Origin of the sequence: Thauera sp. 2A1, assembly GCF_009469595.2 — a bacterium.
Lineage (GTDB): Bacteria > Pseudomonadota > Gammaproteobacteria > Burkholderiales > Rhodocyclaceae > Thauera.
Genome location: NZ_SSXV01000011.1, coordinates 1 through 52,719, shown reverse-complemented (window position 1 = coordinate 52,719; position 52,719 = coordinate 1). Strand labels below are relative to the sequence as shown.

Here is a 52,719-nt window from a genome sequence, read left to right as displayed (position 1 = left end):
ACGGACTTGTCGCGCAATGCGCAACAGGATGAGGTACCAGCTGGTGATCGACATCACCAGCAGCATGAGCGCCACGCCGCGGATGACGAGATCGGCTTGCGCCCAGAGATGGGCCAGACCGAAGGCCTGAGAGGTTTCCATGTTCAGCTTTCCTGCAGTTTGAAGATGATGGGCACGAGCACCCAGGATTCGATGGACTGTTCGCCCTGCCGGGCGGCGACGAACTTCCAGCGCCGCACCGCATCTTCCGCGGCGCGATCGAGCCGCTCGGAGCCCGAGCTGCGCGCGAGCTCGATGCGCTCCGGCAGGCCGGCGGCGGAGACCAGCACCTTCAATGTGACCTTGCCTTCCTCGCGCAGGCGGCGCGACAGCGGCGGGTAGGGTGGCGCCGGGTTGTTGAGGTAGTCGGCATCGAAGCGCGCCGCGGTGACGGGCGCCGGCGCAGGCGGTGCGGCGGGGGCGGGTGCCTGAGCGGCGACAGCCGGCGCCGGCGCTGCGGTGGGTGCCTCGGCACTGATCGCGCTGGGTGAGGTGCTTGCCGGCGCGGGTGCCACGCTCGCCTGCTTCACCACCGGCTGCGGCCGCGGCCGGGGTTGCGGACGGGCCTGGACCTTGGGCGGTGCGGGCGGCGCCGGCTGCCGGACTTCGGGCATGGGTGGCGGCGGAGCGGGCGGCCTGGGGGCTTCGCCCTGGATCAGGGCGACCTCGATCGGCCGCTCGACGGGCTCGACCCTCTTGTGTTGCGCGATCCAGCCGATCGCCAGCAGCCCTGCCGCATGCGCTGCCGCGACCAGGATTGCCAGCGAGGCTCGCCGAAGCGGCGCGGGCTTGCCGTCGCCGCCCCGTCTGCGCAAGCCTTGCTGGCCGAAACCGACGGGTCCGTGCATGGCAGGCGTGGACATGGAGACCGGGGGCAGCGGCAGGGCAGCGGAGGCAGCGTTCATTGGCGGCAAGGCGAAGGGAGAACCACCGGCGCGGCTCGGGCGGCCGGCAGTCCGGGGCGCAGTCAGGAAGCGTCAGCGTCCATCTGTGATTGCAGGTAGTTCTGCAGGCCGACGGCTTCGATCAGGCCGAGCTGGGTCTCGAGGTAATCGATGTGCTCTTCCGTGTCCTCGAGAATCTCCTCGAAGATCTCGCGAGAGACGTAGTCGCGGCAGGACTCGCAATGGGCGATCGCCTCGATCAGGTCGGCGCGGCCGCCTTGCTCGAGCTTGAGATCGCCATGCAGGCATTCAGGCACGTTCTCGCCGATCAGCAGCTTGTTGAGGTTCTGCAGGTTGGGCAGGCCTTCGAGGAACAGCACGCGTTCGATCAACTTGTCGGCGTGCTTCATCTCCTCGATGGATTCGTCGTACTCGTGCTTGCCCAGCTTCACCAGACCCCAGTTCTTGTACATGCGCGCATGCAGGAAATACTGGTTGATGGCCGTGAGCTCGGTGGTGAGCTGCTTGTTCAGAAACTGGATGACCTTCTTGTCGCCTTTCATGTGGCCTCCGTAGCGAGGGAAAACCGGGTGTCCGACTGCGTCCGTAAAACTGTCGTGTCCGGGATTGCGGACAACCCCAAGGCATCGCGCAGGCACTGGTGGGCACACTTGGCGCACCGCCCGCATTCCGCGGTCACGCCCAGTGTCTCCCGCAGTTGCCGCAGCCGGGTCATGCCGTTGCGGGCAGCCTCGAGAATATGACTTTCGGTCACTGCATTGCAGACGCAGACATACATAGTCTAGCCTCGCCAGAGGTCCATGCCTCAACTGGATTCATTTGGTCAGGATCAGCTTGCCGCTGCGCGTCGCGCGCAGCACGTAGCGCGTGCCCAGATGCTCGATTTCCACCGCGTGACGGCCGTCCAGCAGATCGGCGCTGGACAGCGTCCGCACCGAGCCGGGCGGCGTGCCTGGCGACGCGTGAAACTGGCGAGCAGGCTCGGTCGAATCGGGATGGGACGGCTGGGTCACGAGTTTGATCTTGCAAACAACAATGATTCGCATTTAACCATGTGGGGGCGGGGCGGTCAAACGGAAGTTGCGCGTAATGCCGCGCGCGAAAAATGAGCCATACGCAGCGCGATAAATAGTGAAGCGTGGAGTTTGCGCTTAGAAAACAAATTTGAGAGGTGCGCAAAGCGTATCCGCCGGGAAACGAGACTCCGTCACACCCAGCAGCGCGGGTCGCCAGCGTCCCAGTCGATGACGCCGGTGATCGGGTGAGCGGACGCGAAGCCGTGCAGGCTGGATGCGCCGATCGACAGCGTGCGATTGAGCTGCTGCGCCGAAGAGACGCCGACCACGCCGATGTGCTGATGCCCCATCGAGGCATTGCCGGATGAGCCGGTCTCCCCGAGGTAGTTGTAGCAGAGCAGCGACCAGGCACGGTTGCTCAGCCGGCTAGCCACGTACGTAAATCCGAACTGGCCAACGCCAAACCAGTCGAACTGCGTCGCGACAGGCACATTGACGCCGTTGAGCGTACCAGCGGTCGTTTCCGTGCTTGTCAGCCAGTTTGTGGTGCTACCGGATGGAACGGACCCACCCAGCGTGCCCGACAGAGTGGTCAGTGTCGTCGCGGGGCACACGACCTCGGGGCCGCCGTCGTATAGCCGCAGGCGCATGCTGCACGACTCCACGATCTCGCCCGTGGCCGATACCGACGAGGCCCCCGAAGCGACCGCCGCGTCGTCGATCTCATAGTTTGCGGTGATGACGTACTGTTCTTCGATGCGCACGAGTTGCGCCGCACCGTCGTGAATGACGGCGCCGAAAACAGTCGAGACATCACAGTATACGGAGCCAGATTCACCGGCGATGAACGCATCAGAATCCACCACCGTGTGGTCTGGCGGCAGCGACGACTGAACCTCTTCCCAGGTCGGATAGTCGTTGATGTCATAGGCCAGGTAATAGTCCGGCCCTGGATTTAAGATCGTGTAGCGGACGCGCCCCACCCTTGTCAGCGTTGCGGGGTGGATCACTTCGACCCGGTTACCGCCTTCTGTTGTCGGCTTGAAATAGATGAGCGTCGCAGTGGCCATCATCGCGGGCGGCACGCCAGCGAGTTCGATCTTCCAGATCCGCACGACATCGCGATACTGCAAATTCGTCTTTTCGCCATACAGCCGACCCAGGACGAGTATTGCGAGCGCCCCGTCCGACGATGCGTCGTCTATGGCGTACAGGTCTTGCGAGCCGGGGGCAAACGGCCGATCGATCTCCGGATAAACCGTCTGCGCGGCCGTCGGCTCACCCATAGCCCGCGGGAATACTCCGAATCGCGTCGCCGTGATCTCGGTGCCGCCGTTTTGCCCGACCGTGATAAGCCAACGGCCGCCGTCCGGATCGATGTAGATCCAGCTCCGCAACGCCGCGAATTGATTGATGTGCAGCGGCTTGCCGTACAGCCGCCGGCGAGCCCCAGCGAGGATGCCGTAGTTGGGCCAGCTTCGGCCGGCGGCATCGTCTGCAGCCGCTGCGGCGGACGAGCGCTCCACCAGCGGATGGCCCGGCACCTGCACCCCGAAGGCGTCGCCGATGCGGGACTCGTACTGCATCGGGCCGGGCTGCGGGGCCTGGCCGAGCGTCGGAACGGCACGGCCTGACGCGGTGTGGATCAGGCCGGTCGACTGTGTCCATAGGCCGTGCCACGGGTCGCCGAAAAGCGTGACGCGCCCTGGCGATGGTGCAGGCGAGTTCTTGTCGATCATGCAGGGGGTTCAGCGAAGAGGAAGTCCGATCCGTCTTTGAGCCTCAGCTTCTTGAGCGGTTCGACCTCGATCGTGAACAGGCCGTCGCTGCTCGTCAGAATCTTGGCACCCCAGTATTCGCGCAGTGAGGCGTCGAGCTCTTCGAGGGCGACCTGCTGGCCGTTGCCGCCCGTCGCCGACGGACGGCCGGTGGAGACAGCGCCCGGCCGGCCGCCCTTGTCCGGCGGGCGCTTGAACTTTTCCCAGCCGGGCTCCCGCTTGACCAGGCGGTCGATGGCGTCCTGCAGCGGCGACGACGGCGCGGGCATGTCAGGCCTCGACGCAGAGCGAGGTCTGCAGCGACAGGTCGGTGAACGTCGCCGGGGTTGATGACCCGGAGGTGGCGCGCACGTAGATCGCCACTTTGTTGGCCGCACCGCTCGACAATGTCGTGCCAATGTTGAGAGCCGCGCCCGGCGTGGCGCTGGCGAGGCCTGCGTAGCTGAGTGCCAGGCGAATTGCCGTCGCAGGTAATCCAGTACCGGCGTTGGCGTCGATGATGCTGAACGCGATCGGGTCGGTGCCGGGTGCGCTCGCGGCCTGCAACGTCAGATTGGGGCTAACGCTGCCGAAGTAAATGACCGCGTCCGCGGGGGCGCCGCTGGTGGCCTGCTGCATGTCGAGCGTGGTTAGCTCGACTGTGAGACCCGGGTCGGCGTAGCACTTCCAAGTCAGGGCCATCTAACTGACCTCCAGGGTGTCGGTGGGGATTGCGACATCGATCTGCGCGACAGCCGGCAGATCGAGCGGATTGCGATCCTCGGGGGCGACGTCGGGCGCACGCATGCTGAGCTGGTGCGGGTAGTAGTTGCGGCCCGCGACGGACGGGCCGCTGAGGTTGGTGGTGAAGCCGATCATCGTTGTCTCGTTGAAGGGCGGCGAGCCGATCTGCCCGCCCACGTAAGTGCCGATCTCGAACGAATGCGCGGCGAGCGGCGGCACGTAGCCATCCGCCGGGCTGGCCGGTAGCGACCATGCAGGGTGCGCCGCCGAGGCGGCGCCGGGCATGCCGACCGCCAGGGTGAGCGTGCTGATGGCGTGGCCCGAACCCGGATCCATGGTGTGCGTGACTTCCTGCACGTCGCCCGACGCGCGGAGCCGGGCGTGCTCGAGCACGATGCGGGTATCGAGCCAAATGTCGGGGCGCAGGGGCACGCCGAAAGACACGCGGCCTGATCGGCTGGCGCGCCAGAGCCGCACCCACGCGCGGTCGAGCAGCGTGCGCAGCGCCTCGTCGCGCGCTGCAGGGTCGAACCCCGCGGGCTGCCAGTCCTCGTGCATGTCGCCGGCTCCGTAGGTGTTGCTGAGCATCGGCTCGAGCGACGGGTCGCGCTCCCAGTCTGGCTGGTCAAACGCGCTTTCGAGCGTGGCGCCGATCTCCTCGCCCACCGGCGCGCCGATCTGCGTTTCGAGCGACGGGCACACCACGGTGACGGCATAGTCCTCTGTGACGACCTGGCGCCACCTCGTCGAATACGTCGCGGAAAACGACATCGCCAGCGCCGGGGCCGTGACCGCGTCGATGGTGAAAAACCCCGATGCGATCGTGTCGCCGATCTGCCAGCTCCGCGCGGGCGGGTGCTCGATGCGCGGGGTGCCGACGAGATCCCAGCCGCTCACCGACTCGCAGGCCGATTGCACCATCGCGGTGGTCAGGAATGCGCTGCCCGGATAGCTCTGCGTCGCGGTGACCTGCGGCTTGAAAAAGCTGATGTCCTGCGCCCATTGCGCGGTCGCGCCGCGATAGCGCAGGCGGGTGTAGCGGTACTGCAGGCGGCAGGCGACGCGGGTGCGGAGCTGTTCGCGCGAGGGCAGGTCCACGGACACCGACTCGTCGAGCACATCGGCTGTGCGCACGGTGAGCGTGCGGCTGCCCGCGCCCCACGGAACGATGCGGGGGGACTGGAGCACATCCAGCGCCCAGGACGCGCCGCGCGACTGGATCCGCTCGAGCAGATAGGCGTGGTTGTCGGCCGGCTCGCCGGAGACCGCCAGGCTCCAGCGCCCACCGACGAGCGCGTCGATCGCCTCGCGCGGCGTATTGCTCCACACCTCCTGCGCCTGGTCGTGGCAACTCAGCGTGATGGCGCCGGTTGCAAGGTCGATGCGCGGCACGTCCACGACGCCGGTAAACATGCGCTGCACGGCGCTGCCGTCGGCGCGCGCAAACGAGACAGTGACGCGCCGGCCGATGAGGCTGAGCGGCTGCAGAGGCGAGGCGGGCAGCAGGGCGAATTCGGCGACGGCCGCAGCATCGCGGGAATGCGTGACGGTGACCGCGCCGAGCAGGCGATCGGAGATATCCGCCCCGTCGAGCGTGACCACCGGGCGCCAGGCACCAGCCGGTGCGGCGGCCCAGCCTGCGGCGCCGTCGAGTCCGCCCACCGCGGCCCCGTCGATGACCGAGATGCGTAGCGGCAGAGCGCGCGCCGCGGGGGCGACCGCAGAGAGGCGCACAGGTAGGGTAACGCGTTCGCCCGCGGCGACCACCGAAATGGTGATCGGCAAGGTGACCTGCGGCGCGCCGGCGTCGAGCTCACTGACGCCGATGACATCGTCTGCGGCGGCAACGAAAACCCCGTCGACCTCGATCAGTGCGTTGATCCCGACCGCGGCGAATGCCGCATCCTGCGTCGCCCACGTCGCGCCAGCGTCCAGCGAATACGCAATATGACCATCGGAGCCTGCGACGACGACCGCGGCGGCGCTTGCCGCGATCAAACCCCAACTCCGGTAGTTTGCAGTTGCGACGATCTGTGATGTCCACGTCACCGCATCGGTAGATGTCCAGATCCGGCCGGCATCACCGGCGGCAATGTAGACCCCGTCGACGTAGGTCAGACAGTAGGCCATGCCGCTGGCGCCGAGCGCGCCGACTGTCCACGTGATGCCGTCCGAGGAGCGCAGGACCGTGCCAAAACTGCCAACCGCCACAAACTGACCGCCGGCGAAGATGAGGTCGCTGATGCTGTAATCGTAGGAGCTGACGCGCAACGTCCACGACGCGCCGGTGGGCGACGACATGATGCCGTAGTCGCGGCGGGCAACGTACATGCCGTTCCCGTACGCGAACCCATTGACCCAGTTGTCGGCCTCGACGACGCTACTGGCCGCCGACCAGGTCGCGCCGTCGGCCGACGTTACCACGCGGCTATTGGTGGTCCCGGCGAGGAATAGCCCGTTCCGGTATGCCACCGACGCGAATGGCACGGCGAGTGGCGATGTTCGAGCGGTCCACGCGATGCCGTCGACCGACGACGCGATTCGCCCCAGCGGCGCGCCCCAGCCTTCGCCGACGACGACGGCAACGCTGCCCGACGAGGCCACGCCGTACAGATCTGCGTCCGCATGCTGCGAGTCGCGGGCGGTCCATGTGACGTGGTCGGTCGACGTGTAGAGCGCGCCGGCGTTGCCGACGAGGATCGTGCGTGTCCCATGTCGCGCCATGGCGCGCACCCAGTTGCCGGCCAGGCCGGCGATCGTGCGCGGCGTCCAGGTCAGGGCCATGGCTCAGACCTCCTCGGCGGTGAGCTGCCAGCCCGCCACGGCGCCGGCGGCGTCGTAGCTCACGCTCGGGCCGGCCGGGGCGCGGACGGTGAGCAGCGGATACCACGCAACCTGGTAGCCAGCCGCGCCGGCGACCACTGTCAGCGTTGCGACGTTGCCCGCCAGAGCGACCGGAGTGGGCGTGAGCAGACCGACTGCGGTCACGGCCCAGCCGTAGGGGGCGGCGTCGCTGCGGCGCGCGGCGGGGAGCGTGATGACGTTGCTGGCCGACTGGATGCTTCGCGCAGCGACGCAGCCCAGCGTGTGGGGCTGTGACCATTCGATGCCATCCAGGCCGGGCGGCGCGATGCCGCTGGCGCTCAGCGTGGTGCGGATGCGCCGCCACGCCTCCTGGTGGACCGCCGCGCCCGCACCGAGCCGGAGCAGCGTGTAGCCGCCGAAAAACTCGTAGCTCTGCTCGATCTCGCCGGCGATCGGCAGCGGCAGGCGCAGGCCGTCGATCGTCAGATCCGGTTGTCGGCGGCTCATCGACGTCCCCTCGACAGCGCGGCGCGGCGAAACATGCGCACGATCTCGTCGGCGACGTCCTCGCGCGCGGTGGTCTCGAAGCGGCCAAGCTGCCCCATGTCGAGCACCACCGGGGTGTTGCCGCCGCCGCTGTCTGCCAGCGCGGGCTGCAGCGCAGACGAAACGAGCCCGCCGCTTGCGAAGCGCGGCACCGCCATGCTGTTGAGCGCAGCTAGAAAGCTGGCGCCGTAGTGTCGGACGGCCGCCGCGCGCACGACGAATTCGCCATTGCTGAGGCGGGCAAGAATGCTGTCGCTCGTGCCGGAGCCCGGCCCACGGACATGGCCGCCCGTGGCGAAGCCATTCTGTTTCGAGTTCCAGGCGGAGGCTGCATCGCTGAACGACGACGTGCCTGCGTCCCCTACCGTTCTGACCATAACGGTCTTCTCGGCGGGGATTGCGTCGACGGCCGTCTTGACGCCCTCAAGCGCGGTTTCGGCCTTGGCGGTGTCGGCGGAAACTTCAACTTTCTTTTCGGGCGTGATGGCGGGCACGGAAGGTTGGGCGCCGCCCTGCATCGCGTTCTCGATGCGGCGAACATCCCCCTGCGCCGGCGCGGCACCCCCGCCCGCCTTGGCGTTGAGCTCGGCGAGCTGCCCGATCAACGTCTTGATCTTGGCTTCAGCCGCGGTGATGTCGAGCTGGATTCCCACCGGCTTCGCGAGCTCAGCTTTCAGCACGACAAGGCGCTGTTCCGCCGCCTGAATTTGCCCCTGTATGGCTGTCGCCGTCTCTTCCTGCTGCTGCGCTTCCTGCTGCTTGATCTTTGCCTGGGCCTTCAGGGCTTCGGAACGAATCTTGCCCAGTTCCTCGAACAAGTTCGCGGCGGCGCGATCGTCAGTGATCTGTTCTGCGAACCGCTCGGCGCGCTCGGCCTGCTTCGCCGCCTCTGCCGCGAGCTTTTCCGCGCCCTTCAGGTCGCCCTCGAACGCCTTGATGGTCGCCCTGGCGGCGCTGCCGCTCGCCTGGTCGGTGAGGTCACGCGCCTGGCGCCTCGCCTCCGCGTCGCGCTCTTCGGGCGTCATGCCCTTCATGAGGCGATCGGCTGCCTTGTCCTGTCCGGACTGGCGCGCGTCGGCCGCTTGCTGCATCAATGCCGCGGCTTCTTCTTTCGCGCGCCGTGCGCCTTCGATCGCGCCATCCCACGCGGTACGCAGCGCATCGCGCAGGCGCTCCGTGCCTTTGAGCTGCTCTTCGGTGGCCTTGCGCGCTTCCTCGATCCGCTTGGATTGGAGCGCCTTGTCGTCAAGCAGGATGTCGGCGTTCGCCTTGCCGGCCATGACGGCGCGCAGGCTTTCAAGTCGGCCGATTTCGGTGGCGAGATCGGATTCGATCTTGCCGCGCGCCTTAGCCGTGCTTTCGGCCTCTGCCACCGTGCGCTTCTGGGCCGCCATCGGCTCGAGCAGGATTTTCTCGACCTGAACGCCGATCTCGCGATATGTGGCCAGAGCCCCCTCGAGGTCGCCCGACAGCGCCTGTTTTATCGCGAGCGAATAGCCGGCCAGCCCCGTGCCAACGATCCGAAACAGGCGCGCGACGCCGTCAATGGCATCGCTGATGAACTCGACGAATGGGCGGATCGTTTCGCCTGCGTTCGAGAAATCCTTGATTCCATCCGCCACGAACACGATTGCACGGGCGATCGCCTGTAGCGCGCCACTCCCCTGATCCGCCGTGCCGACGATCTCGCTCACCTGGTTCTGCAACAGCGTGACCGCTTGGCCGACGGTCATCGGCAGGCTTCGGAAATCCCCCGCCACGCGGGCGGACACCTTCTCCAGCGCCTTGACGACAACCTCTGTCGTCAGCGCCCCCTGTTCGCCCAGCTTGCGTAGCTCGCCGCGGGTGACGCCAAGCCCCTCCGCGATCGCATCGGCCAGCGCCGGAGTCTGCTCGAGCACGCTGTTGAGCTCGTCTCCGCGCAAGGCGCCGCTCGCCATCCCCTGGCCAAACTGCATCAGCGAGGCCTGCGCCTCGCCGGCCGTGGCGCCTGACAGCGCAATCGCCTGGTTGATGGTGGTGATGACGCCCACGCTGGCGGCGCCGCTGCGACCGATGCCGTTGAGCGCCGGGGCCAGGCGGGTATAGAGCTCGACCGTCTCCTGCAATGGGGCGCGGGTTTCGGTTGCGGCCTGCTTCAGCGCCGCCTGCACTTCGGTGAAATTGGCGGTGTATTGCGTAGCAAGGCGCAGGCGCGCCGTCATTGTTCCGTAGGCGTCGGCCGTCTGGATGATCTGCGCCGCGCCAAGGCTGGCGCCGATGGCGCTGAGCACGCCCTGCAGGGGGCGAAAACTCTGTGTAACGCTGTCGGCCTGCTGCCGGAGCCCGCCGACTTCCTGGCCGAACTTGCGCAGCATGCCCACAGCCTGCGCACCGTCTGCCGTGATGCGGAAATTGAGCGACTGATCGCCGAGCGCCATGCTGTTCCTGATCGGGTTGCGGTTGCGGGGGGCCGACTTATCCGGCTTCCTTTTCGAGCGCCGCGAGCACCTTGCGGAAGCCCTTGTCGGCGGCCTGTGCGGCGCGGGCGATCACCAGATCGTCGCGGCGACGGCGGGCCTCGAGGCGGTTGTGGGCGCGGGCGAAGGCCGCGACCTGGTCGAGCGTGTAGCCGCTTACGTCGGCGAAGCGGTGTCCGCACTCGACGAGGCGGGCAACGGCAAGCCCCCAGCCGCCATCACCGCCCGCTGCATGGCCGCGACCAGGGCGCGGCCGTTGCGGACGAAAAAACTTTCGTTCGCCTCGATGGCGGCCACCAGCAGCGCGGCGGCCTCGTCGAGCGACAGGCCCTTGAGCCAGTCGGCGTCCTGGCGGGTGAGCACCGCGATGAGGCGGATCGCCAGATCGGGATGCTCCACCACCAGCGCCACCGGATCGAAGCCCGCCCCCAGCGACGTGGCCGACTCGCGCAGCACGGCCAGCAGCGCGGGCAACTCGCCCAGCGTGAGCGGGCCCACTTCCAAGTCACGGCCGGCCACGCTGACAGGGACGGGGCCGGGGAACAGTGCCTGCAGTTCGTCCTTGCTCATGACGCGCCTCAGGCCTGGACCGTCATGCGGCCGAAGAAGCCGAAATCGTCACTTGCCGTCTTCGTCGCGTCCGCCAGCAGCGAGCCGGCGAGCGGCGCCTCCAGGCGGGACTGCCCGTCCTGGATCAGGGACATCGTTTCGGACGGCGGCGGCGACCAGCGATAAAAGTCGGCGGTAACGTGCGGGTACAGCGCGCCCGGCACGGTGTTGATGCCGACGAAGCGCACCCAATACTCGTCGCCCGAGCCGCTCATCATCTTGACGAACTCGACCGCCGACGGGGTGAAGCTGGCCTTGAATGCGCCGACGAAGGGCCCGCCAGAGGTCAGGTCGATGATCTCGATCTGGCCCGCCTTGGCGTCGAGCCTGTAGTTGACGTCCGGTGTCAGGGTCTTCGGGGTGCCGGAGGTGGAATCCTCAATCGTCACCGACGAGACGCCGAAGGCATTGAGCAGCAGCACGTCGCCGACGACGGGCAGCGTTGCCGAGATCTCGCGGCCGACGACCGGCGTGACGCCTTGCGTGACCACGGCGCCGCGGGTGGCGATGACGAAGTTGTCGCGGTTGAACTGCAGGAAGGTGATCTGCAGATTGGCTTCGGTCTCGCCCGGCAGCTTGAGCGCATCACCGCGCTGGCCCGTCCAGTTCTCTTTGAACTTCGTCTCGTTCGGAGTGAATCCGAACTCCATCAGCGCGTCACCCACCCAGGCGAGCGGGCCCGGCAGGCCGCTGGGAAGGCGCTTGCCAAGGTAGATCTTGCCTTGGCCGGAAAAATACTCGAGGACTTCCATTTGGGCGGACTCCAGATCGTGTGCAGTGGGTACGACACGATCTTCCCGCCCGCGCGCGAGGGCGCGTAAATGAAGCGTTTCAATGCTGAAGCGGGTGCGCCCCTCGCCAGCGCTTGCCAGCGGGGGGCCGCCTCACGGCTGGGGGCGAAGCAGAATCAGCCCATTACGGCTTGCGTGAAGCGGCCGAAGCCCCCGAGCATGCCCGGCCGTGCGCGCGACGTATCGAGCAGCACGTCGCCCGAGAGCGGCACGCCAGGGAGCCGGCGCTGGCTGTCGAGCAGCACCAGGTCTTTCAGCCGCGCAATCTCCACCTGCCATAGCTCGAGCACAAAGGGCGCGTTACCCGCCGCGATGTTGATGCCCTCGTAACGCAACTCCAGCGGCCTCGGCGCCTGGGTCAGCAGGTCCACCTGATGTGCACCCAGGTGCGCATAGGCCACGTGCAGCGGCTGCGTAGGGGCGGGATCCGGCAGGCTCACGAATTCGACCGCGCCGAATGAGCCGTGCACCGCGTAGTGCTCGGGGGCGATCGTCGTCGGCGTTGCTGCGCTGTCGGTCACGACCACGTCCGACACGCATAGATGCGGCAGCCGCACCTCCACGCCTGGCGCCACGGGCGGCAGCGTGTAGCTCGACACGGCGCCGCCGGCCTGTTCGGCCACCGCGCCGCTCACCAGCTCGGCCAGCGATGCAGACGTCAGCCGATGCAGCACCGCCGACAGCGACAACGTGCCCGCCAGCGGCTGGCCTGGCAGACGGCCACGATTGCCACTCCAGTTCTCCGAGCGGCCGCCGGCCAGCGGCGCCGCCGACAGCGACAGTGCGGACAGATCGCCAAACGACTGCCACGCCGCAGAGGGCTCCCCAGCCGGACGGAAATAGAGTTTTCCAGGACCAAACTCATACGGTGTGTTCATGGCGGTCGCTCACGGATGCGGGAAGGCGGCAGGCGTGTCCAGTGTCGGGCGGATGATGCCCGGGCCGCTGCGGGTGGAGTGAAAGACCTCGGACGTGAAGGCCACCGCGTAGTAGGCAAAACGCGCCTCGCTGAAGTAGGGCCGCGGCGGCTGTGCGGGCACCAGGGCGCCGGTGCTGCCCGGCGGCAAATAGCCATGCAGGGCAGCAAAGACGTCTGCCACGTATGGCCCCGCCTTCTGGTTGCGGGCAGTGGCCTCGCGGCCCTGGGAAGCATCACTGACCGCCACCACTGCCAACCAGCGATGCGCAAGCAGGGCGCGCTGCTCGTCGGCATCGAGCACCGCATAGCCGTCATAGACGACGTAGACAGCCGGCACAACCTGCATCTCTTCAGCCACCGTTGCCAGCACGTCGCGCGTTTCCACCGCGCGTGCCCACGCATCGGGCCCGCTCTGGCAGCGCGCCTTCAGTTGCTCGACGATGCCGGCCTCCGCCGCGTGGAAATTCCACTCGCCCATCAGAACCCCCTCAGCGTGTCGTCGGTGATCTGGCGCGGCGAGAAGCAGTCGTACACCTCCGCGGCGCCCGATTGAACGTCGGTGCCGATCAGCTCGCCGGGCGAGCCGCCCCACGGGCAGGTGAGCTGCAACGCGCCGCTGGCGATGTCATCCAGCGTGGCCTTGGCCTGCTTGTAGCGGCGCACCACCTCGTTTTCGGGGGCGAGGTCGTCGTAAAGGAAAAAGCGTGCGATGTCGCACGCCAGGCGGGTGAGCTGCGGCGGCGCCACCGCCGTGGGCTCGGTGCCCGGCGGCACCGGCGGGCGGATGCAGCCAGCGAGCGGCAGGCGGTAGATGCGCCCCACCGCGCTGTCGATCTCCATCTGCGCATCGTTGATCGCGATCTGCACGCGAGTGGTGTCGATGTACGCGGGCGGCACGTTCGCGGTGTCGGTGAGCTGGATCAGCTCGGCTTGCCCGAAGCGGGTGACCATATCGGCCAGGGTGGCGTATTTCATGGGGTAGTCATCCACGACGACGCCGGAGGCTTCGCCGACGATCAGGGCAAGGAAGGCGACGAACTCGGCGCCCGGCGCGGCCGCGGGCTCGCTGCCGGCGGATTCGCCGACGGCGGCGCCCGTGATCAGCGACAGGAAGGCCTGCCAGGTATGCGCCGGCACGCTCGCTGCGCCGCTGGCAGTGCCTGCGGACAGGGATGCCGAGGTGGTGAGGGTGTCCCCAGGCGCAACGCCTGCGCCCCCTGCGGTTGCCGCACCGGGCAACAGGCTTGCGCTGAGCGAAAGCGCCTGCCCGCTGGCCGCTGCAGCCCCCGTGGCTGCGCCCGGCAGCAGGGACAGCGAAGCCGAGACGGTCGCGCCGCTGGCGTTGCCCACTGCGCCGGCCGACGCCGCTCCGGGGATGAGGCTCGAAGCTGCTGCGAGCACCACGCCACCGGCGACTGCGCCGCCCGTCGCTGCACCAGGTGCAAGCGAAGCCGTAGTGACGATGGTCGCGCCCGGCGCATTGGCTGTGCCGCCTGCCGTGACAGCGCCGGGGATCAGGGTTGCGGCGACGCTGACGCTGGCGCCAGCCGCGGCAGCGGCCCCCACGGCCGCGCCAGGGACAAGCGATGTGCCGGCGGTGACAACCGCGCCAGGCGCGTTGCCCGTAGCGCCAGCGGTCGCCGCGCCGGGAATCAGGGTCGTAGCCAGAGCGAGGCTGGCGCCGGCAACGGTGGCCGCCCCCGAGGCCGCTCCCGCCAGGATCGACGCGGCGAGGGCGATCGACTGCCCTGCGGCGGCAGCCGCGCCACTGCCCGCGCCGGGGAGGAGGGCCGCGCTCTCCGTAACCAGGGCGCCGGCGGACGACGCTTGGCCCGATGCCGCGCCGGAGACGATCGCGCTGGCGAGGGATACAACGGCGCCGGGGGCCGAGCCTGCGGCCGAGCCGGTTGCAGCGCCCGGGATCAGAGAGGATGAGACGGTAAGCGTCTGGCCGTCGACAGTCGCCGCCCCCGCCGCGAAGCTGTAGATCCTGACCGGATCATCCTCATAGAACATCCACGGGTTATCGACCGCAGCTTGAATCTCTTCGTCGGTCGCAGACCCGCGAATGATCGCAGCCGAACCGATGACGCCCTGGTACTGCCAGCTAATGGCGCTCCATCCGCCGTACTGAATGGTTGTCGCGCCGTTGAACAGTTTTCCGGTGCTGTCCGCGACAAACTTTTTCTTGCCGATGAATAGCGCGTTGCCGCCGTAGGCCGCATTGCCCGTCACATCCTGCCGAAATGCGATGGTCCTGTTTTCGGAGTTGTAGAACGCGCCGTTGTTGATCTCTGTGTGAGAGCCCCTCCCCGTCCCAAAAAAATAGAAGATGCCGCTAGTGTCGATCTGGCTGTAGCTCGAATACGGCTCAGAGCCGAAGAAGACGCAACCCGCCCCGGGCGGGGCTCCGACTACCGGCAGGAACAACACCACCGTCACAGGCTCGTTCAGCACGCTCGCCATGAGCGTGCTGTTCTGGACCTTGCCGACGGCTGAATTGTCGAGCCTCAGCCCGTCGCCGTGCGTGGAGGGCTCCAGCCAGTACTGCCCGGTTGGCGTCCAAACGGCCGTCTCATCCGCAACGTCCGTCACCCCTGACGATGAGAAGTGGACGAGCGACAGCAGCCGGTCTCGCCAATCCTGTGCGACCTTCTGCCGGCCCTGCGGCTGGGAAAACCGGCGACGGGGGATGAGGATTTCGGCCACGGCGCCTTACACCATGTAATGGGTCAGCAATGCCTCGACCGTCACGGCCTGCCCGGCGTTGCCCGCGAACTCCACTTCCAGGTGCCGCACTTCCGGGCCGAAAGTGAAACTGCGCACCGTGTCGGCGTTCGCGACCAGTCCGCCGCCGAAGCGCCAGATCTGCTTCCAGTCCGCGCCATTGCCAGCCGCGCCCGGCAGCACGGCTTCGTGCGAAATCAGCACGCGCCCTTCACACTGCGCGGTGGGGCCTGTGGCGCCGTTGACGATGCGCAACGTCAGCACGCCCCCCGCCTTGTCGGACAGATCGACGGTGCCGCGCGTCGTGGCCCCTGCTGCGTTGCTGGTGCCGACTGCGACCAGGACAACTTTTGTTTTCGTGATCGCCATCGTCAAACCCTCAGCGAGCCGTCATCGGCGTAAATGGCCACCCGCACGTCGTACTCGGCAACCGGCGCGGGTTCCTTTGCCCGGGCCACGAGCGCGTCGAGCTGCGCTTGGGTGAGCAGCCCGCCCGCAACCAGCGGCTCCAGCAGCCCGGCCTGCGCGACGACATCCAGCCGGAGCCGACCTTGCTCCAGCAACGGCTTGACGTGCCGGTAATCGGGCGAGGCGTAGAGCGCATCCAGCACTGGGTTTGCGGCTGCCAGCCCGAGCACTTCGATGATCGTGCCAACCCCGATTTCGGTCGGTTTCCAGCGCTTGCGGCCCTCGGACAGCGCGGCGGCCAGCGCCACCGTATCCGGCACGAGCGCCTGTAGCGCTGGATCGGCGCCGATCGCGGCGCGGATTTCGTCATGCGTCATGACTTCACCCCGTAATGTTCCGCCAGCATCCCGGGCGTCCAGGCTTCCGGCCGTGCGAGCCCGAGCGCCGAGGCCACCCATTCCGAGCAGAACCAGCGGCTCCGGTCCTCGAACGGCGTGCGCAGCACTTGCTGCGCCAGCAGGTCCAGCCAGCCGTAGCCGGCGCCCTTCGTGCTCGCATAGAGCTGCGTCACCGCGAGCGGATTGACGTGCAGCAGCGGCACGACCGTCCAATGCTCGCCGCTGATATCGATGCGCTTCCGGCGCACGCCACCGTCGCGGATCGACGACGAGTAGCACTCGTCGCCCACCACGAGCTCGCAATGCGAGTACGGCGAGCGCGTCCACCAACAGACAAGCCGCCCGCCGATGTCGGACAGGCGGTGCGGCTTGTACAGCGCCAGCTTCACGGCGGCCATGGGTCAGTTCTGCTTACGCAACGTGCTCGCCGCCAGCGCGAATGCCGCCGCAGTGCTGGTGACATCGGCGCCGAAGTCATTTACCGCCACCAGCTCATCCGCCGTCGCCGCACCGCCGCGCTTCTTGAAGTAGACCGCGTAGCGGGCGGTGATGGACGCGTTGGCCCAGGTGTTGCCGCCGAGGGTGATGTCGACGCGGTCGTTGGCCGTATCGACCGCGCCCACCGTCACCGTCACCGTGGCGCCGCCGGCCGTGTAGCCGGTGCCCACGACTTCGTTGGTGACGTCGCTGCGCTTGGCCCACGTGTCCTTGTTCGGCGTGGCTGCGCTGGTGAGCAGCATCACGCCGAAGGCGTCGGTGTCGTAGTCGATGTTGCCGACCGCTTCGTCGCGGATGGCGGAGTTGAAGATGAAGCTGGGCATGTCGGCTCCTGTGTCGTGCTACGCGTTACGCGTGCAGGTGGCGATACAGCACCACTTCGATGAACTGGCCCGCCTGGGTGGCCGCTTCCAGCGCCTTGCCGCAGTGGTCGGTGTTGCTGCCCACGGCGGCCTTGCCGCTGCCGTCTGCCGCCGGCTTGACGAAGGCGTGTTGGCTGATCGCCGCGCTGGCTTCCACCAGGGCGGTGTAGTGCGTGATCACCGACACCGGCGCGCCGATCGCGGCGGCGTGCTCGCTCACGCCCATCGAATCGGCCGAGGTGCCGCCGGCGGCGGTGGCGTGCGCGCCGTTGAAGCCGACGAAGCGGCCCTTCTCGATCGCGGCGGTGGCCACCACGGTGGTGGCGTGTTGCTTGTCGTACTGGCGTCCCATGTCGGGCTCCTATGCTTGGTCGATCAGGCGGCTTTCTTCTTGCCGGCGGAGGGGGCTGCGGGCTCCGCCGCGGCTTCCGTTGCGGGGGCCGCGGCGACCTCGGCCGCGGCCCCCTCGCCTTCGCTCGCAGGGGGGGTGTGGGTGCCGGGGATTGCGTCCCCGGCTGCGCCCGCCTCATTGCTGCCGGCGGCTTCGCTCGCGGAAGATTCGGGCACCGGGGCGATGCGCTTCTCGACGGCGCCCAGGCTCACCAGCTCGTCGAGCGTGGCCAGGGGCAGGTCGTCGGGCAGCGTCTCGCCCGGCTTGAAGTTGATGCGCACGCCGTCGAGCAGCAGCGCGACGCCGGAGACGCACACATGGGCGATCAGGTTCGGGCTCATCCGTGCCTCACTTCGGGTTCTGGAACAGGAAGCCGGCCGTGTTGTAGGCCACGTTCGGGCGGCGCTCGTAGGTGGCGCCATAGATCCAGCTCTTGAGGCCCGCCTCGTAGTACGGCGTTTCGGCAAAGGGGTGGCCATCGAGCACGTTAGTGAAACCGAAGCCCGGCTCCGCCAGACTGATGTCGCCATTGCCCGCCCCGCCGATGCGCGGCACGTAGGCCAGCACCGCGTTGTTGCCCCACACGTCCTGGCCGGTGTCGGTCTCGTCGATCCACACCGCATCGCCGACGACGATCTCGTCCACCGCCAGGATGGTCTTCAGTTGCTCGGTAGTCGCCGGCCCCTGCTGGCTGTCGGGCAGGAAGGTCTTCACCTGGGCGTTGAAGCGCAGCGCGACCCACGCATCCGCCGACAGCGTGAGCGTGTTCGGGCGCTTGCCGATCTTCTTGCGGATGGTCTCGCTGGCGGTGGTGATGTCGGTCACCGGCACGCCGGTGGCGGCGCTCCACTTGGTGCCGCCGGAGAGCGCCAGCACGTGGCCGCTGGCATACGTGCCGCTGGTGGTGGCCAGCGTGGCCACTTCCAGTTCGTAGTCCAGGCCGAGGATGTCGTTGGCCGTTGTCATGGCGATGCGGCTGATGTCGAGGTTGGCGTTGACGTTCATCCGCCGTGCCTCGTCCGCCTCGCGGATCAGCTCACGCGGCATAGGCACTTCCACCGAGTACTGGTCCACCGAGTAGGTCTTGTCCTGGTACCGGATGTTCACGCGCTTGGTGGCGGTGCCCGGCGCGCGGCGCAGGCTGTAGCGGCGGAAGCGCTCGTCGCCCATCTGGGCGAGGGTCACCGACGACAGGCTCTGCGGCAGGCGCGGCATCAGCCGCTCGGCCACGTAGCTGCCCTGGCCCAGGCCAAGCAGCAACGTGGTGAGGATGGGGTTCTGCTTCAGCCGGATTTCGGCAGCGGTCATCATGGCAGCGGCGTCCTTCTTTTAGGGGTGGGTCAGGCGGTGAAGCTGACGACGGCGTTCAGGGCCTCGGCGTAGCTCACCTTGTGTTGCGCGGCATAGGCGCGGGCACGGATGTCGACCTCGGCATCGGACAGGCCTTGCGCCCCGCCCGCCCCGGGCGCTGTGCCGCCGGGCGCGAACTCGCCGAAACTCACCAGCGGCTGGCCCGAGGCGATCAGCCCCTTGAGCCATTCGGCCGGCGACACCTTCTTGGTGGCGCCGCCTTCGGCGAACTCCACCGGCTGCGCGTCGGCCAGGGTTTCGAGCACGGCGACGGCGGCGGCCTGGTCCTTGGGCAGCAGCCGGCCCGCCTTCACCTGGTCTTCGGCAAACGACACGAAGCTGGCGCGGCGGTCGCGCCGGGCGGTTTCGGCAAACTGCGCCAGTTGCGCCTTGGCGGCCGCGGCATCGGCTTCGGCCGCGGCCTTGGCGTCGAGGGCGGCCTTCGCGTCAGCTTCGGCCTTGGCTGCCCGATCCTGCGCGTCCTTGATTTCCTGCGTCATGGATTGCTCCTGGTGGTGGGTGGGGGTCCGCGCATCGGGCTCGCCCTCGGAAAAGCTCACGGTGCCGGCGGCGTCGTCGGCAAAGTCCTTCAGCCCGGCAATGGCCGGCGGCTGCGCGCCCAGGAAGGCGACGTGCCGCAGGTACCACTTGCCGGGCCTGGGGTTGTTTGGGTGCTGCGGGGGATAGAACGAGGCGCTGCGCTTCTTGAAGCGGCCGGCGTCCACCATCTCGGCGAACTGCGGCTCGACCTGGGCCGTATCCATCACCAGGCGACCGTCCGCATTGCGCGCCAGGCGCTTCACCCAGCCGTAAGCCGGGCGGTTGTGCTCGGGGTGACCCACGGTGAGCGGGGCCTCGCGCACGGCGGGGTCATACGCCGCGACCATGCCGGCGACGTCGGCGTCGGAGAATTCATGCACCGCGCCCGCGTCGTCGATGTGACGGCCGGGGCGGAAGATCTCGATGGCGGGGGGGAGCGAAGGCGTCGGGTCCATGCAGCGCATTTTTCGCGCGAGGACCCCACTGCCCTAAATGAAGCGGTTCAATGCTTGGAGAATCGCCCGACGACGGAATGCGCCGGGGCATGCTGGCCAGAACCGGCCGGAAACCGATTTATAAATCGATTCTGCGGGGTTTCACCCCCTCTGGGATACATCGACCGCCCGGGGCACCCTTAAGGGCGCCACGGGGCCGATTCACGCTTCGACCTGATCATCACCCTCATCGGGGGGGTCGAGCGGCAACGTGCCCTGCCGGCGGGCGCGTTCGAGGCGCAACTGCTCGTCGAGGATGCTGTAGATCTGCCGGGGCGTCAGGTCGTACTTGCGCGCCAGGGCGTCGTGGTTACGGCCGTTGAATTCGTCGAGGATCTGGCGGTCGCGCAACGACAGGTCAAAGCGCACGCCTTTGCTCAGGTAGGGCTGGGTGCCGCCGATCTCGGCGCGCAGCGCATCGGTCATCTGCAGCGCGAGCTGGGCGCGGCGCGCGTCCGCCAGCCCGCTCAGCTCTGCCGGTGCGCGCAGCGAGATGAACAGCACCGTGGCGATGGTGCGCCAGTCGTCGGGGTAGCCGTCGCCGAACAGCGCCTCGAGCACCTGCAGTTCGGCCGCCGTCACCCCGAGCAACGGACTACGACGCCGGCTCATGCCTCACCCCGCGTACCCGCCACCCGCGCCACCCACTTCTTGAGCGACTCGATCAGCGTGTATTCCTGCGCCGCACTTAGAAAGGCCAGCGCCTCGGCGTGGTTTTCCGTCTGGCCGCGGATCCAGCCCAGCAGGCCGCGCATCGTACGGTCGCGCACCTGGCCTGCATCGGCCAGCGTCTGCCACAGCGCCCACAGCTTCTTGTGCCGCGGCGACAGCGGCACCCGCTTGGCCCCGCCTGGACGCGGGTAGCCGGCGGCGTGCAAGTGCTCCATCACCGCCTGCAGCTCTTCCACGCTGCAGTCCTTGCTGCTGCGCTTGCCGCCCGAGCGCAGGGCCAGCACGTCGCGATAGGTGTCGTCGTCGAGCTTCAGCCAGGTCTTGGCCGCATGCACACGGCGCACCATCTGGGCGTGCTGCGCGGCGCGCGCGGCGATCAGGGGAGCGCGCATGGTCAGAAGTCCCGCCCGGACACGGTGGCGATCGCCACAAGCCCCGCGGCGATGCAGCCCAGCCCCAGCGCGCTTTCCAGCGCCCAGCCGGCCGCGATCAACAACAGGCCATAGATCAGCTTCATGCTTTTCTCCTGCAGAAGAGGCTTGCAGCCGCGGCAACGCCCACCAGGGCGGCCGTGCCGGGCTCGGGGATGGTGCGCACGACCGGGTCGGGGAACGCGGCGCAATCCTTCACGCCCGGCGGACAGGGGCCCAAGTCGATGCGGGCCAGCTTGGGTGCCGCCTCGCCCGTCTGCGCGGGCTGCATGGTCGCGGCGGCCGGGCGGTAGGGCAGCTCGGGCGGGCGGATGGCCGCGGCGTACATCGCCAGCGCGGCCATGATGCCGGCGCCGAGCAGCACGCCCAGACCGAGCCACTTGAGGCGCAACCAGGTGAGCGTGCCGGGGGGCAGGTAACGGATACGCACGTCACACCGCCGCCAGGTCGAGCGGGATCGCCACGTACTGCTCCGACGTGCCGATGCGTCGGTACACCCGCACATAGGTCGCGGTGCCCGTGCTCTGGATGCTGTCGCGGATCGCCTGCATGGCGCGCAGCCATTCCTCGTCGTCGATGTCCAGGCGGAACAGCTCGAGCACGGCGGCCGTCTTGATCTGGCCCTTGGTGTCGGTGCGGAAGGCGCGATCCACCAGAGCGCGGATGTGCGGGTTGGCGCCCTGGCTCCAGCGGTCGATGCACTGGTTGATGAGTTCCTTGGCGGCCTCGAGCTCCTCGGTGAATTCGATCCGTTCTGCGATGGCGCGCTGGATCTTGTATTCGCCGTCGTACGTGGTGACGGTGACGTTGCCCTTGGTGCCGCCCAGCTTGACGTCGTAGCGCTCGCCGGCGATGCGCACCAGGTCGGCGATGTCGGCCAGGGCGCGGGCCTTGAAGCTCGCCAGCATGTTGTGGAGCGCCACGGCCTGCTGTGCCAGGTTGCGTGCCACCTCGTCGCGCAGCAGGTCCTGCTCGCGCACCTGGTCGATCGGCACCAGGTGGCCGGCGGCATTGCGCAGGTAGCCCTCGGGGATCGGCGCGAGTTCGTTGGTGTGCAGTTCGTTCATTTCATTCTCCATCGGGGGACAGGGTTGCCAGAATTGCCCGCCCGGCATCCGTGATCGTGTAGCTGTTGCGCTGGTGGCTGGTGACGCGGCGGCGGGGCTGCAGCGCGATCCAGCCCGCCTCGAGCATGCAGCGCACCCGCCACTGCCACGCCTTTGCCGAGCGCACTGGGTAGGCCTGCGCCAGGTCGGACACCGTCGTGGTGTTGCGCCGGGCAATTTCAGACAGGGCCAGGCGGTCCAATTCGGCACGGCGCACACGCTCCGCGCTCGTCGCACTGCGCTGCGTCATCGCGTAGCTCGCCCGGCGGTGCGCGGCCGCGGCCTGCGCCAGCGCACCGATCTGCTGTGCCATGGTGGGGAGGGGGGGCGGGATGCGAACGGTGGCAGCGGGCATCATTGCGCCTCCTCCCAGATCACCCACACGCCCATGAAGAGGCAGGCGGCCACCTTCACCGGCCGCTCGGCGGTCGGCAGCACCATCCACAGCCGCGGCCCGGCGGCGTCCAGGAACGGGCCGAAGGGCTTGGCCGGGTCGCGGGCGATGCGGATGGATGGCCCGTCCTCGGCAGGGAATTCGCCTTCGATGCGGGCGCCCTCGATGCGCACCCCCAGCTCGCGCAGTGCGCGCACGGCGGCATTCATCAACGCCAGGCGGCGGTTGGTTTCCACGCACAGCACGCGCGGTGCGGGGGCGTCGGCCGGGTTGGCGCCGCTCCAGAACCATTCGCGCGCATCGCGCGCCGGGGGGACAACATGCAGGTGCACGTTCATGACCGGATCTCCAGTGGAATGCCCAGCTCTCGGGCGTGGTGCAACAGGGCGATGGCATCGGACAGCGCGCCGGTCATCTCTTCCGGCGACGCAGGCGGCAAGCGGTGGTGCGCGCAATAGCCGTCGTCGAAGCGGCGCAGCACCTCCATCAGGTCGGCAAGCGTGTTGAGTACTTCTGGCGCGAGCGTCATCAACGCGGTCAGCGCATCGTTACCAGGGCGCACCATGCAAACGAAGTGGCGGTCGGCATCGACCACCACCGGCGCCATGTCGCGCTGGTGGTCGATCAGCCAGGGGGTGTTGAAGGGGTTGTCCATATCAGCACCCACGGATCACTTGCGCATCCACGCGCGGGAACTGCACAGCGGCCGCGGCGTTGAGGGCGCGCACCACCAGGTTGTTCACCACCAGCGGATAGCAGATGCTGTGCGCCTCGGCCCGGCTGCCGCCGCGCGGGATGCGCACCAGGCGGGCGCGAATGGCGTCGCAGGCATCGTCGGCGAACAGGTCGGCCAGCTTCACCCCCACGCGGGCGAACTTGTGCGCCAGGTAGGGCTGCAGGTCGTCGTCGAGCGGCAGCATTTCGCGGCGCTCGCAGCGCTGCACGATCTCGCGCACGTCGGCCAGCTTGTCCGACAGCGTCATGTCGAGTTCGGGCTGGCCGATAAGCACCACGCCCAGCAGCCGGCGCAGGCCGTGCTTCATTTCCATGAAGCTCTTGAGGTGGCGCAGCGTGCTCTTGGGCATGCGGTGCGCCTCTTCGACGATCAGCAGGTTGCTGTAGCCCGCCTGCTGGCTGCTGGTGAGCAGCGCATGAACCTGGCGTGCGCGGGCCTGGGTGCTGGCGCGCACGGTGGCGCCCGGGTCCAGCGTGTGGATGATGGCCTCGGCGATCTGCCCGCTCTTCATCACGTTGCCGCGCGCGTCGGACGACTCCATCTCCATCACGTAAGGCTTGATGACGATCACCGGCTTGCCCTCGAGGCGGATGCGCTCCTCGAGCTCCTCGCGCAGCGTGGTCTTGCCCGATCCCGATTCGCCCACCAGGGCGACGAAGCCCTGGTTGAGCGCCGCATCCATCAGCGCGGCGCGGGCGCGGCGGGTGCTGGGGCAGGCGAAGACATCGGCGAGCGTGGCGATGTCGTCGATGAAGGGCGAGCGCACCAGGCCGAAGTGCTCGCGTGCCTCGTGCGTCAGGGTTTCGTTGCGTAGTAGCATGTGTTCGTCCTCGTCGGTTTCCGGTGTTGCAGTGCTGGTGGGGACATCGGCCCCTTCCGCGTTGCTGCGCGGCAGGGGCCACTCTTCGAATGCGGTGGCGATCATTTCGCCGTCGGCGCCGGCCTCTTTGAGCAAGGCCGTGATCCGCTGGTGCAGCTCCACGCGCAGGCTGTCGTTGCGCGGCCAGATGCCGTGGTTCACCAGTTGCGCGATAAGCGCAGAGCTCACCTCGCAGCGTTCGGCCACGTCCTTCTGTGGCACGCTCAGCCGGGCCAGCACGCGCTTCAGGTTCAGTCTCATGAGTTTCCCTTGTCATGCCCCGCCGACCACGCGCAGCCCGGCGCGGACGGTGAGGCGGTGCTGCAGGTTGTCGAGTTCGGTTTCGGGCACGCCGTCGGGATACCAGGCGGCGATCTGCGCATTGCGCTCGGCGGTGAGCTGCACGCCGCGGCGCAGCAGCTCGGTAGCGGCCTCGAAGTGGGTGAGTACCTGGGCGGGTGCGGCCTGCGTGGCGGTGGTGACGACCAGGTCGGTGCCGCGACGCGGCAGATAGATGGGCACCGTGGAGGTGTCGATGAGCCGCTCGGGGTCGATGCGCCCGCCAAAGCTGGCGCCCTTCGCCTTGCGCCGGGCGGCGGCCTCCTCGTCGGTGGCGGCATCCATAGCGATGCGCTCCACCAGCTTGCGGTTGGCATCGGCGGGCGTGTCGGCCACGCGGCCCCATTCCTCGCCGATCACCGGCGCATCGGCGCGGAAACCACCCTCCACGCGCGCCACCTCGGGCACGTCGTGCAGCAGCTCGTTGCCGTCGGCATCCACATCCACCACCACCGCGCAGTCGGGCTTGTAGGGGTTGTAGGTCACCTGCAACGGCTCGCCCACCATGACCCGCGGCACGGCGCGCACGTCGAACTCGCGGCCGGCGAACTGCACCGTCAGCGTGCCGCTGACCTTGCGCTTCTCGGGGGTATGGGTGAGCAGCGCGCGCGCCAGCTCGGCATCCACCACGCGCAACTGCTCGTCGCGGATCTCCAGCCAGGCGGCGTAGCGCGTCTTGCCCAGGCGGCCGTGCACCTTGCTGGCGTTGTACCAGCTCGCCCACTTGCGCACGGCGGCGTTGAGCGCGTCGAGGTCGCTCACCGGGCGCAGCCGCAAGCCGGCCTCGAAGCTGCGCTCGATCAGGTTGCGGGCGTTTTCCACCTGGCCGGTAGCGCGGGCGTTTTCCGGGGCGTGGGCGATGAGGCGCACGCCCAGCCGGCGCGCCAGGTTCTTGAACGCGCCGCTGGTGTTGGCGCTGCCCATGTCCATCATCAGGATCAGCGGCACGCCGTAGAACGGGTCCTGCCCGCGCTGCTGCGTCGCCTGGATGAAGGACTCGGCCAGGTTGGCGGCCGATTCCGCCCCCATTACGTAGTGCGCGAAGATCGCCGCCGAATAGTGGTCGGTCACTTCGTACGACCACACGCGGTCGGCCTCGACCCGCTTCAGGTTGGCCGGCTTGTTCTTGTAGAACTTGGCCGCGTCCATCACTTGCAGGCCGGTCTCGCGCTCGCTGCGCGGGTTGAGGTAGTACAGCACGCACAGGCTGGCGTCGATCTGCCACACGTGGTTGGGGTGCAGGCTGCGCAGCTCGGTATGCGGCGCCGGGCGCAGCAACTGCTCCGGGTGCAGGCCGTAGGCCTTGAGCGCGCGCGAAATCGCGCTGTCGGACAACGCCACCAGCTCGCCGGTGGCGGCGTCCAGCCGTTCGGCGCGCACTTCGCCGTTGGCGCGCAGCAGCTTCACCGCCTCGCCGATCGGCAGCAGGCGCTTGCTGTTCTTGCGCAGGCTGTCCATCAGCAAGGCGGAAATCAGCACCGCCTCCTCGCGTGGCAGTTCCACCAGGCCGGCATCCGCGCGGCGCTTGCGCTCGGGCTTCACCACCACGTCGCCCAGCTTGCGCAGCAGGGTGGCGCGGCTCATGCCCAGCCGCTGGCAGGCCGCCTCATACACGGCGCACTTGGCGCCATGCCCGGCCCCGTGCGCCTGGCGGTGTACGTCGATGAGGGCATCGATCAGGGCTGCGCTCATGTCAGGCCTCATCCACCCAGGCCAGTTCGCCACGATCCACCGTGGGCAGGCCGAACTCGTCGCGCAGCGCCAGCAGGTCCTGCTCGAGCTGGCCCACCAGGCCGGCCATGAAGACGAGCGGGCGTGACTCGTGTGTTTCACCATGGGCATGGAGCGCCGCCAGCGCCTGGCGCAACTGGCCGACGATGCCGCCGCGCACGTCGTTGTGCAGGCGGGTGGCTTCGGCCTGGAGCTCGGCCAGCACCCTATCCGGGGGAGCAGTCGCGATGCGCTTCACGTCACGCTGCAGCGCCTCGATGCGCTGCGTCTTTTCGGCGGAGATTTCTTCCGTGGCCTGCAGCTCGCCCTTGAGCTCTTCGACCTTGGCCTGCGTTTCGTCGAGCTTGTTGGCCAGCGACTGGATGAGCGTCACCACTTCATCCTTGCCGCCCGCCTGCATGGCCTCTTCCACCGCCATGCGCTCATCCTCGGGGAGCGTGAGCAGCAGGCGCAGTTGCGCCCGATTCAGGCCAAGGCGCTGCACGTTCTCATACGCCTCTTCGCCAAGCTGCTGCAGCATGACCTTGCTGTCGCTCATCGCTTTGTAACCGCGGCCGAAAACCAGGCGGCAGAATGCGTCGATGTTTTCCGCCGGGCGGAAATCGCCATCCGCGTGCCTGATTGGCAAGTTCTTGAAAGCCTTGGATTTATTGATTTCCTCGAAGGCGCGAATTTCCGCCGCGGCGGAAAAGTTACTCATCGTCCGCGCCAACTGGGCCACACCGACGAAACGTCCCAGGTCGAAGGCGCTGGAGACCTGTTCCTGCTGGTCGCTGATGGCGGATTCACGCATCACGGACAGTGCGCCGTCGAGGTGCGGCGCATCCAGCGCAGGATCTGCCATCTGAGGCATGGCGAGGGGTTTGCGGCCGGCACTCATTTGGCACCCCGCACGGCATCGTCCATCGCGCGCTCGAGGGCGGCGATGCGCAGGTGCAGCCCCATGCGAGCGATCATGCCAGGCAGCGTCTCTTCAGCATCCTTGAGGATCCGCCATGACTCTCCGAAACAATCTTCAGCGACCACCTGTCCCGCCCACTCGGCGTTGGTTTCGGCGCATTCGATCTCGTCGGCGAGATAGCGCAGCAGCGTGACGACGTAGGCGCGCTCGGCCATTTCTCGATTGAGCGCAAGTGGAATGTCGGCGATATGCTGGGTCATTGTTGTTCTCCCTGAATGGGCGTTGGTCAGTAGTCGGTGCTGCGGTGGATGCCGGCGCGGGTTTCAGCGAGGCGGGTTTCGGCGCGGCCGATGGCCGCATGCACCTTCACCGCCTGCTGCGGCAGGCGAGCGGTGAGGCGCCACAGGCCGGTTTCCTCGTCCCGCTCGGCGACGCCGGTTTGCTCCAGGTTGAAGAGGTCGCGCGTCATCACGCTCTGCGAGCAGCCCACCGCCTTGGCCAGCGCGCTGGCGGCATAGCCATTGACCACGTCGCCGAACATCACCAGCAGCAGCTTCACCAGGCGCTGCTGCGCGCCGTTGGTGTAGTCCGTCTTGCGGGCGCCGTTCATGCCGACCTCCGCGGGCCGTCGAAGAGGTGGTTCTCGCGCAGGTCGGCCTGCAGGGCCTGCAGCTCGGCCTGCGTGGCGACCCGCAACTCGGCCACTTGGGCAAGCTGGTCGCGGGCCGGGCGGCGGTAGTCGGCCAGCAGCGCCTCAAGCGTCCAGCACACGGTATTCACGCCCGTCTGCAGGTCGGAGATCTGGTTGAAAGCAGTCAGCCAGTCGATCTCGCCGGCGCGCAGCCGGCGGGCGGTGGCGTGGGCGTCGTCGACGTAGCCCTTGACGCGGCTGCGGGCGTGCTCGACGACGACGTCGGCGGGGATGCTCTGGGCAATGGACATGGTCAGAACTCCAGTTCGGGTTGGTCGGATTTCTCGACGTTGGCGCGGTGCCAGGCGAGCGATTCGAGGCCGGCGGAGAGCCGCCCCAGGGTGGTGTCGCGGTCGAGCGTGCCGCGCATGAACTCAAGCAGCGCGCCCACCGCGTCGTTGAGCGTGGCCTGCAGCGCATGCACGTCGTCGGCGCTGGCGGCGTGGCCGGCCGGCACGGCGATCACCACCCCGCCTTCGCGGCTGGCGAGGTAGCGCACCACGTGCCCGGCGCCGGTGAGGTGCTGCCAGGCGGGCAGCGCGCGCACCGGCATGGTGTCGGTCTCGATCCACTTGTAGAGCGTGGCCGGGGTGGTGCCGAGCAGCTCGGCCAGGCGCTCGACGTTGAGGCGGCGGTGGGCGAGCGCGTGGCCCTTGTCCGCTTCGAACGCGGCGCGCAGCGAGCTGGGCACGGGGGTGGAATGACGACGGGACATTGGAAGAGCTCGGGCTGGGGGTGGGTCTAAACAAAAGGCGTTTTCGAAGTGCGGGAAGGCCTTTGCCGTGGGCTAGGCTGCAGCCGTGCCTAAGCCACCGGAGCCCGCGATGACCCGCCACGCCACCAACGCCGCTTGTTCAGTTGCAGCTTCACGCTGCCTGCGTGGCACGGCCTGCTGGGCTTGTAGCTGCTCACCCGGGGGCGGCCATACACGACCTCGAGTGCGCTGCCTTCGTCGAGCGCTTCGGCCACCAGGTAGTCGATGGCCGGTTCGTCGGTGGCGCGCACCAGGGTGACGAGCTGACCCGGGGCGGCATCCACCCTGTAGCGCTGCCCCTGCACCTGCACGGAGCCGTCGGCGCAGACGAGGCGCAGTTGCCCTTCCCATGCCGGCGGCAAACCTTGAATGAATACAGTGAGCATTTTTTATCCTCGTAAATCGGTTTGTGCGTCGTAGAATCCGCGTGATCAGTGGGCAAGCAGGCCGAGCCGGCGGGCTGTGCGGCGGTGGTAGGTGATGGAAGCGGGCGATTTGCCCAGGGGCGCGGCGATGTCGGCGCGGGAGTAGCCGGCCTCGGTGCACTCGACCACCGGGCGCAACATGGGGCGCACCTGGTCAAGGGCGTGGGCAAAGCGCTCGGTCTTGGCGCGCAGCTCGGCCTCCATGGCGTTGAAGGCTTGCAGGAAGGCGATCTTCCAGGCCAGCGCATCACGGCCGGTGAAGCCCATCGCCAGAAGAGCGAAGCCGTCGTGAGTGAGGCGGTATTCGGGCTGAGGTTTGTTCTGCTTGTTGAGGTAGGAGGACGGCTCAAAATTGAGCCGAGCAAAGGCCGGGTCGGGGCAGTTTGCGATCAGGTTTTCAATGTCGCGGATGACGTTCTTGTGCCGCTTGCCGAAGCGCTCGGCGACGGCGCGGGAGGTGGTGAAGGGCTGGCCGTCGGTCGAGAGGAACAGGACCTCGCGGGCGGCGAGCGGGTTGGGCAGGTGGAGGGCGAGTTGCATGGCGGGCCTCACGCGGCGATGCGATCGACGGGCAGCTTCATGCCGAGCTTGATGGCCAGTTCGTGCATGCGGCCGTATTTGCCCTTGAACTGACCGTTGAGCAGCATGTACACATCGCGGCGGGTGTAGCCGTTTGATTCGGCCCAGGCCGAGACCGGAACGCCGGCGGCCTGGAAGAGTTGCTTGATCTTCTCGGGGCTGTACGGCTCGCGCCTGGGAAGGGGGTACGGGACGTCCATGACGGGCTCCTGCGGGTTAGGTGGTTACGAACTGCGTTTGCTGTTCGTGTGACCTGAATGCTAGTCAACAAATATTGACCAGTCAACATGCAGTCAACAGATTTATTCACGGCGCAGCTCGTCCGCCTGAAGTACCTCCTAGACGTCCAAGAGGACCAGGCGGCTGCAGAGGCGCTCGGAATGTCGAAAGCGGCGTTATCAGCGAGGAAGTCGCGCGGCTCATTCCCAGAAAAGGAACTGCGCGCGCTCGCCCAGCGGCGGCCGGACTTGGGAATCGACGTCAACTACGTACTGACGGGCGAGCCCCCGCCGGACGATGGCGGCGACGAAACGGACGACGAGTTCGCCTGCCGCATCCAGGCCGTCAGCCGCATGCACAAGCTGGTGGAGGCGTTGCCGCTGGACGAGCTCGATCGCCTGCGCCTGGCCGCGTTGATGTCGGGCACTCCGCAGCAGGACGCGCCGCTGATCGCCGAATTCGTGCGGCGCGCCCTGCCGCCGGAGCCGGCCGAGCGCGTGCTGCTGGAGAACTACCGGCGCTGCAACGACGAGGGCAAGGCCTACCTGGTGCAGGAAAGCGCGCTGATGGCTGCGGGGCTGAAAGGACCGCCAGGCGCGGCGGCCGGCACGCCAGCCGGCACGACCGCACCCGGTGCGCCGCAGGTGTTCAACGGCATCGTCGGCGCGGTAGCCGGGCGGGATGTGAAGAACGTGAGCGTGAAACAGGGAAAGAGCAGGAAGAACGAATGAATCAGCAGTTCAACGGTCCGGTGGGCTTGGCGGCCGGCCGCGATGTAATCGTGGTGCAGGTGGCCGACCCGCTGACGCGCGAGGAGTGCGAACTGGTGCGCGCCTACCGCGCGGCGCCGGACGAGGGGCGGCAGGTGCTGCGCAAGGTGGTGGTGGCGATGGTCGAGGGCTGGAGGAGGTAGGAATGCGTGCGATGGCGTTGCTGTGGGGGCTGTTGATCGGCGGAATGGCGCAGGCGCAGGTGTACAAGTGCGTCGAGGGCGGCAAGACGGTGTATTCGCAGGAGCCGTGCGGCACCAAGCCGCAAACGCTCGACATCCAGCGCTCGACGCCGAGGCCCGGTTCGTTCGCGGAAACCCAGTCGAAGCGGGAAGACTACATTCGCGCCAACCCGGGGCTATCGGAGACCGTGAAGGGGGCGATTCGGGGCGGCGTCGCGGTTCCCGGCATGACGGAAGACCAGGTGATTGCCGCGATGGGCGCGCCGCTCCGCCGCAACCTCACGCAGACGGCGAGCGTGAGCATGTGGCAGTGGGTATATCGCTATGGCTCAGGCCGGCAGCACTACGTCTATATCGAGAACGGCCTCGTCGTCGCGACGAACTGATACGACAAGGAGTGCAGGTAGGTGGCTGGAGGGGCAAGAACAAAAACCAAGGGGGGAACGACTTGTGACCAGTGAATCGAACCACGCCGAACAAATCGTCATTTCGTCGGCTGATCAAGCCTGGGCCTTGTTGCGGTCGGCATTGGACGGCGATGAATTGCCCGAGCGGATCGCGCTCGTCTTCGACGGGTGGCCACGATTCCATATGAAATTCAGCGGGCGCGACTGGCATGGCACGGTTCCCACGCGGGTCATGGCGCCGTTGCTCGACGTGCAGCGGGATCTTTACCGGGCATACGCCAATGTCTGTTACGGCGATTCGAACCTGCGTAGACTTCGCGACGAAGACCGCGAACTGCTGGAACTGGTCGTCAAGGTCAACGAAGGCTCCTCCGATTACGAGGCGCCGCTTCACGAACAGCTCACCGAACTGGCGCGCAAGGCAATAGAGAAAATGGACTCCCGCAGCCTCGTCATCACCATTCTCGGGATCGCCGTCGTGGTGGGCGGCGTCGAGATCGGCAAGGCTTGGATCGCCGAACGCCAGGAGGCGAAGAAAGTCGAGCAGACGATCGAGCTTTCGAAGCAGGAAACCGAGCGGCTCAAGGTCTTCTCCGAGGCCGTAAAGCAGCAGCCGGTCCTCGGCGAGACGCGTGAGGATTTCGAAGCCAGCCAGAATCGGCTGCTCAAATCGGTCAAGCCGGGAGACGAGGTCGTTACCAAGGGCGTAGCGCTACACGGCGACCAGGTGGCCGAGATCACCCAAGGCGAGCGCGCACGCGCCGAGGACATCGATATCAGCGGCACCTTCCGCGTCCTGGCAAACGATGCCTCGAAGGGCGCGGGATTCCGCATCAAGGTTTCTCGAATCGAGGATGGAATGACGTTCTCGGCCGAGGTGCCGCTCGAACTTGATGCCGATGCGAAGCGCCTGATTCAGAAAGCCGAATGGAGCAAGGGCGCCGTGCTGGTGCGGCTGGACATCAGCGCAAGCTCTTTGCGCGGGGGCGTGATGAACGCCGTAGTGACGGGCGCCTCAGCGGTCCCTGAGGGCCGCGACAGATAAGCCTCACAGGTCTGGAGGCCGCGCCGCGGGCGGGAGTCTCAGAGCAGCTTCTGCTTCACGAAATGAAGCTCCCGTTCCCAGCAGAGAACCGATCTGCCTTTGTGCTTCCCGCTGGATCGGCTTCGGCATCGCTGCGGCGACACTGAAGGCGCGGGCTTCGGCCGCGGGCCATTCGTGCACGTAACGGTGTGTGGGTCCCGTCATGACCGATGCTCCTGTGCGGCGATCCGATTCCGCAGTGCATAGCCTTCGAGTTCCCACACCTTTTCCCGCGCGGCCCTGAGTGCTTCCCGCCGCCCGATCTCGGCGTCGAAATTCGCTGCGCTGATCGAGCCGTGATTGATGCCCACGACCTTGGCGCCGTTGCGCAGCACCAACACGCAGAAGGTGAGCAAGGCGAGCCCTGGCGGCAGCCCTTCCGTGGACATGATCGCGTCGTTGCCATAGAAGCCGTCTTCCGCCGTGAAGAAGAGGGTGCTCTCGATCGTGGCGTCGATGTCTTCGGGCGTGAGCCGCGGCGCGTGCATGCCTTTCTGCTGCAGTTCGGCCTCGAACTGTTTTTCGTCCATGACTTTCTCCGTGGATGTTCAAACGCTGACTGCCATCGGACATACCGAGGCGTGCCGCGCATCCTCTCCCGCGCGCGCGACGCATCACCATTGAAGCTCTTCATTTAAGCCGCACCCGCTCCAGCCGCGATCCTGACGGCATGGACACCACCGATCCCCCGCCCCGTTGCGGCACGTGCAAGCGCTTTGCGCGCCATGCCGACGACCGGCTTTCGGCGGTGTCCGGCTTTGGCAACTGCGCGCTGCTGCCCCGCTGGAAGTACGTTTCCGCCCCGCGCCGTTGCCGTTTCGATCCACCGAAATGGGAGCGCACGCATGCAGTTGCCAAAACGTGATCTGCCGTGGCCGATCGCCTGGGAGGGCGTGGCCGAGATCGCCCGTAGCGAGGGCTGCCGGCTGACGGCCTACCGTGACGTCGTCGGCGTGCCGACCATCGGCTGGGGCCGCACGCGCGATGTGGTGATGGGCATGAAGCAGACCCAGGCGGAAGCCGATGCGGATCTGCTGCATGAACTGCAGGTGCTCGCCGACGAGGTGCGCGCCTGCCTGACGCAGCCGGCAAGCGCCAGCGAGCTGGGGGCGATGGTTTCGCTGGCCTACAACATCGGAATGGGCTGGCGTGGCACGAAACGGCCGAAGGGGGCGAAGGATGGCTTTCGCCAATCGACCGTGCTGCGCGCACACAACCACGGCGACCGTGCGGCGGCGGCGCGCGCCTTTGCGTTGTGGAACAAGGCCGGCGGCCAGGTGGTGAATGGGCTGGTGGCGAGGCGTGCGCGCGAGGCGGCGCTGTATCTGACGCCCGCGGCCGACGACCTGAACGCTGCGGCTGCGCTGGCGCGCAGTTGGGGCGCGGGCGTGCCCGAGGCGCTGGAGCCGAGCGCACCGGCCACGCCCGAGGCCGAGGCGGAAAGCACCCTGAAGCGCTCCCCCATCGCCCAGTCCGGCGTGGTGTCGATTGCAACGGGCGTGCTGGCGGCAGCCAGCGGGTTGTCTTCCGAGTTGCGCCAGGTGGCCGATGGACTGGGCGTGAATCCCCTGCTGGTGGTGGCCGCGGTGGCGCTGGGCGTGGGCGCGGTGGTGATTGCGCAGCGCTGGAAGCAGCGGCGGGAGGGCTGGGCGTGATCGATGTCTTTCCGCTGAAGTCCTGGGCGTGGGTGGCCGTGTTGCTGCTGTGCATTGCGTTGGTCGGGGGCGGGGCAGCCGGCGCGGCGGTGATGGCGTGGCGCAAGAACGCCGAGATTGCGGACCTGCGCGCCGATGCGGCCCGTCGCGAGGCACAGATTGCCGAGCAGGCGAGCCGCGCCCTGCTCGAGGCGCAGACGCGCGGCGATGCGTTGAGCCGCCAGCTTACGGCCGCGGCTCGCGCGGCTTCCCGATTGAGAAAGGAGCGCGACGATGCGGTGCGGACTGCCACGACGGGCCGTGTGTGCCTTGACGCTGATGCTTTGCGGGTGCTCGACGGTGCCCCCGGCCTTGCCGTTGCATTGCCCACCGCCGCCAGCGGCACTGCTGGAGCGGATGGGGCCATTGCCACCGATACCGACCTCGCCCGCTGGGCACTCGCCGCCGGCGAGCAGTACGAGGCCTGCCGCGGACGGCTCGGCGCGCTGATCGAGTTCCACGAGGGCGCACGGTGACGGACATCTTCGACCGCGCGCAGGACCTCGACGCGACGATGCGCGAGGCGGCGATTGCCGAACAGCGTGCAAGGGTCGGCCACGGGCCGGCCCTGACGCATTGCGAAGACTGTGGCGACGAGATCCCCGCGGCACGGCGTGCGGCGGTGGCCGGCTGCCGGACGTGTATCCACTGCCAGGCGCTGCGCGAGCGCGAGGCCGGCGGCTTGAGACGAGAGTGACATGGACGTACAGGACCTCAACTTTTCCTTCGAGGCGACGCGGTGGCTGATCACCGGGGCGATCGGCATCTATTCGTGGCTGATCGGCCGGCAGGCGGCGAGCGCGAAGGAGATGCTGGAGCTGCGTACGCGGATCACCACGCTGGAGGCGGAGATCCGCCAGGTGCCGAACCATTCGCACATCAACGAATTGATGGGGCGGCTGGAACGGGTGGATGCACGGCTGGAAGGGGTGGTGGATGCGATGCAGCCGCTGAGCCGGAGCCTGGACCGCATCAACGATTACCTGTTGCAGCACAAGTGAGGGCGCGATGAGCTTTTCCGATTACCTGCGCAAGGATGTTCGCCTGGTGACGCTGCGCATCCTGGCCGAGATGCCGGGCTTTCGAGCGAACAGTTCGGTGATTGCCAACGTGCTGCACCAGTTCGGGCACGTGGCGACGCGCGACCAGGTGAAGACCGAGCTGCGCTGGCTGGCCGAGCAGGGGCTGGTCACGCTCGACGAGGCCGGATCGGTGCTGGTGGCGACGCTGCAGGAGCGTGGCCAGGACGTGGCCGAGGGCCGCGCCGTGGTGGATGGCGTGGCGCGGCCGAGGGCCTGACATGGGCCGCAAATCGACCGTCGATAAGCAGTCGCCCGGCGTGCGGGCGCACATCCTGCGCCGCCTGCGCGAGAACCGCCTGACGCTCGACGAGCTGATCGCCGATCTGCATGCGACGTTCCCCGACGCTGCGGCCAGCGGCGAGCTGCCCAGCCGCAGCGCGCTGCACCGCTTTGGCCAGGGCGTGCAGGAGATCGTGGCCCACGAGCGCGAAATGGCCGCCGCGGCCGAAGCGCTGGTGGCCGAACTGGGCGAGGAGTTCGACGCCAAGAGCGGCGCACTGCTGGCGCAGGCGGTGACCACGCTGGCGAGCAAGACGGCGATGAATGCGATCCAGTCGGACCAGGCGCTGGAGATCAGCGACGTGCTTGACCTGGCGCGGGCGGCGAAAGCGGCGCAGGAGGCGCGCAGCCTGAACCTGCGCGAGCGCCAGGCGGTGGCGAAAACGGCGCGCGAGAAGCTGCTCGAGGAGCAGAAGGCGAAGCTCGAGGCGATGGGCAGCAAGGGCGGCGTGACGGAAGACACCAAGCGGGCGATCCGCGAGGCGCTGGGGATCGTGTGATGCCTTGCTACACGATCCGACTGAGAGATGGCACGCCTGGCTTTCTGTGCGGCAAGTTTGGGCAGCACTGCGCGGCCGAGAAGTGCGCGGACGTATCAGGGTTCTTGTGCGATTACCCCGTTGGCGAGGGGCGTACGTGCGATCTCCCGCTTTGCGCAAGCCACGCATACGAAGTAGCGCCAAACGTCCACTACTGTCCGGGACATCTCGTGCTGTGGAGGGAGTTTCGAAGAAACGGCTGGGTTGAGCGCGAACTCACGAACGTCACACCATTCGAGGGCCGCTGACATGGCGGCAGCAAAAGGCAACGCACGCATCATCCCCGCCGTCACGGAGGCCATCTTCCTGCCGTTTCAGGCGAAGTGGATCCAGGACACGTCGCGCCTGAAGCTGATGGAGAAGTCGCGCCAGATCGGCATCAGTTGGTCAACGGCCTATGGCGCCGTGGAGCGCGCGGCGGCCCAAGGGGCGCGCCACGACGAATGGGTGAGCAGCCGCGACGACATCCAGGCGCGCCTCTTCATTGAGGACTGCAAGCTGTGGGCGCGCGTCATGGACCTGGCCGCGAAGGACCTCGGCGAGCAGGTAATCGACCCAGAGAAGAAACTCAGCGCCTACGTGCTGCAGTTCGCCAGCGGGCGGCGCATCCACAGCATGAGTAGCAACCCCGACGCGCAGGCGGGCAAGCGCGGCAGCCGCATCCTGGACGAGTTCGCCCTGCATGCTGACCAGCGCAAGCTGTGGGCGATCGCCTATCCCGGCATCACCTGGGGCGGGAACATGGAGATCGTGAGCACGCACCGCGGCTCGCACAGCTTCTTCAACGGGCTGATCCGCGAGGTGCGCGAGAAGGGCAACCCGAAGCGCATCAGCCTGCACCGGGTGACGCTGCAGGACGCGCTCGAGCAGGGCTTTTTGTACAAGCTGCAGCAGGCGCTGCCGGCCGATGCCGAGCAGCAGGCGATGGACGAGGGGGCTTACTTCGACTTCGTGAAGAAGGGCGCGGCCGACGAGGAATCGTTCGACCAGGAATACATGTGCATTCCGGCCGACGACGACGCCAAGTTCCTGGAATACGGGCTGATCACCGGCTGCGAGTACAGCGCCGGTACCGACTGGCAGCGCGGCCTTGAGGGGCCGTTCATCGGCCGGGTGTATTGCGGCGTGGACATCGGCCGCAAGAAGGACCTGACCGTGCTGTGGGTGGTGGAGGAACTCGGTGACGTGCTGTACACGCGCCACGTCGAGGTGCTGGAGCGCATGCGCAAGAGCGAGCAGGAGGCGGTGCTGTGGCCGTGGTTCGCGATCGCCGACCGCATCTGCATCGACGCCACGGGCATGGGCATCGGCTGGGCCGATGACGCGCAGGACGCGTTCGGCGAGCACCGGGTGGAGGCGGTCAATTTTTCCGCCCAGGTGAAAGAGGCGCTGGCCTACCCGCTGAAGGGGGCAATGGAAGACCGCAAGCTACGCATCCCCGAGGACGGGACGATCCGCGCCGACCTGCGCAAGGTGCAGAAGGTGACCACGAGCGCGGGCAACGTGCGCTTCGTGGCAGAGAGCACGCCAGACGGCCACGCCGACCGCTTCTGGGCGCTGGCGCTGGCAAAGCACGCTGCATCGAACCCCGCGGCACCGATCGAATACATGAGCGCGTTCCCGCGCGGTGCCGACATCCAAGGATTCCTGCATGGCTGAGAAGAAGACGAAACCGGCCGCGCCGGTGCTCGACACGGAAGTGGCCAACCGGCTGCGCGACCCATTCGAAACGACCTGGATGGGGGTGCTGCAGACCAGCGATCCGCTGCTGCTGGAGAAGGGCGACCCGAACGGCGAGCTGTACCGCGATCTGAAGCGTGACGGGAAGGTTTTCGCCGGCCTGCAAAAGCGTCAGTTGGCGCTGATTTCGCGCCCGTGGCAGGTGGAGCCGGTGGAGGATGGCGACGCGGGCACCGCCGACGCGGAGATCGTGACCGACATCCTGAAGCAGTGCGCCTTCGACCAGGTGTGCCGCGACCTGATGGACGCCCTGCTGCGCGGCTTTGCGGTGAGCGAGATCGTGTGGACGGTGCGCGACGGCCGGATCGTGCCCGACCGGGTGGTGAAGCGCGCGCAGCGCCGCTTCAAATTCGTGCAGCAGGACGAAAACGCCCCGCCGGCACTGCGGCTGCTGACGCGCGAAAACATGCTGACGGGGGTGGAACTGCCCGCGCGCAAGTTCATCGTGCATCGGGTCAATCCAGAGGATGACAACCCCTACGGCACCGGCCTGGGGCTGCAGCTCTATTGGCCGGTGTTCTTCAAGCGCAAGGGCATCATCGCCTGGAACAAGCTCAACGACCGCTTCGGCAGCCCGACGCCCTGGGGCAAGTACCCGCGCAACGCCGGCCCCAAGGAAAAGGGCACTCTGTTCGATGCGCTGCGGGCGATCAGCAACGACGGCGTGGTGATGACGCCCGAGGGGATGGAGATCGAGCTGCTGGAAAGCAAGCTGACGGGCACGATCTCGACTCAGGAATCGCTGTGCAACTTCATGGACGACTGGATCGCCGAGGTGCTGCTCGGCCAGGAGCCGCGCGCAGGCGGCGGCGGGGCGCTGGCGGCCGCGAGCAAGGAACGCACGGCGGTGCGGCTCGACCTGGTGCAGGCCGACAGCGATCTGCTGAGCGATACGCTCAATCGGACTCTGATCCGCTGGATCTGCGAGCTGAACGGGCTGGCGGCGTGCCTGGTGTATCGCGTGATCGCGGAAGAAGAGGACCTGAAGGCGAGCAGTGAGACGGACAAGAACGTTTCCGAGATGGGCTTCGAGCTCAACCTGGATGCGGTGCGGGCGAAGTATGGCGAGGGGTGGGAGAAGAAGGCCCCGCCGCCGGCGCCCGTGGCGCCAGGGCAGCCCCCCGGCGCCGCCGTTCCCGTTGCCGACAACGCGAAACCGGGTGGCGCGCAACCGGAAGGAGCGACGGCGAGCTTTGCCGAAGCCGCCCAGGCCGGCGGCCAGAAGGCGATCGACGACGCGATCGTGGCGATTCCCGATGCCGAGCTGCAGGCGGCCATGGCCGGTCTGATGGAGCCGCTGCTGGCGGCGATCGATGCGGCCGACAGTTTCGAGGAAGCCCTGGCTGCGGCTGAAGCGGCCTATCCGCAGATGAACACCGTGAAGCTGCAGTCGCTGCTGGCGCGGGCGATGTTCGGGGCGGAAGCGTTTGGGCGGCAGGAAGCCGCGTAGCACGACGTAAGCGACGAGGACAAGCGATGGGCATGGATACGTACCTGCGGGGCCTCAACCTGGATGCGCTGCGTGCCGCACGCAGCCGGGCCGATGAGCTGATCAAGGTGCGCGAAGCGGAAGCGCGACTCGGGGTGTGGGTGGTGGAAGGCCATCTACTGACTTTGCGGCGATTCCCCGAAGCCGACTACCTGAGGGCAGCCGAGGCCGTGCTCCAGGAGGCTCAGATCCTGGCTCAGATCGAGCCGAAGCCGTTTCGCCGCACGTTGTCGCTGACCTACAAGCTGATGCCTGAATCTGAATACGCAGTGCAATTTGGTGGGAAAAGCTGATGAATTCAAACGACCGCATTCTCGACAAGATCCGGAAGTGCATGGCCCTGTCGGCCTCGAGCAACGAAGCGGAGGCCGCTGCAGCGCTTCGGCAGGCGCGCGCCTTGATGGACAAGCACGGGATTAGCGCCGACGACGTGCTGGCGTCGGAGGCAGGTTTTGCCGAAGTGAGGGCTGGTGCGTTGTCGCGACCAGCCAATTGGGAAGCCGCGCTTGCTGGACGGGTCGGGCTCGTTTTCGGCTGCAGAGTGATCTTCTCAAGAACGGCGCGGGGCCGCCTGTCTTCCTGGGTTTTCATAGGGACAGGGGCAAACTACGACGTCGCCACCTATTGCTTTGACGTGCTTTTCCGTCAGGTGAAAAAGGCCAGAGCTGAGCATATCAAGACAGCGCTAAGGCGCTGCAAGGCGACTACGAAGACGCGGCGCGCGGATCTGTTCTGCGAAGGCTGGGTGGCGACGGCAGTCGGCAAGCTGGATGCAATGGTGCTCGGGGAGCGGGATCAGCAGGCGCTCGACGCCTTCATTGCGCAGCGTTTCCCGTCGCTCCGCGACCTTCATGCCATGGACCGGAATGCAGGGAAGAAGACATTGAGCGATCGGGACTACAACGACTACGCTGCCGGACGTGTCTCGGGTCGCACTGCCGAATTGAATCGGGGTGTCGGAGCGGATGGCGCTCCGCTCGCGCTCGAATGAGCAGCAAACGCGCCATCCGCCGGAGATCCTGCAGCCGCAAGATCCGGCACGACACCGAAGCCGCCGCCCGTGAGCACATCGGGCAACTGCACAAGCGCAGGGGCTGGCAGGGCTACATGAACGCCTATCGCTGCAGCTTCTGCGGCGGCTGGCACGTGGGCCACGGGGGCCGCCCATGAGTCCGCTGCGCGCCCGGCTCGACCTGGAGCCGGCGGATGCCATCCGCTTCTTCGAGGCCAAGGGAGAGCAGCTCGCGTGGGACTACACCGATGTGTGGCGCGAGGCGAACGTGCATGCCTTCACGGTGGCCAAGGCCACGTCGCTCGAGGTGCTGCGCACGATCCGCGCCGAGGTCTCGAAGGCGATCGGGACGGGAGGGACGTTCCAGGACTTCAAGCGCACGCTGCAGCCGCGGCTTCAGGATCTGGGCTGGTGGGGTGCCAAAGAGGTGCTGGACGCAGACACCGGCGAGCTCACCCGCGCGCAGCTCGGCAGCGTGCGCCGCCTGCGCACGATCTACCAGACCAACGTGCAGACGGCCTACATGGCCGGGCGCTTCAAGGGCTACACAGCGAATGCCGCCGACCGCCCCTTCTGGCGCTACGTGGCGATCATGGACGGCCGCACCCGCCCGACGCATGCCGCCCTCAACGGGAAGGTGTGGCGCCACGACGACCCGATCTGGAAGGTGATCTGGCCGCCGAACGGCTGGGGCTGCCGCTGCAGGGTGACGGCGCTGGCGCAGCAGGATTTCGAGGATCTCGGCGTGCCGCTCGAGGACGGCAGCGATGCGATCGTAGAGACGCAGGTGGTGCTGAACAAGGCCGGCGACACGGCGACGGTGAAGGGCGTCCGCTACCGTGACGAGAACGGCAAGGCGATGGTGTTCCGCCCCGATCCGGGATGGGACTACAACCCGGGTGAGGCGTGGTCGCTGTTCGACCCGGCCGGGTTCAAGGGCGAGGCGGTGGAGGTGCCGTCGATCACGCCGAAGCCCGCCGTCGGGGTGATCAAAACACTGGCGGGACAGCAGCTCTGGTCTGATTTCGGCTTGCCCGATCTGCGCGATGTAACCACAGCAAGGCTGCCAGCTCCGGAGTTGCTGCCATCTGTTGCGGATCGCGAGCAAGCGGTGCAATTGATGCTGGACGCCTTGCTGCCCGCCGGGATGCGGATGCGATCGGTGGCGACGCCAATCGGTGAGGTGGTGATCCGCGCTGAGTTGCTACCGCACATTGTCGAGAAGGTCGAAAACGGCCGCGAGCGCTACGCCAACTACATCATCCCTGCACTCGAGAATCCGCTGGAGATCTGGCAAACGGCGTATTCGGACGGCAGCTACCGCAAGCGCTACATCGCGCTGTTCGAAGGGCGCAGCGACGTGCTGCTGATCGTCCGCGAGAACCGCGACGGCTCACTCTTCTGGGAGCTGTACAACATGATGAATGCGGAGGCTCGGCGGCTGAACAAGCTCCGAGAGGGGGTCCCACTGTATCGGCGCGAGGCGGGATAACGTGACGGGGAGTCGTGCGCGCCGGTCCCATCCTCCGGCTTTTCTCGGCTGCCTCGGAATCCCTACCGCCGGTCAAAGGGGCTCGTCCCTACCGGTTTCGCGCGGCGCGCACTGATTCAGGATAGGCCATGATCGAGATCGAAATCAATTCGCGTGAGGTGCAGGCGCGGATAGACGAGGCGGCGACGAAGTTGGAGAACATGCGCCCGCTGATGCAACGCATCGCCGGCGTGCTCGAGCACGAAACCGAGGCCAACTTCGCCGCCCAGGGCCGGCCACATTGGGCCCCGCACTCGAAGGCGACCATCGCCGCGAGGATGAAGCGAAACAAGGGCAGCAGCGTCCTGAAGATCCTGCAGGACCGCGGCATCCTGGCCAGCAGCATCAGCACCGCCTTCGGCGACGATTTCGCCCAGATCGGCGTCGGCGGCGCCGCGCGCGACTACGCCGCCATCCACCAGTTCGGCGGCACCATCGACCGCGCCCCCCAGTCCAGAAAGACCCGCCTGCGCACCGACGCCAAGGGCAACCTGGTGCGCCAGGGCGACGAAGGCAGCGCCAAGGGCCGCGCCGTCTTCGCCAAGGACCGCCACAAGCGCGTCCGCGAAACATGGAACACGGTCGGCCCCTACCAGATCACGATCCCCGCGCGGCCCTACCTACCCTTCACGGGCTCAGGCCCCGCCGCGCGACTTCAGCCCGAGGCCGAGCGCTCTGTTCTCGACGCGATTCAGCGCATGCTCGCCGAGGTCCTTGGCTGACTTATCCACAACCTCGGCGACCCGCCCGCCGTCTTTCCCCCTGCACAACACATTTGCAGAGTCCCCAGTTCTAAATCCGGATATTTCCCGCTACGTCCCGGATTTATCTCGCCGACGGCCCTTCGAATATCTCACTCGTTCTTATGCGCGGGCGTGAAGGCGGGCGTTCCATTCCCGCAGGTTCGCGGCCATTGCGGGGGCGGCTTGTTGAGGCCGTGCTGCCTCAGGGCAGCTTGAGCAGCACGCGCAGGCGGGGGTTGATCTGTCCGTCGGGGAGGTAGCCGATTGCCGCGCCATCGTTGGACAGCAGGGTGGGCAGGTCGTCTGCGCTCTTCGCTTCGCGCGGCGGGAGCGCCCGCCCGGTGAACACCTGGCGCGACCAGTAGGCACGGATCTGGTTGGGGTTCTTGCCGGTCAGGAGCTCGTAGAAGCGGTCGCGCGTCGGGCCGCCAGGCAGATCGTACAGGGTGACCGCGGTGCCGTCGCTCAGCGTCGTGCGGCGGCCCAGATAGAGCTGGCTTGCCTCTTCCGCCGTCAAGGCGGGAATGCCGCTCGCGGCCGAGGTGACGAGCACGACCTCGGCTGCGTGAGCGGTCGTTGCTGCGAAAGCGAGAGCGCCCGCGAGGGACAGGGTGGTCCGTCGCAGGCGGCAACGGATCCTAGAATGTGACATCGACGGACAGGCTCAGGATGTTGATCGATCGTCCACCCATGCGGCTGGCGGCGGCCTCGCTCGAGGGGTCGAAGGTTCCCCAGGCGTTGGCGTCGGTGCGGGCACGAGTGAATTCCGCCTTCATCGCAGCGTTGCTGCGAACGTCCCAGCGAACACCCGCGGTGACGCTGTGCTGGGCAAGGTTGCGCGAAGCGTTGAAACCGGAAATCAATTCCGCAAGGCCGGGCAGCGGTGGGAGGCTGCGTACGTCCTCCATATCCACCACCGCCGCGTCCTGGATGTGGCGTGCGACGACCATGTAAGGCATCACGGTACCGAAACGGTGGCCTGCGGTGAGCTGCCAGCCGTGGGCGCTGTTCGCATAGCGGTCGGCCTGCCGGCGCGCATATTCGCCGATCACCAGCCAGCGCCCGTCGTCCCATTGAAAGCCGGCCGAGCTGAAGCGGGTGGTGCCGTCATTCCCTGCCATGCGAGCGACGATGCCGTCCCGGCCCAGGTCGCGGAGCGCGGGTGCAAGTGCGGTGTAGAAGGGATCCTGCCAGTTGATTTCGAGCCTGGCCTCGGCGTGTCCCAGATGAACCGACAGATCCCCATGCGAAAGCGTCAGGTTCGCCCCCGCAACGCGTTTGAGGCGTGCCTTGGTGTCGGGATACAGGGAGATGCGGCTGGTGCCGAAGAAGGGATGAAGCTCGATGTCGGTTTCACCCGCTCGCACGCGGTACAGCAGGTCGATTCCGTCGAGGTCGGCAAACGGGCTCAGGCCATAGACCTCTTCGGGGGGGCGCACCCAGGGATGAGCGTAGTTGATGTTGAGCGAGTCGGACTGCATGAAGAAGGGAATGCGCAGCCTGCCGGCACGGGCGGAGAGCTCGGGTGTGACCTGGTGGCTCAGGAAGGCCAGGGTCGGCCGCGGCGCGTAGTTGCCCTTGGTGTTCTCACGACTGACGACCTGCACGACGGCCGAGCTCGACTCGCCCAGGCGAAGGTTGCCCTGTACGCCGAGCACCGAGTCGGGGCCGGTGTCCGGCCTCTCGGTGCCCGGCCGGTCGATGCCGACGCGGGTGAAGCGCATGTCGGCCTTGTCGGTGGCAACGACGCCGAGGGTGGCAAATCCGGACAGGGTGAGGGCCTGGAGGTCATCGCTCGCGCTTGCTGACAGCGCCCACATCGCCAGCGCCGGGATGGTTGCCCATTTCATTCGATCATGCCCCCAGTGGCATCTTGTTCTTCAGCAGGTTCAGTGTGCTTTCTGCGTCCATCGGTCGTGCGAACAGATAGCCTTGCCCAAAGTTGCAGCCCATGTCGCGCAACAGCATGGCCTGGTCTTCGGTCTCGATGCATTCGGCAACGACGGTCATGCCGAGGTCATGAGCGAGTTCGATGCTGCGCGCAACGATCGCACGCAGGCGCTCGTCGACCGTGATCGAGCGCACGAAGGAACCATCGAGCTTGACCTGGTCGCAGGGAATGGTGTGAAGGTAGCTCAAGGTGGAGTAGCCCGTGCCGAAGTCGTCGATGAGGATCTCGACGCCGGCGTCGCGCAGCCGGTGCAGCGTTCGCGCAGCCGGGCCGCCGGGATGGGCGAGCACGCTCTCGGTGATCTCGAAGCGGACGGTGCTGCGCGGCAGTTCGCTGGCGTCGATCACCGCCAGCAGTTCCTCGGCGAGCTGCGGCCGGGACAACTGGCGGGCCGAGAGATTGACCGCCACGCGCACCGGGACGGCCTGCGGATCGCCTTGCATCCAGGCGCGGATGTCGCGACAGGTCATGGCCAGGACCTGCATGCCGAGGTCGTGGATGAGATCGAGGGTTTCGGCCAGCGAGATGAATTCGTTCGGCGGCAGCAGGCCCTGTGTCGGATGGGGCCAGCGCACCAGCGCCTCGAAACTGGCGATGCGCCGGTCGGAGAGCGATACGATGGGCTGGTAGTGGACCGTCAGGCCGCCTTCACGCAAGGCGGCACGCAGGTCGACCTCCAGCTTCAGGGAGCGGATCGCCTGTGCGTGCATGGACGTGTGGAAGAACTCGACCGGCGAGCTCTCGCTGCGCCTGGCCTTGTGCAGGGCGTTGTCGGCGTCGCGCAACAGGGCTTCGGCATCGTCGCGCTCCGTGCCGCTCATGGCGATGCCGATGCGGCAATGGGGGTGCAGTTCGCCCTCGGCCGATGGGGTGGCGAAGGCGGGCAGTTCGACCAGGGCTTCGGCGATGCGCAACGCCTCGGTCGAATGCGAGACTCCGTTCAACAGCACGGCGAACTGGTCGCCGCCGACGCGCGCGGCGACATCGCCCTCGCGCGCGGTGGCGACGATGTGCTCGGCGGCGCGGCGCAGCAACTCATCGCCCACCGCATGGCCGTAGCTGTCATTGACGAGGCTGAAGCGCTCGATGTTGATCGCCAGCACCGCGAACTGGTAGCGCTCGTCACGGCGCTGCTGGCCGATCGCGCGCGTCACATGCTCGATGAACAGTGCGCGGTTGGGCAGGCCGGTGAGCCCGTCGTGGAGGGCGTCGTGGATCAGTCGCTGCTCGGCGCGCTTGCGCAGGTGAATGTCGCCGATGGAGCCCGCCATGCGCACCGCGCGCCCCTTCTCGTCGCGTTGTGCGACGCCGCGCGTCAGCACCCAGCGAAAACTGCCGTCCGGCTGCCGTACGCGGTGTTCCAGCATGAACTGGCTCGTCACCCCGCTCAGGTGTGCCAGCACCTTTTCCTTGTAGGTCTCGACTTCGTCCGGATGCAGGTAGGGCAGGATGCCTTCCGGGTCGCTGGGCAGGGAGCCCGGCGGCAGGCCGAGGATCTCGCAGGAGCGGTCGGAAAAATAGATGGTGCGCCCCGGGATGTCCCAGTCCCACAAGCCGTCGTTGGCGCCGCGCATCGCCAACGCATAGCGTTCCTCGCTCGACTTGAGCTGCCTGGAGGTTTCCTCGATCTCGCCGATGCGCTGCTTCAGCGTCTTCGCCATGATGTTGAAATGGCGGGCGAGGACCGCGAGCTCGTCGTTGCCGTTGGCGGGGAGGTGATGGTTGAAGTTCCCGTCGGCGATCGCCTTGCTGCCGGCCAGCAGGCGGCCCAGGTTGTGCGTGAGCAGGTAGCCGATGGCCGACAGCAGCACGAAGGTGAGCGCGATCTCCACCAGCGAGATGATCGCGCCCTGCTCGATGATGGCCTTGCGTGCGGCCGCGAGGATCGAGACCGAGACGCCGAACTGCAGGAAGCCGATCTCGTTGCGTGGCAGCAGCAAGGGCCGGCGCACGTGGATGATCTTGTGCGTCGAGATGTCTTCCAGCGCCCCTTCGTCGGCGATGGAGGGGGCAGGCAGGTGGCGCAGCTCGGGCATCCCGGCGCTCAGCAGGGTGCGGCTGTTCGGCGCGACGATGCGCACGTAAACCAGCCCTTCATTCGAATCGCTGAGCAGTTCGCCGAGGATGTCCTCGAGTTCGCCGTAGCGCTGCTGGTCGCCATACGACACCGCCATCGCGTGCAGCATGCTGGCGTTCTGGCTGACGAGCGTCTCCAGGCTCGCCGAGGCGGCGTTGTTCATCAGCCGCACGCTGTTGGCAAGCAGCAGCGTCAGCAGCACGACCTGCACTGCGGTGCTGGCGAGCAACAGGCGGAAGCGGATGGATGAATGCCTGAAAGGCAGGCGCACGCGCTTTTCTCCGGGGGCCGCCGCAGCGGACGGATCCCGCCAGGCGCTTGCAGAATAGCCCATACCGCCGGCGTATGCGCCGGAATGTCTGCCGGGCGAGGTGTCGTGTCGCGCCGTCACGAACGCCCCTGTCTGCGCACTGCCGCCGCCGCGTCGACGCGCCCTTCGGCGGCGAAAGCCTCGACGTTGGCTTCGATGCGGTCAGGATCGTAAAGGTAGTTGACCATCAAGCCCCACGACTGGCTCAGGCCCTTGTGCGAGGTGTCCGCGAGCCAGTTCAGCCGCTCGATGCGTGCGCCGTTGCCGAGATGGAAGCGGGCCACGGCGTCGGCCGGCTTGTCGTCCCGCTTCGCGTTCAGAAGGTAATGCGCCGCCAGGCGCGTCAGCGGTTCGCGCAAGGCGCGCACGAGGGCGTGGTCCTGCACCCAGTCGCTGGCCCCGCCGAGCAGCGCCCGCAGGTGCGGCGAGTCGGGGCCGTCGACGCCGGCGGCGGCCAGTCTCTTCCAGTCCGCGCCGGCCAACACCTGAGCGCACTCGGCCGGATTGCGGCTCGCCCAGCGCGCAAGGCCCGGAATCGGCGACAGGGTCGAGAAGGTCTTCAGGCGCGGGAAGTCGCGTTGCAGGTCCTCGACCACCCGCTTGAGCAGAAAATTGCCGAAGGACACCCCGCGCAGGCCTTCCTGCGTGGACGTGATCGAGTAGAAGATCGCCGTGCTGGCGCGACTCGAATCGGCCAGCGGCGCCTCGATGTCGAGCAGCTGCTGCACGTTGTCGGCGAGCTCGTCTACCAGCGCGACCTGAACGAAGATCAGCGGCTCGAGCGGCATGCGCGGATGGAAGAAGGCGTAGCAGCGGCGGTCGGAATCGAGGCGGTTCTTGAGGTCGTCCCACGAGCGGATCTCGTGCACCGCCTCGTATTTGACGAGCTTCTCCAGCAGTGCGGCCGGCGACTGCCAGGTGATGCGCTGCAGTTCGAGAAAACCCACGTCGAACCAGGCGCTGAGGCGCCCTTCGAGCTCGCGGTCGAGCGGCTTCAGCAGCGGGTCGTCGCTGAGGTAGCGCAACAGGTCAGCGCGCAGGTCAACGAGGAATTTGACGCCCTGCGGGATGGCGTTGAACTGGGTCAGGATGCGCAGCCGCCGCGAGCGCATTGCCGCGCGCAGGTCGGCTTCCGCATCCCACTGGCGGTCGCTGCCGACGGCCTTCTGGTAGGCGCGGTGCGCGTCCGCCACGCGCGCCGGATCGGGACCGAACTCGAGCGCGATCATGCGCAGGAAGGCGTGCCGGCCCTCGTCGTTGAGCCGCAGGTAGGTTTCTGCCAGGCGTGCTGCGCGCTGCCGGGTGGACACTTCGCCGCCGCGGCTCTCCGCGCATTCTTGCAACTGCTGGCGGATGCGCTCGATGTCACGCTCCGAGGGCGCCCGCACGCGCGTCGGCGACCCCGACATCAGGGCCCGCACCTTGGAAAGGCTGCGCGAAAACAGATCCCCCGCGGTCATTGTGTGTCTCCCCTCGTGCTTGCAGTTGCATCAATTTGGGCACACATGTTAACCGCAAAGGCGGGGACTCTCCTGTGCACAATGCCCGCACTGCCGCCCACCGCGGCAGATGCCAACCGGCTGCCGCGTCCCGGCGGCAGTTCAGCGCGTCGCCGGTCGTCGTGCTGCGGCGGCGAGCATGAAGACACCAACCAGAATCATGGGCACACACAACCACTGCGCGGTGGACAAGCCCAGCCACAAGGTGCCGAAAATGCCGGCGTCCGGCGTGCGGAAAAATTCTGCAATGAAGCGCAGGCAGCCGTAGCCGGCCAGGAAGGCTGCCGAAACGGCGCGCAACGGACGCGGTCTTGCGGCGTAAAGCCACAGGATCATGAAGAGCAGCAGGCCCTCCCCTGCAGCCTGGTATAGCTGCGATGGATGCCGTGGCACCGCGTCCACCCACGGGAAGATCATCGCCCACGGCAGATCGCCCGACACCGGACGGCCCCACAACTCCCCGTTGATGAAGTTGCCGATACGTCCCGCCGCCAGCCCGGTGGGCACCAGCGGCGCGATGAAGTCGGTGATCTCCCAGAATCCCTTGCCGTGGCGGCGGCCATACAGCCACATGGCCACCAGCACGCCGAGGAATCCGCCATGGAAGCTCATGCCGCCCTTCCAGACTGCGGCGATTTCCGCCGGATGGCTGAAGTAATAGCCCGGCTGGAAGAACAGCACTTCGCCGAGGCGGCCACCGACGATGACGCCGATCACACCGTAGAACAGCAGATCGTCGATCATCGTCGCGTTCCAGCCGAGCTCGGGGCGGCGGCGGGCATGCACGCGGCCGAGCACGATGAACAGCACGAAGGCGACGAGGTACATGAGCCCGTACCAGCGTACCGAGACGGGGCCGATGGAAAGGGCGATGGGGTCGAACTGGGGATGGATCAGCATCGGGCCGGGTGGGCTGGCGTCAGTTGAACTGCTGGCGGAAGGCGTCGAATTCGCTGCGCAGGGCGTCCAGGTCGCCGCGCAGGCGGGCGACCTCCTCCTCGAGTTCGACGATGCGGTTGCGACCGGAAGCGCCGGCGGTGGTTCCACTCGCCTGCGCCTCGGCCATTTCCTCGAGCAGCGCGGTGCCGCCGAGCAGGTGCATGTGGCGGATCTCCTTGGTACCGGGCGCGCGCGGCAGCGTCGCCACCATGGGCGGGAATTTCTCGGCGAGGTGCTCGAGCACCGACTCGACCGCGGCGATGTCGTCGAAGCGGTGCAGGCGCTCGCAGCGCTGGCGTATCTCGCCCGCGGTCTGCGCGCCGCGCAGCATCAATGTGGCCAGCACGGCCTGCTCCGGCGGCGGCAGTGAATGGCGCACGCGCACCAGGTGTTCGTACTTGGCCACGCGCGCACCGGCCTGGTCGCGGCGCGACACCAGCTTGCGCGCCATCAGGCTGTCGATGGCAGACTGCGCCTCACTTTCGCTGATGGCCATCACCGGCTCGCGCGCGGTGAGCTGGTTGCTGCCGGTGACGATGGCGTTGATCGACAGCGGATAGGCGTCGGGCGTGACGAAGGCCTTCTCGATCAGCACGCCGAGAACGCGGAGCTCGATCGGGTCGAGGTCGAAGCCTTCGGCAGTGGTGTCCGGGGTCGTGGCGGGTGCGGCGTTGTGGGCTTCCATGGTGGCTCCGGAGGGGATGGCTGACAGGGCAGGGATGATACGCAGGGCGGGGCTGTCCCTGCCACCGCGAGCGCGTGACCGGTCGGACGCCCGGGGTTAGAATCCAGAGCCTTCCCGCAGATCTTCCGGAGCGCCCCATGCCCCAGTACCGTTCCCGCACCTCCACCGCCGGCCGCAACATGGCGGGCGCCCGCGCCCTGTGGCGCGCCACCGGCATGAAGGATGGCGACTTCGAGAAGCCGATCATCGCGATCGCCAACAGCTTCACCCAGTTCGTGCCCGGCCATGTGCACCTGAAGGACCTCGGCCAGCTCGTCGCGCGCGAGATCGAGTCCGCCGGCGGCGTCGCCAAGGAATTCAACACCATCGCGGTCGATGACGGCATCGCCATGGGCCACGGCGGCATGCTGTACTCGCTGCCCTCGCGCGAACTCATCGCCGACAGCGTCGAGTACATGGTGAATGCCCACACCGCCGACGCGCTGGTGTGCATCTCGAACTGCGACAAGATCACCCCTGGCATGCTGATGGCCGCGATGCGCCTCAACATCCCGGCGATCTTCGTCTCGGGCGGGCCGATGGAAGCGGGCAAGGTGAAGTGGGAGGCCAAGGTCATCTCGCTCGACCTGGTCGATGCGATGGTCAAGGCCGCCGACAAGCACTGCTCGGACGAGGAGGTCGATGCCATCGAGCGCTCCGCCTGTCCGACCTGCGGTTCGTGCTCGGGCATGTTCACCGCGAACTCGATGAACTGCCTCACCGAGGCGCTCGGCCTGTCGCTGCCCGGCAACGGCACCACGCTCGCCACCCACGCCGACCGCGAGCGCCTGTTCCGCGAGGCCGGCCGCCGCATCGTCGGCCTCGCCAAGCGCTATTACGAGCAGGACGATGCCTCCGTGCTGCCGCGCTCGATCGCCAGCTTCCGTGCCTTCGAGAACGCGATCAGTCTCGACGTGGCGATGGGCGGCTCGACCAACACCGTGCTGCACTTGCTCGCCGCCGCGCGCGAGGCCGGGGTCGACTTCACGATGAAGGACATCGACCGCATCAGCCGCCACGTGCCCTGCCTGTGCAAGGTGGCGCCGGCCATCGCCGACGTGCACATCGAGGACGTGCATCGTGCCGGCGGCATCATGTCCATCCTCGGCGAGCTCGACCGCGCCGGCCTGCTGCACACCGACGTGCCCACCGTGCATAGCGCCAGCATGGGCGAGGCGCTCGACAAGTGGGACATCAAGCGCACGGCCGACGAGGCGGTGCACACCTTCTACCGCGCCGCGCCCGGTGGCGTGCCCACCCAGGTCGCCTTCAGCCAGGACCGGCGCTGGAAGGAGCTCGACACCGACCGCACGCACGGCATCATCCGCGACAAGGCGCACGCCTTCACCGCCGACGGCGGCCTCGCCGTGCTCTACGGCAACATCGCCGAGAAGGGCTGCATCGTGAAGACCGCCGGCGTGGACGAGTCCATCTGGAAGTTCACCGGCAAGGCCCGCGTGTACGAGAGCCAGGAGGACGCGGTCGACGGCATCCTCGGCGAACAGGTGCAGGCGGGCGACGTGGTGGTGATCCGCTACGAAGGTCCCAAGGGTGGCCCCGGCATGCAGGAGATGCTGTACCCGACCTCCTACCTCAAGAGCCGCGGGCTGGGCGCGCAGTGCGCGCTGCTCACCGACGGCCGCTTCTCCGGCGGCACCTCGGGGCTGTCGATCGGTCACGCCTCGCCCGAGGCGGCCTGCGGCGGCGCGATCGCGCTTGTCGAGGACGGCGACACGATCGAGATCGACATCCCGAACCGCCGTATCCACCTCGCCATCGACGACGCCGAGCTCGCCCGCCGCCGCGCCGCGATGGAGGCGAAGGGGGCTGCAGCGTGGAAGCCGGTCAAGCGCGAGCGCCTCGTCTCGGCCGCGCTGCAGGCCTACGCTGCGCTCACCACCTCGGCCGACACCGGCGCGGTGCGCGACGTCACCCAGGTCCAGCGCTGAGGCACGGCGACCCGCCGGTGCGGCACGCCCGCGCCGGTGAGCAAGGCACTTCCGGCGGCGTATTGACCGCTTCTCTTCCCCCCTTCTACCATCAACGCATGGATGCCGAACTCAACCAGCTTGAAGCCCAGCTCGAGCAGCTCATCAGCCTTCACGGCGCGCTCAGGGCGGAAAACCTGTCGCTGCGCGCCCGCCTCGTGAAGCTCGAAGCCGAAAACCACCAACTGTCCGAAAAGGTGCGGCGTGCCGCCGAGCGCCTGGAGGCGGTGCTGAACAAACTGCCGGAGGCCTGAGCACGTGGCGACCGATTACCTCGACATCGTTCTGCTGGGCAAGGAATACCGCGTGTCCTGCACGCCGGAAAACAAGGAGGCGCTGCGCTCCGCGGTGTCTTATGTGGATGGAAAACTCGTCGAACTGGCGGACAAGACGCATGCATCGGGCGAGCGTCTCGCGGTCATGACGGCGCTCAACATCGCCCATGAATTCCTCATGTACCAGCGCAGCGGCGGGTTTGACATGGCAGGCGCGAAGCGTAGAATCGGACTCATGAAAGCGCGCCTCGACGGGGTGCTGGCCCAGCAGGAAAAACTCTTCTGAGGGCCGGCCCGAGGCGACAAAGGTCAATCCCCTGCAGTGTTCGTTGAAGCCGTAGATTCCTTGAACCAATAGTCGAAAGACTTGGTTGCCTACCATGGATGCCGCGGTGTGCATGCCCCTCGCGGGTGAGCCTTAAGCGGAAGGAAAGCGACCTCCCTGAACCCCAGGTTCAGGATGCCCGGTGGAAACGGCACAGGCGGGGGGCCATTCATCAAGCGCGGCGAGAGCCGCGTTTTTTCTTTGTGCGCCCGGCAGGGCGCACTCACTTGGAGGTGAAAGTCCTCTACTCGCCCGGCAAGGGGAAGAGTTAGCTGAACGGCAAGGGTGTCGCGGGTAACTGCGAATCTGGAGGAAGCCGAAGGCAAAGCGCTGGCCTGACGAACAGGAAGCGGATACGAGGCGGCACAGCGGGGTAAGGCGGCGAATATCGTCAAAGCCCGAAACTTGCACGGAGCGCTGTGACGTATATCCGACAGGCATAAGCGTGAAGGTGGGTGCGTCATACCCGGGGAGATCCTCACGG

70 protein-coding genes and 1 other RNA gene (1 of these 71 only partly in view) are annotated in these 52,719 nt (G+C 67.4%); 22 read left to right on the top strand and 49 right to left on the bottom strand.

Going from position 1 to position 52,719, the window contains the following annotated elements:
* The 42 genes from GH664_RS11865 to GH664_RS11660 all read right to left on the bottom strand — a co-directional run.
* On the bottom strand, positions 1-141 hold the start of the coding sequence (locus GH664_RS11865; protein WP_153168283.1) for a MotA/TolQ/ExbB proton channel family protein. Its footprint begins 618 nt before the window's first position; 141 of the gene's 759 nt are visible here — the first part of the coding sequence; it begins with the start codon at positions 139-141; its stop codon lies off the left edge, out of view.
* 2 nt (positions 142-143) lie between these two features.
* Positions 144-944 (bottom strand): energy transducer TonB, encoded by an 801-nt coding sequence (locus tag GH664_RS11860; protein ID WP_228111484.1) that lies wholly within the window; start codon positions 942-944, stop codon positions 144-146.
* A gap of 62 nt (positions 945-1,006) precedes the next feature.
* Positions 1,007-1,486 carry a bacterioferritin gene (bfr, locus tag GH664_RS11855; protein WP_153168282.1) on the bottom strand — a complete coding sequence of 160 codons (480 nt, stop codon included), beginning with the start codon at positions 1,484-1,486 and terminating at the stop codon, positions 1,007-1,009.
* Positions 1,483-1,722: a (2Fe-2S)-binding protein gene (locus GH664_RS11850; RefSeq protein ID WP_153168281.1), complete on the bottom strand. Its 240-nt coding sequence runs from the start codon at positions 1,720-1,722 to the stop codon at positions 1,483-1,485. Before GH664_RS11850 ends, bfr begins: the two co-directional genes overlap by 4 nt.
* Positions 1,723-1,759: 37 nt before the next feature.
* Entirely contained in the window at positions 1,760-1,957 is a 198-nt protein-coding gene (gene hemP / locus GH664_RS11845) for a hemin uptake protein HemP (RefSeq protein ID WP_228111483.1), read from the bottom strand.
* A 194-nt stretch (positions 1,958-2,151) separates the two neighbouring features.
* Positions 2,152-3,699 (bottom strand): hypothetical protein, encoded by a 1,548-nt coding sequence (locus tag GH664_RS11840; protein WP_153168279.1) that lies wholly within the window; start codon positions 3,697-3,699, stop codon positions 2,152-2,154.
* Positions 3,696-4,007 (bottom strand): hypothetical protein, encoded by a 312-nt coding sequence (locus tag GH664_RS11835; protein WP_153168278.1) that lies wholly within the window; start codon positions 4,005-4,007, stop codon positions 3,696-3,698. The genes GH664_RS11840 and GH664_RS11835 overlap by 4 nt, the downstream gene beginning before the upstream one ends.
* A gap of 1 nt (position 4,008) precedes the next feature.
* Positions 4,009-4,419: a hypothetical protein gene (locus GH664_RS11830; protein ID WP_153168277.1), complete on the bottom strand. Its 411-nt coding sequence runs from the start codon at positions 4,417-4,419 to the stop codon at positions 4,009-4,011.
* The gene (locus GH664_RS11825; protein WP_153168276.1) at positions 4,420-7,245 is read right to left on the bottom strand and encodes a hypothetical protein; all 2,826 of its coding nucleotides are present in this window, start codon (positions 7,243-7,245) and stop codon (positions 4,420-4,422) included. It abuts the gene before it with no gap.
* Between the two features lie 3 nt (positions 7,246-7,248).
* Entirely contained in the window at positions 7,249-7,773 is a 525-nt protein-coding gene (locus GH664_RS11820; RefSeq protein WP_153168275.1) for a hypothetical protein, read from the bottom strand.
* Positions 7,770-10,232 carry a tape measure protein gene (locus GH664_RS11815; protein WP_153168274.1) on the bottom strand — a complete coding sequence of 821 codons (2,463 nt, stop codon included), beginning with the start codon at positions 10,230-10,232 and terminating at the stop codon, positions 7,770-7,772. The genes GH664_RS11820 and GH664_RS11815 overlap by 4 nt, the downstream gene beginning before the upstream one ends.
* Positions 10,233-10,427: 195 nt before the next feature.
* Positions 10,428-10,841 (bottom strand): hypothetical protein, encoded by a 414-nt coding sequence (locus GH664_RS11810; protein ID WP_153168273.1) that lies wholly within the window; start codon positions 10,839-10,841, stop codon positions 10,428-10,430.
* Positions 10,842-10,849: 8 nt separating this feature from the next.
* A complete protein-coding gene (locus GH664_RS11805) occupies positions 10,850-11,632 on the bottom strand; it encodes a hypothetical protein (RefSeq protein WP_153168272.1) in 783 nt (260 codons plus the stop codon).
* Positions 11,633-11,787: 155 nt separating this feature from the next.
* Entirely contained in the window at positions 11,788-12,549 is a 762-nt protein-coding gene (locus tag GH664_RS11800; RefSeq protein ID WP_153168271.1) for a hypothetical protein, read from the bottom strand.
* 9 nt (positions 12,550-12,558) lie between these two features.
* Positions 12,559-13,068 carry a hypothetical protein gene (locus GH664_RS11795; protein WP_153168270.1) on the bottom strand — a complete coding sequence of 170 codons (510 nt, stop codon included), beginning with the start codon at positions 13,066-13,068 and terminating at the stop codon, positions 12,559-12,561.
* The gene (locus tag GH664_RS11790; RefSeq protein WP_228111482.1) at positions 13,068-15,299 is read right to left on the bottom strand and encodes a gp436 family protein; all 2,232 of its coding nucleotides are present in this window, start codon (positions 15,297-15,299) and stop codon (positions 13,068-13,070) included. The genes GH664_RS11795 and GH664_RS11790 overlap by 1 nt, the downstream gene beginning before the upstream one ends.
* Before the next feature lie 6 nt (positions 15,300-15,305).
* A complete protein-coding gene (locus GH664_RS11785; protein WP_153168269.1) occupies positions 15,306-15,686 on the bottom strand; it encodes a hypothetical protein in 381 nt (126 codons plus the stop codon).
* 2 nt (positions 15,687-15,688) lie between these two features.
* On the bottom strand, positions 15,689-16,102 hold the full coding sequence (locus GH664_RS11780) for a hypothetical protein (protein WP_153168268.1): 414 nt from the start codon (positions 16,100-16,102) through the stop codon (positions 15,689-15,691).
* Positions 16,099-16,521, bottom strand: a complete 423-nt coding sequence (locus GH664_RS11775) for a hypothetical protein (RefSeq protein ID WP_153168267.1) — start codon at positions 16,519-16,521, stop codon at positions 16,099-16,101. Before GH664_RS11775 ends, GH664_RS11780 begins: the two co-directional genes overlap by 4 nt.
* 3 nt (positions 16,522-16,524) lie before the next feature.
* Complete coding sequence (locus GH664_RS11770; RefSeq protein WP_153168266.1) at positions 16,525-16,944, bottom strand: hypothetical protein; 420 nt, start codon at positions 16,942-16,944, stop codon at positions 16,525-16,527.
* 25 nt (positions 16,945-16,969) lie between these two features.
* A complete protein-coding gene (locus GH664_RS11765) occupies positions 16,970-17,335 on the bottom strand; it encodes a DUF2190 family protein (RefSeq protein WP_153168265.1) in 366 nt (121 codons plus the stop codon).
* A gap of 23 nt (positions 17,336-17,358) precedes the next feature.
* Positions 17,359-17,715 carry a hypothetical protein gene (locus tag GH664_RS11760; protein WP_153168264.1) on the bottom strand — a complete coding sequence of 119 codons (357 nt, stop codon included), beginning with the start codon at positions 17,713-17,715 and terminating at the stop codon, positions 17,359-17,361.
* Between the two features lie 7 nt (positions 17,716-17,722).
* Complete coding sequence (locus tag GH664_RS11755) at positions 17,723-18,685, bottom strand: hypothetical protein (RefSeq protein ID WP_153168263.1); 963 nt, start codon at positions 18,683-18,685, stop codon at positions 17,723-17,725.
* Between the two features lie 29 nt (positions 18,686-18,714).
* Positions 18,715-19,719 (bottom strand): hypothetical protein, encoded by a 1,005-nt coding sequence (locus GH664_RS11750; protein ID WP_153168262.1) that lies wholly within the window; start codon positions 19,717-19,719, stop codon positions 18,715-18,717.
* Between the two features lie 201 nt (positions 19,720-19,920).
* Positions 19,921-20,370 (bottom strand): Mor transcription activator family protein, encoded by a 450-nt coding sequence (locus tag GH664_RS11745; protein WP_153168261.1) that lies wholly within the window; start codon positions 20,368-20,370, stop codon positions 19,921-19,923.
* Positions 20,367-20,822, bottom strand: a complete 456-nt coding sequence (locus GH664_RS11740; protein ID WP_153168260.1) for a regulatory protein GemA — start codon at positions 20,820-20,822, stop codon at positions 20,367-20,369. The genes GH664_RS11745 and GH664_RS11740 overlap by 4 nt, the downstream gene beginning before the upstream one ends.
* Positions 20,823-20,824: 2 nt before the next feature.
* On the bottom strand, positions 20,825-20,947 hold the full coding sequence (locus tag GH664_RS11735) for a hypothetical protein (RefSeq protein ID WP_255424935.1): 123 nt from the start codon (positions 20,945-20,947) through the stop codon (positions 20,825-20,827).
* A complete protein-coding gene (locus tag GH664_RS11730; protein WP_194270395.1) occupies positions 20,944-21,291 on the bottom strand; it encodes a PEP-CTERM sorting domain-containing protein in 348 nt (115 codons plus the stop codon). Before GH664_RS11730 ends, GH664_RS11735 begins: the two co-directional genes overlap by 4 nt.
* Position 21,292: 1 nt before the next feature.
* Positions 21,293-21,928 (bottom strand): DUF3164 family protein, encoded by a 636-nt coding sequence (locus GH664_RS11725; RefSeq protein ID WP_153168258.1) that lies wholly within the window; start codon positions 21,926-21,928, stop codon positions 21,293-21,295.
* Between the two features lies 1 nt (position 21,929).
* Entirely contained in the window at positions 21,930-22,325 is a 396-nt protein-coding gene (locus GH664_RS11720) for a hypothetical protein (protein ID WP_153168257.1), read from the bottom strand.
* Positions 22,322-22,699 (bottom strand): hypothetical protein, encoded by a 378-nt coding sequence (locus GH664_RS11715; RefSeq protein WP_153168256.1) that lies wholly within the window; start codon positions 22,697-22,699, stop codon positions 22,322-22,324. Before GH664_RS11715 ends, GH664_RS11720 begins: the two co-directional genes overlap by 4 nt.
* Entirely contained in the window at positions 22,696-23,016 is a 321-nt protein-coding gene (locus tag GH664_RS11710; RefSeq protein ID WP_153168255.1) for a hypothetical protein, read from the bottom strand. Before GH664_RS11710 ends, GH664_RS11715 begins: the two co-directional genes overlap by 4 nt.
* 1 nt (position 23,017) lies before the next feature.
* The gene (locus tag GH664_RS11705; RefSeq protein WP_153168254.1) at positions 23,018-24,217 is read right to left on the bottom strand and encodes an ExeA family protein; all 1,200 of its coding nucleotides are present in this window, start codon (positions 24,215-24,217) and stop codon (positions 23,018-23,020) included.
* Between the two features lie 12 nt (positions 24,218-24,229).
* Positions 24,230-25,987, bottom strand: coding sequence for a DDE-type integrase/transposase/recombinase (locus GH664_RS11700; protein ID WP_153168253.1), 1,758 nt, complete (start codon positions 25,985-25,987; stop codon positions 24,230-24,232).
* A 1-nt stretch (position 25,988) separates the two neighbouring features.
* Positions 25,989-26,879 carry a hypothetical protein gene (locus GH664_RS11695; protein WP_153168252.1) on the bottom strand — a complete coding sequence of 297 codons (891 nt, stop codon included), beginning with the start codon at positions 26,877-26,879 and terminating at the stop codon, positions 25,989-25,991.
* Between the two features lie 23 nt (positions 26,880-26,902).
* Positions 26,903-27,187, bottom strand: a complete 285-nt coding sequence (locus GH664_RS11690) for a hypothetical protein (RefSeq protein WP_153168251.1) — start codon at positions 27,185-27,187, stop codon at positions 26,903-26,905.
* Positions 27,188-27,213: 26 nt separating this feature from the next.
* Complete coding sequence (locus GH664_RS11685) at positions 27,214-27,537, bottom strand: IclR family transcriptional regulator (RefSeq protein ID WP_153168250.1); 324 nt, start codon at positions 27,535-27,537, stop codon at positions 27,214-27,216.
* Positions 27,534-27,869, bottom strand: coding sequence for a hypothetical protein (locus GH664_RS11680; RefSeq protein WP_153168249.1), 336 nt, complete (start codon positions 27,867-27,869; stop codon positions 27,534-27,536). Before GH664_RS11680 ends, GH664_RS11685 begins: the two co-directional genes overlap by 4 nt.
* 2 nt (positions 27,870-27,871) lie before the next feature.
* Entirely contained in the window at positions 27,872-28,333 is a 462-nt protein-coding gene (locus tag GH664_RS11675) for a hypothetical protein (RefSeq protein WP_153168248.1), read from the bottom strand.
* Between the two features lie 89 nt (positions 28,334-28,422).
* Positions 28,423-28,758, bottom strand: coding sequence for a hypothetical protein (locus GH664_RS11670; RefSeq protein WP_153168247.1), 336 nt, complete (start codon positions 28,756-28,758; stop codon positions 28,423-28,425).
* 45 nt (positions 28,759-28,803) lie between these two features.
* Complete coding sequence (locus GH664_RS11665; RefSeq protein WP_153168246.1) at positions 28,804-29,337, bottom strand: Rha family transcriptional regulator; 534 nt, start codon at positions 29,335-29,337, stop codon at positions 28,804-28,806.
* Positions 29,338-29,345: 8 nt separating this feature from the next.
* Positions 29,346-29,576 (bottom strand): DNA-binding protein, encoded by a 231-nt coding sequence (locus tag GH664_RS11660; protein ID WP_153168245.1) that lies wholly within the window; start codon positions 29,574-29,576, stop codon positions 29,346-29,348.
* Positions 29,577-29,663: 87 nt separating this feature from the next.
* On the opposite strand from GH664_RS11660, the gene GH664_RS11655 reads away from it, so the two are divergent.
* From GH664_RS11655 to GH664_RS11640, 4 genes are all read left to right on the top strand, one after another.
* The gene (locus tag GH664_RS11655; RefSeq protein WP_153168244.1) at positions 29,664-30,326 is read left to right on the top strand and encodes a helix-turn-helix domain-containing protein; all 663 of its coding nucleotides are present in this window, start codon (positions 29,664-29,666) and stop codon (positions 30,324-30,326) included.
* The gene (locus GH664_RS11650; RefSeq protein WP_153168243.1) at positions 30,323-30,508 is read left to right on the top strand and encodes a hypothetical protein; all 186 of its coding nucleotides are present in this window, start codon (positions 30,323-30,325) and stop codon (positions 30,506-30,508) included. Before GH664_RS11655 ends, GH664_RS11650 begins: the two co-directional genes overlap by 4 nt.
* A 2-nt stretch (positions 30,509-30,510) precedes the next feature.
* Positions 30,511-30,933, top strand: a complete 423-nt coding sequence (locus tag GH664_RS11645) for a DUF4124 domain-containing protein (protein WP_153168242.1) — start codon at positions 30,511-30,513, stop codon at positions 30,931-30,933.
* Positions 30,934-30,997: 64 nt separating this feature from the next.
* Positions 30,998-31,999, top strand: coding sequence for a hypothetical protein (locus tag GH664_RS11640; RefSeq protein ID WP_153168241.1), 1,002 nt, complete (start codon positions 30,998-31,000; stop codon positions 31,997-31,999).
* A gap of 200 nt (positions 32,000-32,199) precedes the next feature.
* Here the strand turns inward: GH664_RS11640 and GH664_RS11635 are convergent, their stop codons facing one another.
* Positions 32,200-32,568, bottom strand: a complete 369-nt coding sequence (locus GH664_RS11635) for a Gp49 family protein (protein ID WP_153168240.1) — start codon at positions 32,566-32,568, stop codon at positions 32,200-32,202.
* 140 nt (positions 32,569-32,708) lie between these two features.
* Between GH664_RS11635 and GH664_RS11630 the strand changes: the two genes are divergently transcribed.
* The 14 genes from GH664_RS11630 (at position 32,709) to GH664_RS11565 (ending at position 42,126) form a co-directional block, all read left to right on the top strand.
* Complete coding sequence (locus tag GH664_RS11630; protein WP_194270394.1) at positions 32,709-32,903, top strand: hypothetical protein; 195 nt, start codon at positions 32,709-32,711, stop codon at positions 32,901-32,903.
* The gene (locus GH664_RS11625) at positions 32,884-33,693 is read left to right on the top strand and encodes a lysozyme (RefSeq protein WP_194270393.1); all 810 of its coding nucleotides are present in this window, start codon (positions 32,884-32,886) and stop codon (positions 33,691-33,693) included. The genes GH664_RS11630 and GH664_RS11625 overlap by 20 nt, the downstream gene beginning before the upstream one ends.
* The gene (locus GH664_RS11620) at positions 33,690-34,208 is read left to right on the top strand and encodes a hypothetical protein (RefSeq protein ID WP_153168238.1); all 519 of its coding nucleotides are present in this window, start codon (positions 33,690-33,692) and stop codon (positions 34,206-34,208) included. The genes GH664_RS11625 and GH664_RS11620 overlap by 4 nt, the downstream gene beginning before the upstream one ends.
* Entirely contained in the window at positions 34,205-34,429 is a 225-nt protein-coding gene (locus GH664_RS11615) for a TraR/DksA family transcriptional regulator (protein WP_153168237.1), read from the top strand. The genes GH664_RS11620 and GH664_RS11615 overlap by 4 nt, the downstream gene beginning before the upstream one ends.
* A gap of 1 nt (position 34,430) precedes the next feature.
* Complete coding sequence (locus GH664_RS11610) at positions 34,431-34,733, top strand: DUF2730 domain-containing protein (RefSeq protein WP_153168236.1); 303 nt, start codon at positions 34,431-34,433, stop codon at positions 34,731-34,733.
* 7 nt (positions 34,734-34,740) lie between these two features.
* Positions 34,741-35,031 carry an ArsR family transcriptional regulator gene (locus GH664_RS11605; protein WP_153168235.1) on the top strand — a complete coding sequence of 97 codons (291 nt, stop codon included), beginning with the start codon at positions 34,741-34,743 and terminating at the stop codon, positions 35,029-35,031.
* 1 nt (position 35,032) lies between these two features.
* Positions 35,033-35,593, top strand: coding sequence for a phage protein Gp27 family protein (locus tag GH664_RS11600; RefSeq protein WP_153168234.1), 561 nt, complete (start codon positions 35,033-35,035; stop codon positions 35,591-35,593).
* A gap of 288 nt (positions 35,594-35,881) precedes the next feature.
* The gene (locus GH664_RS11595) at positions 35,882-37,291 is read left to right on the top strand and encodes a terminase family protein (RefSeq protein WP_153168233.1); all 1,410 of its coding nucleotides are present in this window, start codon (positions 35,882-35,884) and stop codon (positions 37,289-37,291) included.
* Positions 37,284-38,822: a DUF935 domain-containing protein gene (locus GH664_RS11590; protein WP_228111481.1), complete on the top strand. Its 1,539-nt coding sequence runs from the start codon at positions 37,284-37,286 to the stop codon at positions 38,820-38,822. Before GH664_RS11595 ends, GH664_RS11590 begins: the two co-directional genes overlap by 8 nt.
* Before the next feature lie 32 nt (positions 38,823-38,854).
* The gene (locus GH664_RS11585) at positions 38,855-39,154 is read left to right on the top strand and encodes a hypothetical protein (protein ID WP_153168232.1); all 300 of its coding nucleotides are present in this window, start codon (positions 38,855-38,857) and stop codon (positions 39,152-39,154) included.
* Positions 39,154-39,852: a DUF2786 domain-containing protein gene (locus GH664_RS11580; protein ID WP_153168231.1), complete on the top strand. Its 699-nt coding sequence runs from the start codon at positions 39,154-39,156 to the stop codon at positions 39,850-39,852. The genes GH664_RS11585 and GH664_RS11580 overlap by 1 nt, the downstream gene beginning before the upstream one ends.
* A complete protein-coding gene (locus GH664_RS11575; protein ID WP_153168230.1) occupies positions 39,849-40,031 on the top strand; it encodes a hypothetical protein in 183 nt (60 codons plus the stop codon). Before GH664_RS11580 ends, GH664_RS11575 begins: the two co-directional genes overlap by 4 nt.
* Positions 40,028-41,365: a phage minor head protein gene (locus tag GH664_RS11570; RefSeq protein WP_153168229.1), complete on the top strand. Its 1,338-nt coding sequence runs from the start codon at positions 40,028-40,030 to the stop codon at positions 41,363-41,365. Before GH664_RS11575 ends, GH664_RS11570 begins: the two co-directional genes overlap by 4 nt.
* Positions 41,366-41,493: 128 nt before the next feature.
* The gene (locus GH664_RS11565) at positions 41,494-42,126 is read left to right on the top strand and encodes a phage virion morphogenesis protein (RefSeq protein WP_153168228.1); all 633 of its coding nucleotides are present in this window, start codon (positions 41,494-41,496) and stop codon (positions 42,124-42,126) included.
* A gap of 223 nt (positions 42,127-42,349) precedes the next feature.
* Here GH664_RS11565 and GH664_RS11560 read toward each other — a convergent pair whose 3' ends face one another.
* The 6 genes from GH664_RS11560 to GH664_RS11535 form a co-directional block, all read right to left on the bottom strand.
* The gene (locus GH664_RS11560; protein WP_228111480.1) at positions 42,350-42,700 is read right to left on the bottom strand and encodes a hypothetical protein; all 351 of its coding nucleotides are present in this window, start codon (positions 42,698-42,700) and stop codon (positions 42,350-42,352) included.
* A gap of 85 nt (positions 42,701-42,785) precedes the next feature.
* Complete coding sequence (locus GH664_RS11555) at positions 42,786-43,997, bottom strand: hypothetical protein (protein WP_153168227.1); 1,212 nt, start codon at positions 43,995-43,997, stop codon at positions 42,786-42,788.
* A 4-nt stretch (positions 43,998-44,001) separates the two neighbouring features.
* Positions 44,002-46,446, bottom strand: coding sequence for an EAL domain-containing protein (locus GH664_RS11550; RefSeq protein ID WP_194270392.1), 2,445 nt, complete (start codon positions 46,444-46,446; stop codon positions 44,002-44,004).
* A 116-nt stretch (positions 46,447-46,562) separates the two neighbouring features.
* Positions 46,563-47,945 carry a malonyl-CoA decarboxylase gene (locus GH664_RS11545; RefSeq protein WP_153168225.1) on the bottom strand — a complete coding sequence of 461 codons (1,383 nt, stop codon included), beginning with the start codon at positions 47,943-47,945 and terminating at the stop codon, positions 46,563-46,565.
* Between the two features lie 141 nt (positions 47,946-48,086).
* Positions 48,087-48,884 (bottom strand): prolipoprotein diacylglyceryl transferase, encoded by a 798-nt coding sequence (gene lgt, locus GH664_RS11540; protein WP_153168224.1) that lies wholly within the window; start codon positions 48,882-48,884, stop codon positions 48,087-48,089.
* Between the two features lie 19 nt (positions 48,885-48,903).
* The gene (locus GH664_RS11535; protein WP_153168223.1) at positions 48,904-49,608 is read right to left on the bottom strand and encodes a YceH family protein; all 705 of its coding nucleotides are present in this window, start codon (positions 49,606-49,608) and stop codon (positions 48,904-48,906) included.
* A gap of 137 nt (positions 49,609-49,745) precedes the next feature.
* Here GH664_RS11535 and ilvD point away from each other — a divergent pair, with 137 nt between their 5' ends.
* From ilvD to ssrS, 4 genes are all read left to right on the top strand, one after another.
* Positions 49,746-51,596, top strand: a complete 1,851-nt coding sequence (gene ilvD, locus GH664_RS11530; protein ID WP_153168222.1) for a dihydroxy-acid dehydratase — start codon at positions 49,746-49,748, stop codon at positions 51,594-51,596.
* 98 nt (positions 51,597-51,694) lie between these two features.
* Positions 51,695-51,889: a hypothetical protein gene (locus tag GH664_RS11525; protein ID WP_153168221.1), complete on the top strand. Its 195-nt coding sequence runs from the start codon at positions 51,695-51,697 to the stop codon at positions 51,887-51,889.
* Between the two features lie 4 nt (positions 51,890-51,893).
* On the top strand, positions 51,894-52,196 hold the full coding sequence (locus GH664_RS11520; protein WP_153168220.1) for a cell division protein ZapA: 303 nt from the start codon (positions 51,894-51,896) through the stop codon (positions 52,194-52,196).
* 25 nt (positions 52,197-52,221) lie between these two features.
* Positions 52,222-52,403: non-coding RNA, 6S RNA (gene ssrS / locus GH664_RS11515), on the top strand.
* The last annotated feature ends 316 nt before the right edge of the window (positions 52,404-52,719 follow it).

Coding starts and splice junctions, on each gene's coding strand:
- GH664_RS11735 (WP_255424935.1), bottom strand. CDS start 20,947: ATGAAGCTGATCTATGGCCTGTTGTTGATCGCGGCCGGCTGGGCGCTG.
- GH664_RS11595 (WP_153168233.1), top strand. CDS start 35,882: ATGGCGGCAGCAAAAGGCAACGCACGCATCATCCCCGCCGTCACGGAG.
- GH664_RS11565 (WP_153168228.1), top strand. CDS start 41,494: ATGATCGAGATCGAAATCAATTCGCGTGAGGTGCAGGCGCGGATAGAC.
- GH664_RS11815 (WP_153168274.1), bottom strand. CDS start 10,232: ATGGCGCTCGGCGATCAGTCGCTCAATTTCCGCATCACGGCAGACGGT.
- GH664_RS11700 (WP_153168253.1), bottom strand. CDS start 25,987: ATGAGCGCAGCCCTGATCGATGCCCTCATCGACGTACACCGCCAGGCG.
- GH664_RS11580 (WP_153168231.1), top strand. CDS start 39,154: ATGAATTCAAACGACCGCATTCTCGACAAGATCCGGAAGTGCATGGCC.
- GH664_RS11740 (WP_153168260.1), bottom strand. CDS start 20,822: ATGCGCGCTCCCCTGATCGCCGCGCGCGCCGCGCAGCACGCCCAGATG.
- GH664_RS11680 (WP_153168249.1), bottom strand. CDS start 27,869: ATGTCCATTGCCCAGAGCATCCCCGCCGACGTCGTCGTCGAGCACGCC.
- GH664_RS11585 (WP_153168232.1), top strand. CDS start 38,855: ATGGATACGTACCTGCGGGGCCTCAACCTGGATGCGCTGCGTGCCGCA.
- GH664_RS11850 (WP_153168281.1), bottom strand. CDS start 1,722: ATGTATGTCTGCGTCTGCAATGCAGTGACCGAAAGTCATATTCTCGAG.
- GH664_RS11830 (WP_153168277.1), bottom strand. CDS start 4,419: ATGGCCCTGACTTGGAAGTGCTACGCCGACCCGGGTCTCACAGTCGAG.
- GH664_RS11775 (WP_153168267.1), bottom strand. CDS start 16,521: ATGGCCGCCGTGAAGCTGGCGCTGTACAAGCCGCACCGCCTGTCCGAC.
- GH664_RS11645 (WP_153168242.1), top strand. CDS start 30,511: ATGCGTGCGATGGCGTTGCTGTGGGGGCTGTTGATCGGCGGAATGGCG.
- GH664_RS11725 (WP_153168258.1), bottom strand. CDS start 21,928: ATGAACGAACTGCACACCAACGAACTCGCGCCGATCCCCGAGGGCTAC.
- GH664_RS11605 (WP_153168235.1), top strand. CDS start 34,741: ATGAGCTTTTCCGATTACCTGCGCAAGGATGTTCGCCTGGTGACGCTG.
- GH664_RS11525 (WP_153168221.1), top strand. CDS start 51,695: ATGGATGCCGAACTCAACCAGCTTGAAGCCCAGCTCGAGCAGCTCATC.
- GH664_RS11750 (WP_153168262.1), bottom strand. CDS start 19,719: ATGGACCCGACGCCTTCGCTCCCCCCCGCCATCGAGATCTTCCGCCCC.
- GH664_RS11545 (WP_153168225.1), bottom strand. CDS start 47,945: ATGACCGCGGGGGATCTGTTTTCGCGCAGCCTTTCCAAGGTGCGGGCC.
- GH664_RS11795 (WP_153168270.1), bottom strand. CDS start 13,068: ATGGGCGAGTGGAATTTCCACGCGGCGGAGGCCGGCATCGTCGAGCAA.
- GH664_RS11570 (WP_153168229.1), top strand. CDS start 40,028: ATGAGTCCGCTGCGCGCCCGGCTCGACCTGGAGCCGGCGGATGCCATC.
- bfr (WP_153168282.1), bottom strand. CDS start 1,486: ATGAAAGGCGACAAGAAGGTCATCCAGTTTCTGAACAAGCAGCTCACC.
- GH664_RS11665 (WP_153168246.1), bottom strand. CDS start 29,337: ATGCAACTCGCCCTCCACCTGCCCAACCCGCTCGCCGCCCGCGAGGTC.
- GH664_RS11765 (WP_153168265.1), bottom strand. CDS start 17,335: ATGGGACGCCAGTACGACAAGCAACACGCCACCACCGTGGTGGCCACC.
- GH664_RS11600 (WP_153168234.1), top strand. CDS start 35,033: ATGGGCCGCAAATCGACCGTCGATAAGCAGTCGCCCGGCGTGCGGGCG.
- GH664_RS11825 (WP_153168276.1), bottom strand. CDS start 7,245: ATGGCCCTGACCTGGACGCCGCGCACGATCGCCGGCCTGGCCGGCAAC.
- GH664_RS11760 (WP_153168264.1), bottom strand. CDS start 17,715: ATGAGCCCGAACCTGATCGCCCATGTGTGCGTCTCCGGCGTCGCGCTG.
- GH664_RS11695 (WP_153168252.1), bottom strand. CDS start 26,879: ATGCCTCAGATGGCAGATCCTGCGCTGGATGCGCCGCACCTCGACGGC.
- GH664_RS11670 (WP_153168247.1), bottom strand. CDS start 28,758: ATGCTCACTGTATTCATTCAAGGTTTGCCGCCGGCATGGGAAGGGCAA.
- GH664_RS11810 (WP_153168273.1), bottom strand. CDS start 10,841: ATGAGCAAGGACGAACTGCAGGCACTGTTCCCCGGCCCCGTCCCTGTC.
- GH664_RS11690 (WP_153168251.1), bottom strand. CDS start 27,187: ATGACCCAGCATATCGCCGACATTCCACTTGCGCTCAATCGAGAAATG.
- GH664_RS11655 (WP_153168244.1), top strand. CDS start 29,664: ATGCAGTCAACAGATTTATTCACGGCGCAGCTCGTCCGCCTGAAGTAC.
- GH664_RS11820 (WP_153168275.1), bottom strand. CDS start 7,773: ATGAGCCGCCGACAACCGGATCTGACGATCGACGGCCTGCGCCTGCCG.
- GH664_RS11630 (WP_194270394.1), top strand. CDS start 32,709: ATGGACACCACCGATCCCCCGCCCCGTTGCGGCACGTGCAAGCGCTTT.
- GH664_RS11720 (WP_153168257.1), bottom strand. CDS start 22,325: ATGATGCCCGCTGCCACCGTTCGCATCCCGCCCCCCCTCCCCACCATG.
- GH664_RS11745 (WP_153168261.1), bottom strand. CDS start 20,370: ATGAGCCGGCGTCGTAGTCCGTTGCTCGGGGTGACGGCGGCCGAACTG.
- GH664_RS11805 (WP_153168272.1), bottom strand. CDS start 11,632: ATGGAAGTCCTCGAGTATTTTTCCGGCCAAGGCAAGATCTACCTTGGC.
- GH664_RS11650 (WP_153168243.1), top strand. CDS start 30,323: ATGAATCAGCAGTTCAACGGTCCGGTGGGCTTGGCGGCCGGCCGCGAT.
- GH664_RS11840 (WP_153168279.1), bottom strand. CDS start 3,699: ATGATCGACAAGAACTCGCCTGCACCATCGCCAGGGCGCGTCACGCTT.
- GH664_RS11575 (WP_153168230.1), top strand. CDS start 39,849: ATGAGCAGCAAACGCGCCATCCGCCGGAGATCCTGCAGCCGCAAGATC.
- GH664_RS11800 (WP_153168271.1), bottom strand. CDS start 12,549: ATGAACACACCGTATGAGTTTGGTCCTGGAAAACTCTATTTCCGTCCG.
- GH664_RS11555 (WP_153168227.1), bottom strand. CDS start 43,997: ATGAAATGGGCAACCATCCCGGCGCTGGCGATGTGGGCGCTGTCAGCA.
- GH664_RS11835 (WP_153168278.1), bottom strand. CDS start 4,007: ATGCCCGCGCCGTCGTCGCCGCTGCAGGACGCCATCGACCGCCTGGTC.
- GH664_RS11780 (WP_153168268.1), bottom strand. CDS start 16,102: ATGACGCATGACGAAATCCGCGCCGCGATCGGCGCCGATCCAGCGCTA.
- GH664_RS11715 (WP_153168256.1), bottom strand. CDS start 22,699: ATGAACGTGCACCTGCATGTTGTCCCCCCGGCGCGCGATGCGCGCGAA.
- GH664_RS11675 (WP_153168248.1), bottom strand. CDS start 28,333: ATGTCCCGTCGTCATTCCACCCCCGTGCCCAGCTCGCTGCGCGCCGCG.
- GH664_RS11610 (WP_153168236.1), top strand. CDS start 34,431: ATGGACGTACAGGACCTCAACTTTTCCTTCGAGGCGACGCGGTGGCTG.
- GH664_RS11860 (WP_228111484.1), bottom strand. CDS start 944: ATGAACGCTGCCTCCGCTGCCCTGCCGCTGCCCCCGGTCTCCATGTCC.
- ilvD (WP_153168222.1), top strand. CDS start 49,746: ATGCCCCAGTACCGTTCCCGCACCTCCACCGCCGGCCGCAACATGGCG.
- GH664_RS11635 (WP_153168240.1), bottom strand. CDS start 32,568: ATGGACGAAAAACAGTTCGAGGCCGAACTGCAGCAGAAAGGCATGCAC.
- GH664_RS11770 (WP_153168266.1), bottom strand. CDS start 16,944: ATGCCCAGCTTCATCTTCAACTCCGCCATCCGCGACGAAGCGGTCGGC.
- GH664_RS11590 (WP_228111481.1), top strand. CDS start 37,284: ATGGCTGAGAAGAAGACGAAACCGGCCGCGCCGGTGCTCGACACGGAA.
- GH664_RS11685 (WP_153168250.1), bottom strand. CDS start 27,537: ATGAACGGCGCCCGCAAGACGGACTACACCAACGGCGCGCAGCAGCGC.
- GH664_RS11785 (WP_153168269.1), bottom strand. CDS start 15,686: ATGGCGATCACGAAAACAAAAGTTGTCCTGGTCGCAGTCGGCACCAGC.
- GH664_RS11705 (WP_153168254.1), bottom strand. CDS start 24,217: ATGAGACTGAACCTGAAGCGCGTGCTGGCCCGGCTGAGCGTGCCACAG.
- lgt (WP_153168224.1), bottom strand. CDS start 48,884: ATGCTGATCCATCCCCAGTTCGACCCCATCGCCCTTTCCATCGGCCCC.
- GH664_RS11535 (WP_153168223.1), bottom strand. CDS start 49,608: ATGGAAGCCCACAACGCCGCACCCGCCACGACCCCGGACACCACTGCC.
- GH664_RS11660 (WP_153168245.1), bottom strand. CDS start 29,576: ATGGACGTCCCGTACCCCCTTCCCAGGCGCGAGCCGTACAGCCCCGAG.
- GH664_RS11710 (WP_153168255.1), bottom strand. CDS start 23,016: ATGGACAACCCCTTCAACACCCCCTGGCTGATCGACCACCAGCGCGAC.
- GH664_RS11625 (WP_194270393.1), top strand. CDS start 32,884: ATGCAGTTGCCAAAACGTGATCTGCCGTGGCCGATCGCCTGGGAGGGC.
- GH664_RS11755 (WP_153168263.1), bottom strand. CDS start 18,685: ATGATGACCGCTGCCGAAATCCGGCTGAAGCAGAACCCCATCCTCACC.